Below are 57,337 nucleotides of genomic sequence, written 5' to 3'. Positions count from 1 at the left end.
CATCGGGCACGCCCTTACCGTCATCGGTCACCTCGATAGTGACATCGTCATCCACCCGCAGATAGACCGACACCTTGGTCGCGTCCGCGTGGCGCACCACGTTGCTCACCGTCTCGCGCAGCACCGCCTCGACATCGTCCGACAGTGGCGGCGCAAGCACCGAGACCGGGCCGGCAAGTCGAATGGTGGTGCGTAGGCCGCTTTCGCCGACCATGTCGGCGATCACGCCGTGCAGCCGCTTGCGCAGCGTCGGTGAATCTGTAGTCGTGCTGCTGTGCAGGTCGAAGATCGAGTGCCGGATGTCCTGCACAATCCCCTGGATATCGAGGATCGTGTCGCCGAGCCGGGACTTGATCTCGGGTACCCGGGCCCGTTGCGCGGTGCCCTGTAGGGAGAGACCGACGGCGAAGAGCCGCTGGATGACGTGGTCGTGCAGGTCTCGGGCGATCCGGTCGCGGTCGGCCAGCACGTCGAGTTCCCGCATCCGCCGCTGTGTGTGGGCCAGCTGCAAGGCCAGTGCGGCTTGATCGGAGAACGATGCCATCATCGATTGCAGGGCGGCGTCCAGTGGTTGTGCGCCGGGGGGCCGGACGGTGGCGAGGACGCCGATCACGGAATGCTCAGCCCGCAAGGGCAGGATCAGTGCCGGACCGAACTTGGACGGATTGTCGAACAGCGGGTTGAAGTTCAGTTCGTCGACCGCAACAACCCGGCCGTGCTGGAACGCGCTACCGGAATGGGATTCGCGCACCGGGATTCGCTCACCGATGATCTCGTCGGCGCCGACGCCGGCCGCGGCGGCCACGACCAGCTCGGTGACCTCGTCGTGCGGGATGTCGGGGTCGTCGGGTAGCGCGAGGAAGGCGCACGTGGATTGCGTGAGTGTCAAAGCCCGGTCGGCTACCAGGTCGAGGGCTGCCCCGGGTTCCCCGCCCACAAGTAGTTGAGTTGCCACATCGCCGGTCGCTTCCAGCCACTGCTGGCGGACCCTGGACTGCTCGTAGAGCCTGGCGTTTGCGATGGCGATGCCCGCCGCGGCCGCCAGCGCTTGGACCACTACTTCGTCGTCCTCGGTGAATTCCTGGCCGCCGGATTTTTCGGTGAGGTACAGATTGCCGAAGACCTCGTCGCGGACTTTCACCGGAACGCCGAGGAAGGTGTGCATCGGCGGATGATTCGGGGGGAAGCCGACGGACGAGGGATGGGTCGAAAGATTAGTCAGCCGAATGGGTTTCGGCTCCTCGATGAGCAGGCCGAGCACGCCGTGGCCGCGGGGCAGGTCGCCGATCATGACCCGGGTCCGATCGTCGATGCCCTCGTAGACGAATTCGGCGAGTTGGTTGCTCGTCTTGTCGGTTTCCCGGACACCGAGGGCTCCGTACTCGGCGTCGACCAATTCGATGGCGGTGTGCACGATCGTGCGCAGCGTATTGTCCAGATCCAATCCCGCGGTGACGACCAGCATGGCCTCGATCAGGCGGTCCATCTGATCGCGAACGCCGACGATCTCCGCGATTCGGTCCTGGACCTGGCCGAGCAGCTCGCGCAAGCGCAGCTGCGCCAAGGTCTCCAACACTGGCGCCGGGCCAGGCACAGCCGACTCGGAGGATGTGCGATCCATATATGACATTTTCGCACGAAAGCCGAGTTCAGAGCAGCGCCACGGCGTGCACTACCTGCTCGGCGCAGGTCAGCCTTCTCGTTTCGTGGGCGTATTGAGCTTCGAGGCGAGCACAGCCGCCTGAGTACGGCGCTCCACTCCCAGTTTGGTCAATAGCCGGGAAACATAGTTCTTCACAGTTTTCTCCGCCAGGAACATCCGGCCCGCGATCTGCCGATTCGTCAGCCCCTCGCCCAGCAGATCGAGCAAGGTCCGTTCCTGCTCGGTGAGAGTCGACAGCGGGCCGGTCTTGGTCTCGGCCTCCTCGCGTAGTTTCGCCATGAGGGCGGCGGCGGCTCGATTGTCGAGCAGCGATTTGCCCGCCCCGACGTCTCGAATGGCGTCGATCAGTTCCAGCGTTCCGATGTCCTTGACCACATAGCCGCTGGCCCCGGCCAGGATCGCATCGAGCATGGCCTGCTCATCGGTGAAGGAGGTGAGGATCAAGCAGCGTATGTCGGGGTGCTGGTTCAGTAGGTCGCGGCAGAGTTCGATGCCATTGCCGTCCGGGAGTCGCACATCCAGGACCACTACATCGGGGCGCAATGCCGGGATACGTGCCAAGGCTTGCGACACGTTGCCCGCCTCACCGATCACCTCGAGATCGGATTCGCTGTCGATCAGGTCACGCACACCGCGCCGCACAATTTGATGGTCATCGACCAGAAACACTGTGATCACCTGATACACCTCCCTGAACTGTGCATTCAGATTACTGACCGATCGAGCTCGGCACGTCGTAGATCGACCCCGTTTTGGTGACGAAAGTCCTTTGATTGATCACTCTCGGCTCGCTGCCAGGCCCGAACGGCGGCAGCCACTGTCCGGTCGAGTGGCAAGGCGGTATCGAGAACGACCGCTTCCGGCCACGACGACGCCGTGACTGCCATGGCGTCGGCGATATGCGGTGTCGCGTCGGATTCGCAGGCTGCGCGGTGCCGGATCCGGCGGTTCGCCAGAGCACGTGAACATTCGCACCGCAGGGCGACCAGCTCGGCAGCTGTTTCGTCGGCGAGCGCGGTGGCACGGCGCCGCTGTGCTGCGTCTATCCAGCTCGCGTCGAGGATCACCGACACACCGGACTCCAAGAGCGTTCGGGCCCTGGCCAGTATTTGGGTGTAGACAAGGGCTTTGTCGGCGGGAGCGTAGGCTCCGACGCCGAAGGTTCCGATGGCGCCGGCGATCTCGTGACCGGCACGCAGTTCTCTGCGTACACGATCGCTGGAGATCACCACCGCGCCCGTGGTCGCCGCCAGGGTTTCGGCCACAGTAGTTTTCCCGGTGCCGGGCAAGCCTCCGACGAGCACGAGACGCACAGCGCCCCGTTCGAGGTGGCGAGCCGCGATTTCCAGGTGTCGGTGCGCGCAGTCGCGCGCGGCCACCTCGCCCTGTCCGAACCTGATGGTGTCCACCTTCGCGCGGACCAGCGCACGGTAAGCGACGTAGTGGTCGCGTAGCGACGTCGGCGCCGGGTCCGCGGCGGCATGCAGGTAGTCGTCGAGCAGCCGATCACCCAGCTCGCGATGTCCCATGAATTCGAGATCCATTGCCAGAAAGGCGATGTCATCGAGGCAGTCGACGTAGCGCAGCCGATCGTCGAAGTCGAGACAGTCCAGGACCCGAAATCCATCGGCGAGATCGAAGATGTCCTCTGCGAGCAGATCGCCGTGTCCGTCGACAATTCGGCCCTCGGCCACCCTGGTCGCCAGCAACGGTTTTCGGCCGTCGATATAGCGCATCGAGAGCGCCGCGATTCGCGCCAGCTGCGCTGGGTCGACAAGGTCGGCATGCTGTTCGCCGAGGCTGTGCAGCAGTATCCGCCAGCGACTGCGCAGTTCGGCCGGTGTGCCCGCTCGATCGATGTCTGGTCCGCGGCGCGCCGTGTGGTGAAAGTGGGTCAACACCTGCACGAGCGCTGACAGTTCCGATCTGCGCACTGCCGGATCGGCCAGGATATTCGACAGGCGCCGTTCCTCCGGCATCCTGCGCATGACCACGACCGGTTCGTCGGGTCCGCCTTCGGGATCGGTCAGGTGTGCGATGCCGAGATATACGTCCGGAGCGAGCCGTCGATTCAACTCGAATTCGCGCGCACATGCGCGTTCCCGACGTTCCGGTGTGCTGAAGTCGAGGAAATCGGTGGCGATCGGCTTCTTCAGTTTGTACGCTCGTTCCCCGCACAGCACCACGATCCCGGTATGGGTTTCCCGCAGCTGTGCGGGCCTCGACCCGATCATCGCTGGGAGTCGTGGGCTCGAACAGGCTCGGCGAGGGCCTGGCCCGCCGTCGCACCGCCGTCGATGACGAACTCCGACCCGGTCGAGAAGGTTGCTTTGTCGACGATGAAGCCGACCATTGCCGCGACCTCTTCTGGTTCACCGAAGCGTGGAAGCGGTTGACCCGCGGTCATACTCGCATCGAAACCAGCCGTCATCGGTGTATGGATCGGGCCGGGATGTACCGAACAGACCCGGACTCCGGAACCGCCGAGTTCGATCGCGGCTGCCTTGGTCAATCCACGCAGGCCCCATTTGCTGGCCACGTAGCCGGCGATCCCGGGGTAACCGGTCAAGCCGGCGGTTGAGGAGATATTGACGATCACGCCATCGCCCGCGGCACGCAGTCGTGGCGCGGCCAGGTGCATGCCGAGCCAGGCGCCCACCAAATTGACGTCGAGGACGTGTCGGAACATCGCCGGCGACTCGGTCTCGATGCCGCCGAAATCGACGATGCCCGCATTGTTGATCAGCACGGCCAGCGGACCGAAGTTCGCTTCCGCGTCGTCGAGCACCTGCCGCCACTCGCGCTCGTCGGTGACATCGAGGCGTCGGAACATCGCGGTCGCGCCGAGAGATTCGGCGGTGGCCCGACCTTCCGCGGCAAGCAGGTCCGCCACGACGACGCCGAGGCCGGATTTGACGAGCGTGCGCGCGATCGCCGCACCGATGCCACGTGCGCCGCCGGTGACGACGGCGCTACGGCCATGGAATTCGGGCATGATGCCGACCTTTCGGTAGGTTCCGGCTTCTGCTGACACATTCAGAATTTCGCAACGGAGACCGTGAGGTGATGGCCGAAGGTCATCGATGTCGAAGGTCTTAGGGATCGTCTTGGCGCATCGGCGTCTGAAGTCCTGCCAGATGGGGTCCTCCTGCTCTTATCCGTGAAGCCTGTCGGTGCGAACGTGAGTCGTGACGAGAGGAAGGGCATAGGTGATGGACCGCGGACGACCTGACGACCGCACCGTGAAGACAGCGTTGGCGCTCGCGGTGCGGGCCCCGTCGATCGACAACATCCAACCGTGGCGGTGGCGGATCGAGGACCGCAGTGTGCGGCTAGATCTCGACCCGTCGCGGGCGGTGTCGTCGACCGATTCCGAGGAACGAGACCTCGTGCTGAGCTGTGGTGCGGTCCTTCATCACCTGCGTATCACGTTCGCGGCGCTGGGCTGGTCGGCCGTAGTGCGGCGGCTGCCGAATCCGGCGAATCCGAATCATCTGGCGACAGTGGGATTGGTGCGCCATCGGCCGTCTCCGCTCGACATCGCGCTATGTGCGGCGATCTCGCGCAGGTCGACCGATCGCAGGCCCTACACGTCGTGGCCGGTTCCGCCCGGCTATCTCGGGCTTGTCACCGAGCGCGCCGCCGCTCAGGGGGCGATCCTGCGGCTGGCGACCGACCACGCACGCGACCGGCTGGCCATAGCGATGCGTGCCGCCGCCGAACGGCATGCAGGGGAGCCGGGCGAGCGGTTCGAACCGGCCGAGCGGCACGCGGACACTGCCATCGAGCCCGACTTCGCCGAGTTGCTGGTAATCGGCACCACGGCCGACGATCGACTCTCGCGCTTACGCGCGGGAGAGGCGTTGAGCGCCGTGCTGCTGACCGCGACGAACATCGGCTTGGCCACCTGCACGCTGACCGAGCCGCTCGAGATTCCCTCGTTGCGCCGCTCGGTTCGCGGCGGAGTACTCGACGGTTATGCCTACCCGCAGGCCGTCGTCAGAATCGGTTGGGCCCCGACCAGCGCCGCGTCGAGGCCGGTCACATCGCGCCGCCTGATCGAGGACGTGCTGGACCCTTTTGACCCGATCGAGGTGAGGGCGTGCTGAGCATGGTGGCGTGCTGAACCCGAACATCGACCTTCGGTCGAGCCGGAGGCGGGACTGGGCACAGAGGCAAGACTGCGGGGATGTTCGGTTTCACTGAATCTCACCGCAGTCTGCGGCGCGTCCGAAGGCCCGCTCCCCGCATTTCGTCGGAGGTGAGTCGGAGTTGGAGGGACGATCTCTCGCCCGGAAGAGGGTCCCTATGAGGGGACCACACGTTTCTCGACGGTCTCCAGCGCGGCCGCGAGCGCGGCTCTGGCTTCTCGGGCGACCGAGCGGAGTTGAGGTCGGTCGGTGTCGTGCAGGATATCGCCGTTCAGCAGCATGTTCGGGTCGACCGCCTCGACGACGGTCGCAGCGCCGTCTGTACGTACGACAATGTTGCAGGGGAGCAGCAGGCCGACGCGAGGGTCGGCCGCGAGTGCTCGCTGCGCGAGGACCGGGTTGCAGGCCCCGAGGATGAGGTAATTGTCCATTCGCACGCCGAGCTTCGTTTGCAGTACCGCGCGCAGGTCGACCTCGGTAATGATGCCGAAGCCCTGGTCGGCCAATGCGTTTCGAAGTTCGGACACGGTGTCGGCGAACATCGTCTGCACTCTGATGGCCAATTGTTCGGCGGCGATCACCGGTATCCGTATCTCGGTCAACAGATCTCGCGGGTTGATCGCGTTGTCGGGTGCGATGAGATACACCTCGGTCGGCGGGCCGACGGGTCGCAGGTTCGAGGCGAGGATGCCGTCGTCGAGTGCCTGGTAGGCCGCACGGATCCGGTGGTAGTCGCCTTGGTGGGTGATGCGCGCGAACAGCGCAGGCTCAGTGCGCCGGACCGTGACTTGTTCGGCGGTGCCGTCGAGCGGTCCCGCAGCGACGGGAAGACCGAAGTCGACCTGGGTGGCGCCGCCGGGAACGAAGTCGCCTCGGTAGGTGGTCGACGGCGGTCCTTCGGGCACGAGCCCGATGCGGTCGGCCACGTCGTACAGCGCCCGCATTCCCGCGCCGATATCATCGCCCGCATGGTCGGCGCGCACCGTGCGGCGCAGCTCGAGCACCGTTTGCGGCGTCGATTCGACGACGTCGACCCGATATGCCATCGGCGGCTCCTTCACCGTCACGCCCGGCGCGCGATGCGGTCGGTCTCGGTGCGGGCCAACCGTTCGGCCCACGCATGGGCGCGCTCCAGCTCGCCCTTCGTGATCGGTCCGAGGATGCCGTCGACCAGGAAGTCCATGGGGTCCTCGACAAGCTCATAGCCCAAGCGTCGCAACCGCTTTCCAACGCCACGGGCGGCCGACCCCGGCAGCCAGGATGGTTTGGCGGTCCGGGTGCCGAAGGCCGCGGCCCTGGACCCCGGTGCCACCGGGAATGCCGCGTCGAGCCATTCGCGGATACCGATGTCGACGACGACCGGCTTGTCGGTCCGATTCGCGGCGTCGAGTCGGGTCCGGGTTCTGCTCAGACCGAAGGCATGCGTCGGACCGCCGACGACCAGCAAGTCCAGCACGGGGGCAGGCACGTCGGCGGCGGCTGCCACATCGAGCACTTCCACCGCGGCGTGTTCGCCCAACCCCTGTGCGATGGCTTCGGCGATGGCGGCGGTATTGCCGAACATGGATTCGTAGACGACCCGGGCACGCATCTCGGTCTCCTATGCGTCTCGACCTGCGAAGATCTTGTCGATCTCGACGCTACGCACCGGCGATGGCGGCGGCACAGTGCCGAACCGACGCTTGCCGAGGGACCTAAGACAGTCACATCGGGCAACGAAGCACGTCATGCTGACGGGATGCGGGCGCTTCTGTTTCCGGGGCTACGGCAATTCGAGGGTTACGACCGAGTTCGGCTCCGATCGGATGCACTCGCGGGCGTCACGGTCGCGGCCTATCTGGTGCCGCAGGTGATGGCATATGCGACCGTCGCTGGTCTGCCACCGGTGGTGGGGTTGTGGGCGGCGATCGGGCCGCTCGCGGTGTACGTACTGTTCGGCACCTCGCGACAGCTGTCGGTCGGGCCGGAATCGACAACGGCTTTGCTGACGGCGGTGGCACTCGCGCCGTTGGCGCTCGGTGATCCTGGCCGATATGCAGCCTTGGCGGCGGTGCTGGCACTGCTGGTCGGTGCGCTGTGCCTGGTGGGAGCGGCGGGGCGGCTCGGTGTCCTTGCCGATCTACTGTCGAAGCCGGTCCTGGTCGGCTATCTGACAGGTACCGCCGTGATCATGATCGTCGGCCAGCTCGGGCGGGTGTCCGGAGTGCCGGTCGATGGGGAATCGATTTTCGCGCAGCTCCGTTCGTTCGTCGCGCATGCTGATCAGTGGCGCTGGCAGACCGTGGTCCTTGCCGTGCTCGTGCTGACCGGTCTGCTGTTGGGGGCTTGGTATGCGCCGCGCGTGCCAGGGCCGTTGCTCGCGGTGCTGCTCGCCACCGGCGTGGTGGCGATCTTTTCGTTGCGACGCTACGGCATCGAGGTTGTGGGGTCGATTCCCGCGGGGCTGCCGGTTCCGGGGTTCGCCGGCGTCGCCACTGCCGATATCACCCAGTTGATCCTGCCCGCTGTCGGGATCGCGGTGGTCGCCTTCTCCGACAATGCGTTGACCGCGCGGGCTTTCGCGGCCCGGCACGGACGTCACATAGAGGCGAACACCGAACTGGCCGCGTTGGGCGCGACGAACGTGGCGGCGGGGTTTCTGCACGGTTTCCCGGTGAGTTGCAGTGGCAGTCGGACGACCATCGCCGACGCCATGGGCGCGCGCACCCAGATGTATTCCGTTGTCGCGCTGGGGAGTGTGCTGGTAGTCCTGCTCGGGGCACGCGGAATCCTGGCGGGGTTCCCGACGGCGGCACTGGGCGCGCTGGTCATCTATGCGGCGCTGCGCCTGATCGATGTGACGGAGTTCCGGCGGATCGCTCGATTTCGGCGCAGCGAGTTCGTCCTTGCGCTCGGCACGGTTGTCGCGGTGCTCGCACTGGGTGTGCTCTACGGCGTGCTGGTGGCGATCGCGCTGTCGATCTTCGATCTGCTGCGTCGAGTGGCGCGGGCGCACGACGCGATCCTCGGGTTCGTTCCCGGGCTGGCGGGGATGCACGACGTCGACGACTATCCGGACGCGAAACCCGTGCCCGGACTGGTCGTCTACCGCTACGACGCGCCACTGTGCTTCGCCAATGCCGAGGACTTCCACCGTCGGGCGCTTACCGCGGTCGATCAATGGGCCGAGCGCGGCGCGAGAGTGCACTGGTTCGTGCTCAACGCCGAAGCCAACGTGGAGGTCGACCTCACCGCGATGGACGCGGTCGAGCAGCTGCGCTCGGACTTGGCGGCGCGCGGGGTGGTCTTCGTCATGGCGCGAGTCAAACAAGATCTGCGCGACGATCTGGACGCGGCCGGGCTGACCGCGAAGATCGGTGCCGAGCATCTGTATCCGACGTTGCCGACCGCGATCGCGGCGTACCGGGCGTGCCGCAAATCAGGGCCCGTAGACCCCCACGAGCAATGACTTTCGTCTCTGCCTGCCCGTGCGCCGACGCGAGATGCTCGAAGTCGAGAGAGATGCCACCGAAAGAAGGTGACCGGCGATGTCCGAGTACTCCGCGTTCCCGATCCGTGGAGCATGGTCACCCGTGGCGCGCCTGTGGTGGATGCGTCCATGGAATCCCAATCCGCTGCTGCGCCCGTCGGATCGGCTCGAGGCCGTATTGCGGATCATCGCAACGCTTGCGGTACTCGTCGCGATACCGGTTGCCGGTGCGCTGGCAACGACCGCCTACACCTCCGACGCCGCACGGATCCGCACCGAGGACGCGGCGAAAACCGCTGTCAGCGCGACAATTACCGCTGAGCCCGGGCAGCTGAAGGCGCATTTGTTCGAAGCGCCTGTGCAGTGGACCCGCGATGGCCGACCCGGCACCGCCATGGTGCGGGTGCCGAGCAAAGCGTCTCTCGGTGATCAGGTCGTCGTGTGGCTCGACTCCGACGTCCTTCCGACGACGCCACCGCACCCGCCCGGCGCGGCCGCGATGACCGGGATCGGTGTCGGGGTCGTAGTGCTGGTCGCCACCTGGTTCGCCGCGTGGTCGCTGGTCAAAGGCTCAGGGTGGCTGCTCGAACGCCATCATGACGCCCAATGCGCCCGGCAGTGGCGGCAGCTGAATCGCCCGATCAGAGAAGACACTCAATGAGTCCGCCGACACCGCTGCGGCGTCCGTGACATCTGTGGCACCGAAAGGAACAATCATGCCCAACCCCTCCACGCCGCTGCCGCCGATCCTGGCAGCCGTCGACGGTTCGGCGAGCTCGTACCAGGCGGTCGCCTGGGCGGCGGTCGACGCTACGCTGCACCACCACTCGCTGCATATCCTCACCTCGATGGCGATCTCCACCGGCTTCGGGTCCGGGATGTCGTTGGGCAAGGCCGACGTGGAGTGGCTGCGAAGCGACGGTGAGCGGATCCTGACCGAGGCCGCGCGGGTGGCGCGTCAGGCCGCACCGGCCGAGGAGCTGGACCTCACGACGGAACTGACCTTCGTCGAGATCATCCCGACCATGATCGAGCGCTCAGCGCGCGCCAAGATGCTCGTTGTGGGCAGTCGCGGCATCGGAGCGTTCCACCGCGGGCTGCTCGGTTCGGTCAGCACCGCGGTGACTCACCACGCGCACTGCCCGGTCGCCGTGGTCCACGGTATCGCGGCGATCGATCCGGTGTCGGCGAGTATGCCTGTTCTGGTCGGCGTCGACGGGACCGCCAACAGCGTGCCCGCCATCGAGCTCGCATTCGAGGAGGCATCGCGGCGCAAGGTCGGCGTGACCGCACTGCACACCTGGAGCGATGCCAGCGGGATCGATCTGCCGTATTCCGGGTGGGAAGCGCAACGCGAATCGGAACAGGCACGATTGGCCGAGCAGCTGGCCGGCTTCTGCGACCGCTACCCCGAAGTATCTTTGAAGCGAATCCTGAAGTGCGACAGGCCTGTTCGTGCTCTCCTCGAGGAATCGGCCAACGCTCAGCTGCTTGTGGTCGGAAGTCACGGACGCGGAGGTTTCGAGAGCATGGTCCTCGGCTCCACGAGCAACGCGCTGCTGCATTCGGTGGAGTGCCCGATGGTCGTGGTGCGCAAGACCTGATTCGATCTGCCCACAAGAGCTGATTCGATCTGCCGATGGCGTGGTGTCCGGAATCGGACCCCGCGCCACCGGATTTGCCGAACGCCCGGCAGACGATGGGCATCCGGCGGACTTTGGAGTGTGCTGTGAACTCGGGTGGGAAGCATTCGTTCTCAGCGAAATAGCGTTGACTGTCGTCGCTGTTCGCGCAACAGCGACCCACTTGTGGCCCCACGCTCCAGCGCAGGGCCACGGTCGCGATTGTCAGTGCGATGTGGTCGATTTCCGCTGGCCGTCTGCCAACGCTCGGTCGAGCAACAGGCGCCGCTCGGCTGTGGCGACCGCTCGTCGGGTTGCCGATACCGCGTCCGGTGTCACCGAAATCGAAGTGATACCCATGCGCACAAGGTGTTCGGCGAACTCCGGTCTATTCGATGGTGCCTGCCCGCACAGTGAGGAGGTGATCCCGAGACGGCGCGCGGTCGAGACGATACGGCCGATGGCGTCCAGTACCGCGGGATCGGATTCGTCGAACAACTCGGCGCACTGCTCGGAATCGCGGTCGACACCGAGCATCAGCTGGGTGAGATCGTTGGTGCCGATGGACACCCCGTCGATCCCGAGACCGACGTATTCTGGCAGCCAATGCACCACTGAGGGCACCTCTGCCATCACCCAGCGGTGCAGGCCACGCTGCCGCCCGAGTGGGCTTGTATCGACGAGTTCCAAACACGCCTCCAGCTCCCAGCGGGTGCGGACGAACGGAATCATCAAGTGCAGGTTCGGGGTTCGTTCACGCACCTGGGCGAGTGCGGCGAGCTCCAGTCCGAACAGTTCGGGTTCGTGGACATAGCGGTAGCAGCCCCGATAGCCGATCATCGGGTTATGCTCGACGGGCTCGTATCGGGCGCCGCCCTCCAGTGCGCGAAACTCGTTGCTGCGCATATCGATGGCTCGATACACCACGGGTCGAGGCTGGAAGGCGGCCGTGATGCGGTGCAGCGACTCCGTCATCCGATCTACGAAGGCGTGCCCCTCGCCGCGGGCGATCATGTCCCGCGGATGTCGACCGCCGAGCGCCTCGGTGAGCAGCGTTTCCGCACGCAGCAAGCCGACGCCGTCCACGTCGCTCGCCGCGACGCGCTCGGCCGCCTCGGGCAGCGCGAGGTTGACGTAGATTCGGGTGGCCGTCGGCTCTGCCGCGGCCACCGTGGGCGTAGGGATGACGGCACTGGTGCTCGAAGGCACTTGCCCCGCTTGGATTTCGCCTGTCGAGCCATCGACGGTCACCGACGTTCCATCGGCCAGCGCGGTTGTGGCCGTGCGGGTGCCGACCACACACGGGACTCCCAATTCGCGTGCAACGATGGCAGCGTGACAGGTCATGCCGCCGCTGTCGGTGACAACGGCCGCTGCCCGCGTGATGGTCGGCAGCCAGTCCGGGTTGGTCATCGGCGCCACCAGGACCTCGCCGTCGCGCAACGCCTGGCCCTGAGTGGGGGAGGTGAGGACACGGACCGGTCCGCTCGCGCGACCCGGCGCCGCGGCGAGACCACGCACCAGTACAGTCCGGGGCATCGTACCCGCCATGGTCGGTCTGGCCGGATAGTCCGGCAGCGTGGTGATCGGGCGGGCTTGCACCAACCACAGCATGTCCGTGTCGAAGGCCCACTCGACGTCCTGCGGACAGCCGTGATGTTTCTGCACCGTCAACGCGAGCCGAGCCACCTCGACGGCCTGCTCCTCGCTCAGCGCCGGTGCGTCCGATTCGGCTCCGGTCAATTCGACTCGCCGGTCGCCGTCAGGGCCTGCCACGATGGCGAAACTCTGGTGGCCGTTGCGGGTCTCCAGCAGGGTGGGCCCCTCGGCGTCGAGTAGATAAGTGTCGGGTTCGGTGGCCCCGGATACCACAACCTCGCCCTGCCCGCGTGCGGCGTCGATCACCACTCGGTCGCGGCGCCCGGTCGTCGGGTCGGCGGTGAGCGCGACCCCGGAACATAGCGCGCTGACCATGCGCTGCACGACCACGGCCATCACCGGCCGCTGATCCATTCCGCGTCGCGACCGATAGGTGACAACGCGCGGGGTGAACAATGAAGCCCAGCAGTCGATCACGGCGGCGAGCAGCTTCTCGTCGCCGTGCACGTTGGTCCGTGAGAGGTTCATTCCGGCGAACGAAGAGGTGGCGCTGTCTTCGCCGACCGCCGACGAGCGAACGGCCACCGATACATCATCGCCGAGTGCCTGATAGGCCGCCAGGATCCTCTCGCGCATTGGCGCGTCCAGCATGCTTCGATGCACGAGTTCCCGCATTCTGCGGCATAGTTCGTTCACCCGAGGTCCATCGGTGCTCGACCGCAGCGCTTCGCTGTGTAGGCGATCGAGCTCCGCGCCATTCGGTCCGTCCGTGATCACCTGCTCGTAGCAGGAGCGCAGGATGACGAAACCCGGGGGTACCGGTACTCCGGTTGCCACCAGCTCGCCCAGGTTCGCGCCCTTGCCACCTGCCTGATTCGCGTCGGTGAGTCGCAGCTCGCCGAGTTCGGCTACATAGTCGCCCATGTCGATTCCCAATCGTTCGCACCTGGCAAGATTTCCGATCTCAGCGTCACTCTGGTCGAGGGGCGACCATAACCTCCGAAGGTTCTGGCGTCCGGCGCCATTGGGCCCGCGGCCGGATATCGGCTAAGGATGGATCGGCGTCGACGTCGCTTCCGGCAGGCCGAGTGAAACGGCGATGTCGGTTGCCCATGTGCGGATCGCGGTCCAGTCGCGCAGATCGCCGTAGCGGGTGCCACCCATGAGCCGGTAGAGCGCCCGCGCTTGCAACGAGACGCCTGCGCGTTCGTAGTGTCCCGCGAAGGCACGATAGTCGCGCGGCGATATCGAATCACGCAGTGCGGCGATCTTCTTCGGGACGGTGCGGCCGATGCGCCGACCGATCGGGCCGCGCAGCGCCGGCCCGAGGCCGACGCTGAACAGCCAGACGTCGGTGTCCGCCAGTGCGTCGCGGTGCGTGCTCACGTACGACTTCACCGCGGGCAGCAGGGCTCTGTCGTGCACCGCGCTGCCCAGGATCACCACGTCGAAGCCGGACAGCTCCGGTGCGTGCTCGACATCGCTCAACTCGACGACAGCGCCGCGAGCGATGAGTGTCTCGCCGATGAACTCGGCGATATCGCGGGTCGATCCTTGTGCCGTCGCGTAGATGACGGCGATGCGGGCCTTGTTCGCTTCCATGTGAACAGCGTCGCGCGTCGCGTACCTGGCCGGCAGAGGCGTGATGCCCGTTGCGCCGGGACCAATGGCCCCTCGGTGTCGGCTCCTGATAGCAGAAGAGGGATCGCATCCCTCGCCTCGGCATCGTTAGGCATTGTGGCAATACAGCAGCCGAACCTGAGGTCCAACGTCCTCCCGATGAAGGACATTTCGGCCCTCGGAGGTCACATCGAATCCGGCAATGCTGGATACGAACCGCGTACGCGCTGCACAGCGCCGGCGCGGAGTATGACGCTGCACCCGGTCAGGAGCGCCGATCATGAACCCCGACAAGACCCCCGTCTACCCTGTCTACTTCCGCGGTGACCTCGACGAACCGCTGTCACGTTGGCTCTGGCTCGTGAAATGGATCCTCGCGATACCGCACTACGTCGTGCTGTTCTTCCTCTGGATCGCCTTCGTGGTGCTCACCGTCGTCTCGGGCTTCGCGATCCTGTTCACCGGCCGCTACCCGCGGGGAATATTCGACTTCAACGTCGGCGTGCTGCGCTGGATGTGGCGCGTCCAGTTCTACGCGTTCTCCCCGATCGGCACCGATAAGTACCCCCCGTTCACGCTGCGCCCCACCGCCTATCCGGCGGACTTGCAGGTCGACTACCCGGAAAAGCTGTCCCGTGGCCAGGTGCTGGTGAAGTGGTGGCTACTGGCGATCCCGCACTACTTGATCGTCGCCGCGATGACCAGCGCGTGGGCGACCATGAGTTGGGGCGACGGTGACAATGGTTCTGCCGGGATCTCTCTGCTCGGACTACTCGTCCTGGTCTCCATGGTGACGCTGCTGTTCACCGCCCGATACCCGCGCCCGATGTTCGACTTCATCGTCGGCATCAACCGCTGGTCCTATCGCGTGCTGGCCTACGCCGCGCTGATGCGTGACGAGTACCCGCCGTTCCGCCTAGACCAAGGCCCACGCGAATCCTCCGACTCAGCTCTGGCGTGACCTGATGAAGCCGCTGGGTATTCTTCGAAAAGTGTGGCAGCTTTGCATGTTCAGCGAGGCGGTATTGATCGCCGCAGTGGCTGTGCTCGGGGTTGCTGGATTGATGAGCGCGACACCGCCAAGGCGGCAATAGAAGTCGAGTGCTTTGATGGGGGCACCATCGGCGAGATCCTGGTTGCGCCCGGAGTACGGTTCCTGTCGGCAGCGCACTGGCGACGATCGAGCCGAACGGCGTCGCGAAACTGGCGCCAGCACACCATGATTCGACTACACGCACAGCCCCGGACCCGCGTCGGTGACGGTGTCCGTGCCAGCGTTCACTTCCGGTAGTCGAGCCTGGCGCGGGCACGACGGAAATGGGCGTGGTGTGCGACCGCATCTTTACGACCGGCATACAAGTACCGGGCAGGTGGTGTGGTGGAGCAGATCCCGGGTGGTCGAACCGAACAACAGAGCCGTCGCGGTCGAGTGGCCGTGGCTGCCGACGACGAGCAATTGCGCATCCTGCGCTATCTCGTTCAGCACTGAGCGGGCCAGGCCGGGGATGGGCATTTCGATGACCTCGACATCCGGGTATTCCGTGCACCAACCGGCCAAGGACTCGGCCAAGAGGGTACGTTCCTGCTCGCCACGGTCGAGATGGTGGCCCACCGGTTCGATGCGCGACGGCCAGCAGTGCACCGCGGTGAGCGGCACCTCGAGTGCTGCGGCGATTTCGAAACCGTGGGCGATGGCCGGGATGCTGAGCTCGGTCCCGTCCACGCCGACCGCCACCGGCTTACCGAGCGGAATGGGCCTGCCGTTCTCGCCGCGCCACACCGCGACCGGGCAGTGCGCATGCTCGGCGACATGCACGGTGGTCGGCCCGATCAACCTTTCCGCGTAGGCGCTCTGCGCGCCCACCACGACGATGCGGGCGTGCGCGCTCAGCTCCACGAGCGCCTTGGCGGGCGGGCCATCGGGCAGTGCCGCGTCGACCGTCAGTTCCGGGTCGCAGGTGCGCACGAGTCGGCAGGTTCGATCCAGGGTTTCGGTGGCGGCGTCATATGCGTGCGGTGCATGGACACGGTCGGCCAGCTGCTTCGCGGCGGTGCGCGAGCACGGCAGCGCGTGGGCGACCAGCAATGGCGCGTGCAGAGCGCTGGCGAGGTAGGCCGCCCAGCGCGCCACATTCGACGCCGTCACGGAATCGTCCACGCCGACGACGATGGTGTTGCGGTCGGCCCTGGTACCCATCGGTCCTCTTCCTCGGCAGCACCCTCGGCCGCTCGGCGTTCGTCAGAGGTGCGCCGGCGCGGACGAATCCGTGCCGCAGAAAACTCGTCGACTCAGCGGTAGATCCCGTGCGGTGGCGTACACGACCAGCACCGTGCGTTCCGTGGTTGCCGGTAGCCCCATATACCTTTCACTGTCCGCCGAGCCATGTCCGCGGGGTAGGGCCACCGGGTAGTGGCGGCATTGACCAATGTCATCCGTCGGAGCGGCTCAGGACAGGCGACGGATGGCCCGAGTACCGGCCGCGAGGGTGGCGGTCGGCCGAAGGGACCAATGACCCTTGTGTGGGCGACGTCGGGACCTTTCGGGTGGCGTGCTGGTTCGCGAATCTGGAGTGGTCCGGCAAGGAGGTTCCGATGGTATTTCTCGATCGACACGACGCTGGCCGACGACTCGCGGCGCGCCTGCGGCAACTACACGATACGGATGCCGTCGTGCTCGGCTTGCTGCGCGGCGGTGTGCCGGTCGCGTTCGAAGTCGCGCGCGTCCTGGGTGCGCCGCTGGATGTGATCGTGGTGCGCAAGCTCGGGGTTCCGCATCAGCCGGAGTTGGCGTTCGGCGCCATCGGTGAAGCGGGTGTCCAGGTACTCAACGAACCCGTCATCGAGGGGGCAGGGGTCACCACCGCGGAGATGTCGGCCGTGGAAGACCGTGAACGCGAAGAACTTCGAAGCCGGGGCGAACGATACCGGCGCGAGCGCCCGCGCATTCCGTTGGCGGGACGGACCGTGATCATCGTCGACGATGGTGTCGCCACCGGGGCCACAGCTCGCGCGGCCTGCCAAATGGTGCGGGCACAGGGCGCGGCTCGGATCGTGCTGGCGGTGCCGGTCGGCGCCCCGGATGCGCTGGCCGGCCTGTCGAAGGAGGCCGACGAGGTGATCTGCCTCGAACAGCCGTCACGGTTCCACGCGGTCGGTCAGTGGTACTACCGCTTCGGTCAGACCTCCGATAGCGAGGTGACCGAGCTGCTGCGCCGCGCCGCCGAGCGGGTGGCCGCGCCGTTGACGGTTCCTACGGGTGTTCCGCCACTGCGTGACGACGAAGTGCGGGTGATCGCCGAAAAGGTCGAACTCGCCGGACATCTCACCATTCCGGAGCGGCCGATCGGGCTGGTCGTATTCGCGCACGGCAGCGGCAGCAGCAGGTACAGTCCGCGCAATCGCTACGTGGCGAGCGTGCTGAATCGGGCGGGTCTGGGAACACTGTTGTTCGATCTGCTCACGGTCGAGGAGGAAATCCACCGGGCGCGGGTCTTCGATATCGACCTGCTGGCGCGGCGACTGGTGGAGGTCACCGAATGGCTTACGCGCCAACAACACATCGCCGGTTTGCGGATCGGCTACTTCGGGGCCAGCACCGGGGCCGGTGCGGCATTGTCGGCGGCGGCCGATTCGCAGGTCGAGATCGCCGCGGTGGTGTCCCGTGGCGGCCGACCCGATCTGGCGGGCGACCGGCTCGCCGATGTCCAGGCGCCGACACTGCTCATCGTCGGCGGTCACGACAATGTCGTGCTGGAGCTCAATCAACTTGCGCAAGCGGCAATGTCGTGCGAGACCGTGCTGGCGGTAGTACCCGGCGCCACTCACTTGTTCGCTGAACCGGGTGCGCTGGAGAAGGTTGCGGCGCTGGCTCGTGACTGGTTCGTCGCCCATCTGGGTCCGATTGTCCCGGACCACTCCGAGGGCGGCGCGCCGTAGTAACAGCCCCCGGAGCCGCCGCTCCCACAGCGGCCCATCAGCGGTAGAGAGGCACGAAATCCCATGTCCGACAGCAATAGTCCAATTGGTCCCGACCCGGACGGTCTACCCGCCGCCGACCCGCACCGGCTGACCTCGGCCGTGGTGGTCGTCGGTATCGATGGCACCGAGGCCGCGGACCTCGCGGTGCGCTGGGCCGCCGAAACCGCGGCGCGGCGGGGGCGTGGCCTGCACATAACACACGGCCTGGACCTGAGAGCGATGCCCTCGGCGGTGCACGGACACGGGGTTGCGTTGTCGCCGCTGATCGACGAATTTCGTGCGCGTGGCACCGATCTCGTCGACGCGGCGCGGCGGCTCGCGCACGCGGTGTCCCCGGAACTGACCATCACTACCGAGGTGTCGGAGGCGAATCCGGCCGAACTCCTGGTACGGCACTCACGCACAGCGCATCTGGTGGTGCTCGGGGTGACGCCCGGTGTCGGCACCCTACGTCATCTCGGCTCGACCTTGCTGGCCGTGGTTGCCCACGGCCGCGGTGCCGTTGTGGTCGCGCGAGCCGCTGGTCCGACACGGCCGCATCGTGCCGGTCCGGTCGTCGTCGGCGTCGATGGCAGCGCGGCGGGCGAGGCCGCCGTCGGGGCGGCCTTTGCCGAAGCGGCCGACCGCGCAACCGATTTGGTGGCGGTACACGCATGGAGCGACCTCGATTTCGGCGAGTTCGCCGGATACGACTTCCTCGACATTCCCGACGAGGAGATGACGGCCGCCGAGATGGCACTGCTTACTCAGCGACTTGCCGGATGGCACGAGAAGTTCCCGGATGTAGGGGTGACCAGCGAGGTCTATCCCTCTGATGCTCGCACGCACCTCATGGAGTGGTCGAAGACCGCGCAGCTGATCGTAGTCGGCAGCCGCGGCCGCGGGGGATTCCGCGGCCTGCTGTTTGGTTCCACCAGCAATTCTCTTGTGCAGCACGCACTGTGCCCGGTCATGGTCGTACATCTCGATTAGGTGGTGACAATGTCGAACTCCGACGATCCCTTCGCCCACGCCGTGCACACCGCACATGTGTGGCTGCGCCGCATCACTGACGACCTGGCGACCGAAGATCGTGCCTTCGCCTACCAGGTGACACGCGCCTGGCTGCACACCGTGCGCGATCGGCTCGAGGTTGGCGATGCCGCGCATCTGAGCGCGCAACTGCCCGAACTACTGCGCGGCATCTTCTTCGCGGGCTGGATACCCGCCAAAGTGCCGGTCTCACGTAGTGTCTCGGCATTCCTGGAGCAGTTCGCGGCCGAAGCCGGAGTCACCGAGGACGAGGCCGTCGGTCTGGCCTGGCTGGTGACGGACGCACTGCGCGACCTCTGCTCTCCGGGCCAGTTGGACCGAGTCGCCGCGGTATTCCCGACCGATCTGCGTAACCTGCTGTTCGGTATCAACAGGGGACCGTTCGATGAGCAAGACGACGAGGACGCGGTCGGCAAGGTGTGACCGCCGCCCACTCGGTCAGCCGGGTACCGGCTCGGATTCGATGCGGAACACCGGGCAGAGCAGTCATACCATCAGCTTCCGATGCCCGAGCGGTCGACGGCAGATCTGGTCGTCGCCAACTGAAGAGCCGTTGGTCCCTGCCGCTACCCGACGGGCGTGATGATCGACCACCACCTCAGCGGCCGGCACCACGACCACCAGCAGGATCTACTTCGGCGACGATGTGAAGATCTGGTCGACCTCGCCGAGAAATGGATCTCGAGGATCTCGGCGAACGACCGCCGAGGGGTTGGATGGGCCCGACCTCGTCGGGGGCGGTACCGATCCGGACTATCACCTGCGCGACGTCGGGGTGGTTATCAGCTCGGCGATCACCGATCACCGATCACCGATCACCGATCACCGATCGGCTCGCGGCGAGTTCGGTCGGCAGGACAGCCGCAAGCCCGCCCGCACAATCTGGAGATGCGGTGCGTCCGCACCAGTGCCTGCGTTCACAACGCCGAGTGTGCAGCGCGTGGATACCGGCCGCGACGGGCATTGCCCACGCGATGGGAGGTCCTTGGTCACCTCGCCGGAACTTTGCGCAGCCAAGGGACTTTGGTCACTCGAGACAGGCCGACAGTCGATGCAGAGGACTACGGGATGCCCTACTCGGGTGCTCGGCCAGCAGGTGGAATCGACAGTCAGGTGATGTCCGCCCAATGGCTCCCGCACGGGGCATAGGAACGGTGGGCAGGACCGGGAGGTTCATGATGATCGCAGGTGTCGTAACCATGATCGGGTTCCCGACGGTGTTGCTGGCGCTGTGGTGGGCTGTCGGCTCAGGCAGCGGTGAGCAGCGTGGTCCCGGCGGCTGGTCGGGGCGAATAGCTGTCCGCAGCGCCGGTCCGGGCACATCGGCCGAGGTCGATGATTCGCCGCCGCGGCTCCCCGCACGACTGGCCGTCGAATGGGCAGATCCGGGACAGGTTTGGTGGGCGCCGGAGGTGGAGAACGCGTTACTGGCCGAATTGCCGGCGGGCCGGATCGGCCGGTTCGAATACCGTACCCGCCTGCTCGCATTGGCCCGCGAGTGCGATCCGGCGCCGAATGCGCAGCGGCACAGAGAGGTTGGCTCGTCATGACAACAGTCGATATCGCCGCACCGCACTCGGTGTGCGACCAAGAGGTGGCGATCCCCGTCGGCGCGGTCGAACTCGCCGCACATCTGCGGATACCGGATCACCCCATCGGCATTGTCGTCTTCGCGCACGGCAGCGGAAGCAACCGGCACAACCCACGTAATACCTTCGTGGTCGAGGTATTCGCCGGGCATCGCCTGGGGATGTTGTCGATCGATCTGCTGACATCGGCCGAGGCGATCGATGACGCCAAGGTCTTCGACGTCGGACTGCTGGGCAGTCGCCTCGCCATCGCGCGCCGATGTTTGCGGAGTTCACCGATCTGCCGGGAGCTTCCGGTCGGATACTTCGGTGCCGGCTCCGAAGCACCCGCCGCGCTCTGGGCAGCGGCGGAACCGCGCGACAACATCCGCGCCGTGGTTGTGCGGGGCGCCCGGCCCGACCTGGCTGGTGCGCGGCTGGGCAATGTCATGGCACCGACGCTTTTCGTTCTCGGTGGCCTCGACATCCGCGTGCATACCGTCAATCGTCGTGCGGCTGCGGCAATGCGGTGCGAGCACCGGGTCACCGTGCTGGCCGGGCACGGTCTCGGGTCGGCCGATCCACAAACATCGCAGCGGGCCGCCTATGTGGCGGCCATGTGGTTCGCCGAGCAGTTGAGGGCACATCGGGGTCCCGCCGCCGGACCGACCCAGTACCGCGACGTCGATGAGTCGGTCGGCTGAGGAGGACTGGATCATGCACCCCGAACCCGGGAACTGGCTGATCGTCGAGGGGAGTCAGATTGATGACACTCGAGATAAAGGCAGTCGGTCCCGAACTCTGCGGGACCTTCGGCCCTGGGGGCCGCCGGAACTCGGTGGTGACATGGACGCCGATCAGAAGGAAGGTAGGCAACATCATTGACGCGTGAGCTGACCCAAACGCGAAATACTCGCCGAGTTGGAGCCGATGGCGGAGGAGTGCGTGCATCGGCACTTATCGATGACCAAGGATCGGCATCCGCACGACTACATACCATGGGACGAAGGCCGCAGCTTCGGCGCCCTCGGCGGAATCGACTGGGAGGCCGAACAATCTGGGCTCAGCGAGGTCGCCAAGGCGGCGATGGTCACGAACCTCCTGACCGAGGATAATCTGCCCTCCTACCACCGCGAGATCGCCGAGAACTTCTCCCGCGACGGTGCTTGGGGCACCTGGGTGGGGCGGTGGACCGCCGAAGAACTGCGGCACAGCACCGTAATTCGCGATTATCTGGTGGTGACCCGCACGGTCGACCCGGTCGCGTTGGAAGAGGCCAGGATGGTGCATATGGCCAATGGCTTCTCCTCGGGAGTCAGCGAAGCCGAGGTCGACAGCGGCGCGGGCTTCCTGCATTCGGTTGCTTACGTGAGCTTTCAGGAATTGGCCACTCGGGTCACCCACCGCAATACCGGCCGGGTGTGCAGTGACCCGATTGCCGACAAGATGTTGCAACGCATCGCCGCCGACGAGAACCTGCACATGATCTTTTATCGCACTATGTGCGGCGCGGCGCTGGATCTGGTGCCGGATCAGGCGATTGAGGCTGTCGCCAACATCGTGCAGAATTTCCGGATGCCCGGCGCCGGGATGCCGCGCTTCCGCCGCAATGGTGTACTCATGGCCAAACACGGTGTCTACGACCTGCGTCAGCACCTCGAAGAGGTGCTGCAGCCGGTATTGCGGCAGTGGAATCTGTTCGGCCGCACCGACTTCAGTGCGCGCGGCGAACAGATCCGAGAGCGGCTCGCCGCGTTCCTAGAGGATATGGAGAAGGTGAAGATCCCGCGCTTCGAGGAACAGCGCGACCGCGCTCTGGCTCGCGACCGCGCCCGTGCCTGATCAGACCGCGACGACGGGGTCGGTCGCGAGCGTCGCATCCCGCGGTGTCGTCTCGTAGTCGTCGGCTCGCATCGTGAAGACGGCGCGGGGTCACCGGTGGGTGGTGAGGATGTCGACGAGGGCCGGCGGGGCTTCGGTTTCGTTGTCGGGCGCTGTGCCGATGCGGATCACGACCTGCGGCACGCCGGGATGGGCGAGCAGGCTCGCGAGGACCTGTCGGCCCCATGGGCAATTCGGTGATACAGGGCACGGGGGACCAGCACCATGATCGCGATGATCAGCGCGATGGCGACGGCGGCGGTTTGTTTCGCCGCTGTGGGAGTGCGAACTAGTTCGGGTGCACGACCATGACCGGACAGGCCGCATGCTGCACGAGCCAGCTACTGGTCGAGCCGAGGAGTAGACCGCGGAATCCGCCGCGGCCGCGGCTGCCGACCACGAGCAGCTGCGCGGACTTCGACCAGTTCGCTAATTGCTCGCGCGGCCCGGTAACGGAGACCTTACGGGTCACGGTGACGTCAGGGTATTTCTCCTGCCAACCCGCGAGACGCTCGGCCAGCAGTGCGTGTTCGGCTATCTCGAGGTCGACGATAGGGATTTCGAGATATGAATTTCCGGCGTACGCGCCGAAAGTCAGGTCGCTCCAGGCGTGCATGGTGACGAGTTCGGCATTGCGCTCGGATGCCTCGGCGAATGCCGCGCCGAGGGCGGCTTCACCGACCGGGCTGCCGTCCGCGCCCACTACGACCGGACCGCTGCGATGATTCGGTTCTCCGGTGCCCGGCACGACCACGGTTGTGCCGTGGCCGTGCCCGGCCACCGCGAGCAATGTCGATCCGAGGTGCGCGAGCATGCCGTCGCCTCTGGTCGCGCCGATGACAACGAGGTGCGCACTTTCCGAGAGCGCGATCAGCGACTTCGCCGGGTTCGCTTCGGAGAGTTCGGTGGCTACGGTGCGATCGGGAGCGATGTCGCATGCAAGGGCACGGGCCTCGGCGAGGATGCGATCGCCCTGGCCGTGCATCGCCGCGATGACCGAGGACATCATGGGGAGGTGGCTCCCGAGGGCCGCGCGAGTGACCGCGAGGTCGAGGCCGTGCACGATCAGCAGGTGCCGTCCCTTCCGAGCCGCCGTTTCAGCCGCCCATCGGACGGCGGCATCGGCGGTCGCGGACCCATCGGTCCCCACCACCACCGCAGCCGAGGCCAGCTGGTGTCGATCCGCATCATGTCGGGTGCTCATTCCGCTGCCCCTTAGGTCGCGATGTTCGAGTCGGTGTGTATCGGTGTGTCGAACACAGCATCTCGCCCGACCGACTCGGCTGTGAGGTGCCGAACGTCATCGGCCGCGATGACCAAGAGCATGTGACGGTGCCTGGTCGGACGATCGCAAGAAGCGGGGGTGTTCTGATCGCTCGGGAACCGATCAGACCGGTGTCGATCGAGATGCTTCGGCTGTGCCGTCGGCGGGGGCTTGCGGTGCGCACTCGCCGCCGAGGCCGAGCACGGTGGCGAAGCCTGCGGCGAGGCATTCGGTCAGGGTCTCGAGGTCGGGGATCGCGGCGGTGTCTGCGTTGATCGCGACGTAGCAGGTTCCGGCGTGCGAGGTCAATGTCACGTTGACGGCCGTGCCGATGGTAGGGCCGAAAGCGTACATACGGTCGATACGCGCCCCGGCAATATAGAGGGGCACCGGGGAACCCGGGACGTTGGAGGCGACGAAGTCGACATGCTTGAGCATCTCGGTGACCACTCCGACCGGCAACCGATTGAACGCTGCCGCGACAGCACCGGACAGCGGTATGGCCGGCTCGCGGCGCCAACCGCCGACCGCGGCGTCCACGGCGCGCATCAACTCTGTGGTCTCGGCGATGCCGACCGGCAATGCGAAACGAGCGAGCGTGATCCGGTTGCCGCCGAGTGGATCATCGGCCGTCCGAAGACTGATCGGCATGGTTAGTCGCAGCTGGTCGACCTTCGCCCCATGCCGGTCGTGATACCTGCGCAGTCCGATGACCACCGCGGTCAGAAAGGCATCGTTCATTGTGCAGCCCGCAGCCCGTGCGGCGCGGCGCATTTGCTCGACGGGTGCATCCAGCACCGCCAGTCGGCGGCCGAGACTGCGTTCGATCATCACTGGCGACAGCGTTGCGGTAATGGGCTTGGCCAGGCGGACCAGCGAGGTCGCGAGCGCGGCGCTGTCGCGTACCGTCCGCGCGGGATGAGTGACAGCTCGCCACGCGGTTTGTGGCGTCGCCCGGATGCCGTCGCGCAGGAGATCCGAGCCGACTGACCAGTTCCATGCCACGATATCGCGCAGCGCGCCGTCATGGTCGTACGGCGGCTGGGGCGGATGGCCATGATCAGTGCCCGCACGGTCGAAATCGAGCAGCGCTGTGGCGATCTGAATGCCGCCGATACCATCGGTGAGGCTGTGGTGCACTGTCATCACCAGCGCGGACCCCCCACCCGACAAACCGCTGAGCAACGTCGAGCGCCACAGTGCACGAGCCGGATCGAAAGCGGTCATCGCCTCGGTGCGCGCGAATTCAAGTACCGCGGACATGGTCGCGGGTTCCGGCAGCGCGGCCCGTCGCAGGTGCCAGGATAGGTCGAAATCCGGATCGAGCGCCCACCTGGGCGGGGCGAGACCGAATGGCGCGGTGACCAGCCGATGCCGCAACCTCGGCACCAGGCGGGTGCCGCGATCTATCGTCTCCACCAGGCGATCCCAGTCCGGATCGGTATCGAGGATCAGAACCGAGACGATGGTCGAACGCAGGATCGGATCACGCTCCATGTTCCACGAGAACAGGTCCGATTGCGACATGTGGAATTCGCGGGGGTCCATAGCCTGCTGCCTTCGTCTTCGCCGTTGTACGTTGTACCGCTTCGCTTCTGCTTCCTCAGATCTCCACGGTCCGGCTCGGTTCTGCCGAGAGTGCCGCGCGGATCTTGTCTTCCAGACCATCGATCGCCGCTCGCGATGATCAGGCATCGGCGCAGGTCAGTCCCGGGAACTCGGCGCTGAACGCGATATAGGCAGAATCCCGTGGCGACCAGCGGACATCACATACCATGCCGACTAGCCTTCGCTCGATCGCGCGTGCCCGAACGGCGGCATGCTCGGCGGTATCCATACCACTAAGCCTGCTCGATCCCGACCGCAGGCAACCGATCACGAAGACCCCTATGGCGAGGCCTTTCGTCCTCTCCGCTGGCCCTGGCGGGCCGGGAATCGCCGACGGTCCGGGTTACGCTGTTTCGCCGTGTGCCTCGGCCAGCGCGCAACTGCTCACTCGCGGCACGGGCGTTGATCATCTGCTATCGGTGTCGATCGTCCGGCCCAGTCGGGCCCTACTGAGCACGGCACAGCATGTGCCTGAACGAACTGCTGGTCGCAGGCCGAGTGCGTCTCGACGACGGCGACACCAGTGCAGGCATCCGGGACCAACGGCTCTCCACTCGGCGACGATCGGACCTGTCGCCGCGCTCCGTCGATGTCCACGCTGGAGGAGATCTGTGAGGAGGCCTGCGATGCTATTCGACGATCGCCGCGACGCCGGACGCCGACTGGCGGGGCGGCTGGAATATCTCCGGGACGAGGATGTTGTCGTGGTCGGCCTACCGCGCGGCGGTGTTGCGGTCGCGTACGAGGTCGCGCGGGCGCTGGAAGCGCCATTGGATGTGATCGTGGTGCGCAAACTCGGTGTCCCATATCAGCCGGAGCTGGCTTTCGGCGCGATCGGCGAGGACGACGTCCAGGTGATCAACAACGTCGTGGTCGCGTACACGCAACTCACCAGTGCGGATATGGGGACCGTGGAGCGCCGCGAACGAGAGGAACTTTCGCGGCGGGCCGAGCGGCTGCGGCGCACACATCCGCGTATCCCGCTGTCGGGCCGCACGGTGTTGGTCGTCGACGACGGCATCGCCACCGGCGCGACGGCCCGTGCGGCCTGCCAGGTCGCGTGGGCACACGGCGCACAGCGCGTCGTACTTGCCGTTCCGGTGGCGCCTCGGGACACGCTGGCGATGCTCAAAGACGAAGCCGACGAGGTGGTCTGTCTGGAGCTGCCGACGTGGTTCGGCGCTGTCGGCTGCTGGTATCGGCGGTTCGGCCAGGTCTCCGATGCAGAGGTCACCGAGCTGCTGCGCCGAGCCGCCGGAGAGGTGCGGGAGCCACAGGCGGATCCCGCGGTTGATCCACCGCTGCGTGACGACGAGGTGCGAGTCCGGGCCGGGAAGGTCGAACTGGCCGGGCATCTCACCGTTCCGGAGAACCCGATCGGGATGGTGACGTTCGCGCACGGCAGCGGCAGCAGCCGCCACAGCCCGCGCAATCGCTATGTGGCCGCGGTGCTGAACCGAGCCGGGTTGGGCACCCTGCTTTTCGACCTGCTCACTCCGGAAGAGGAGATCCATCGGGCACTGGTCTTCGATATCGAGCTGCTGTCGCGACGACTGGTCGAGGCGACCGGCTGGCTGACCCGTCAAGACGACGTCACCGGCCTGCGGATCGGGTACTTCGGGGCCAGCACGGGTGCCGCCGCGGCGCTTCGGGCGGCGGCCGACCCCGGCGTGGACATCGCCGCAGTGGTGTCACGTGGCGGCCGGCCGGATCTGGCAGGTACGGCCCTTGCGGCGGTGCGCGCGCCGACTCTGCTGATCGTCGGCGGGCACGACCATGTCGTGCTGGAGCTGAACCGTCTCGCGGCGCAGGCGATGTCGTGTGAGACCGTACTGACGGTGGTGCCCGGCGCCACCCACCTGTTCGCCGAGCCGGGCGCATTGGAGAAAGTCGCCGAACTCGCCCGCGACTGGTTGGTCAACCAGCTGGCGCCCGCGCCTGCGGCCGACGACCGGAGCGGCTCGACGACGGACACACGGTCATGACCACGCCAGCGACATCGTCGTGGCCGCCACGCACGGGCCGCTGACTGCGTGATCTCGGCCTGCGTCGTGTCGTGGTGGGCGACACCCTCGCATACCAGGACGCGACCCCGCCGATCGAGGTCTGCTCGATCGGCACGCTGCGGACGAATGCCATCGTTCGTCTCCGCAGCGCAGCCGCAACACAAGCCACTTACGGCACGGTCGATCGCAGCTCCGTGGCCGAGTAGTCCCTTCTCGCGGGCGGGCAGCGCCCGGATCGGTGCTTCGGCGCCGCGGTTCGAGATCGAGGAGACTCCATGAAAACTGCAGAGACCACGTCGAAGACACCGGCGCGGAGGATGCTTCGTGAGGCGGTCCTCGTCGCCGTGATCGGCGTGTTGGGTGCGGCCGGGCTGGTCGCACGTCCGTTCAGTGGGGCGGTCGCCGACATGTTGTGGCTCGCGGCCACAGTGGTCGCGCTCGTGCCCGCAGCAGTGTGGGTTTGCCAGGATCTTCGGCGCGGACGCTACGGCGCCGATCTGCTCGCGCTGGTGGCGCTGGTGGGTGCCGCCGCGGTCGGCGAGTATTTCGCGGGCGCCCTGATCGCGTTGATGGTGGCCACCGGCCGGGTATTGGAGGCATATGCGGGCCGCCGGGCCGGGCGCGACCTATCCGCGTTATTGGGGCGGGCGCCGATGCAGGCGCATCAGCGGCGCGCCGGCGGCATCGAAACCGTTGCGGCCACCGAGATTTCTCCGGGCGATGTCGTGGTCGTTCTGCCCGGTGAGACGGTGCCCGTCGACGGAGTGCTCGCCGTGGCGGGGGTTTTCGACGAATCGGCACTGACCGGGGAGTCGGTCCCCGTAGTGCGCCGCGTGAGCACCGAGGTACGCAGCGGTGTGGTGAATGCCGGTGCAGCCGTTGATATTCGGGCCTCCGCAACCGTGGAGGAGAGTACCTATGCCGGAATCGTCACGCTGGCGCGGCAGGCCGCCGCCACGGTGGCGCCGACGGCGCGGCTGGCCGATCGAGTTGCGGTATGGTTCCTGCCGCTCGCGCTCGTGATCGCCGGTCTCGCCTGGATACTCACGCGGGATCCGGTGCGGGCTGTTGCTGTGGTGGTCACCGCCACGCCCTGTCCGCTACTGCTGGCGGTGCCGGTCGCGATCACGGCCGGAATGTCGCGGGCTGCGCGAGCAGGTGTGGTGGTGAAGGACGGCGCAGCGCTCGAAACCCTTGGGCACGCACGGTGTCTGGCGATGGATAAGACCGGGACCGTCACCGTAGGCCGACCGGCGGTGATCGACATCGTCACCGCGCCTAGTGCCGACGCCGACCGGGTGCTGCGACAGGCCGCCGCGGTCGAACAGTTCTCACCGCATGTGCTCGCCAACGCCGTCACCGCTGCGGCCACGGCTCGCGGGCTGGAGCCCGATGCCGCGCAGGATGTTTCGGAGCAACCCGGCCTGGGTGCCACAGGGACCGTGGACGGTCATAGGGTTCAGGTCGGGCGGCTGCCGTCGCGAACCGAGCCCGCGCCCTGGGCACAAGCCGCCCAGCGGCGGGCCCGGCTGGATCTGGCCGTCCTCGTGTGGGTGTGCGTCGATGATGTGCCCATGGCAGCACTGCTGGTGCGTGACCGCATTCGCGCCGACGCCGCACGCACTATGCGCCGCCTGCGATCCGCGGGCCTGCGGCGGCTGCTCCTGCTCACCGGCGACCGGGTCGATAACGCCGCCGAGGTGGCACATTTACTGGGGCTCACCGAAGTCGTCGCCGACGCCGACCCCGCCGACAAGATCGCGGCCATCCGCGCGGAACGCGGCGACGGCGTGACCGTCATGGTCGGTGATGGTGTGAACGACGCACCGGCACTCGCAGTGGCGGATGTGGGCGTCGCCCTTGGATCTCGTGGGTCCACGGCCGCCGTACAGGCCGCCGACGCGGTGATCGTAGACGACCGCATCGATCGCCTCGCAGACGCGGTCGAGGTCGCCCAGCGGGCGCATCGGCTGGCCGTGCAGAGCGCGGTCGCGGGTATGACGCTGTCACTGGCGGCGATGATCGCTGCCGCCTTCGGGCTGCTCGTGCCCGCTGCCGGCGCGCTGGTACAGGAGGGGATCGACATCGTGGTGATCCTGAACGCGTTGCGGGCCTTACGGATTCATCGTGGGCGTCGCACCGCAGAGATCGACCCTCTGGTCGCTCGTTTCGCGCGGGAGCACGACCGGCTGCAGACTGCACGCGCCTCGGTTCGGCAAGCGGCCGACGCGCTGTCCCGTGGCCCCGGCCCGAGCGCCGATGCGGCAGTCCGCCGCGCATTCGATCTTCTCGTCGAGCACATACTGCCGCACGAACATGCCGAGGAGTCGCAGTTGTATCCAGCGCTGGCCGACTATTTGCGCGACCCGGAGGCGATGGTGACGATGAGCCGCGAGCACACCGAGATCGAACGGCTCGTCGACCGGATCCGCCGCCACCTCGACGACTCACCACACGGAATCCGCGCCGACCAGATCGACGATCTGCGAGCCACCCTCTATGGACTCGACGCGGTCCTCACCCTGCACTTCGCGCAGGAGGACGAGGCGCTGTTCACGCTGGCGCGCAACCCAGCCGACAACTCCGCGACGAGTCCAGCCTGAGAGTGGACATCGAGGACGAGCACGTACCCCGCCTCGTGCGTCTCGCACAACGTCCGGAACCGATCCTGGCGGTCCCGACCGCAGGCCGGTAGCCACACGATCTCATCCCCTCGAAGGGGGACTTCTCTCGCCTACCTACACGGGTGGCCCATCTAACGGCCGAGATACTCCCGCAAGCGGGAAGTACCAACCGAGCAATCCGATAGAGCCGACGGGAGTGAAATCGTCACTCGCCGCCCGCCTCACCCAGGCCGCCGGCTCAGCACGCCATCCCGATCTACGGTGCACGTCCGGCCACTTTCACTGCTCCCGCTCTTCACCTGCGGAGTGGCTGTCTTTGCGCACATGTTTCTCATCCGAACGCCGCGGCGATCGGCCGGGGACTCGTAGGATCGAATGATGACGTTCCTCCAGGAATCCGAGGAACCTCCCGACCTCGGCAAGATCGAGAATCGGGCACCGTCGGTCGCCCAGATACTGGTCGACCGCGTCGCCGCAACTCCAGACGTAGAGGCATTCCGATTCCCCGACGGCGAGGGTTGGACCAGTGTGTCCTGGCAGCAGGTCGGTGACCGAATCAACATCCTCGCCGCCGGATTGATCGCGCTGGGAATCGACGCTCAGGACCGGATCGCGCTCGTGTCGTCCACACGGTATGAATGGGTGCTCGTCGATTTCGCGGTGATGTGCGCCGGTGCGGCCACCACCACCGTTTACCCCACCACCAATGCCACCGGCGTCACGTTCATCGTCGCCAACTCGGGCAGCCGTGTCGTTGTTGCCGAGAATCAGACCCAGGTCGACAAACTGATCGAGCACCGCGCCGAACTGCCTGACGTGCAACAGGTAGTGATCTTCGACGGCGAGGGCGACGGAAACTGGGTGATCACTCTCGACGACCTCGAAGAGCAGGGACGGAATCTGCTTGCCGGATCTCCCGATGCGGTGGTCGACCGCATCCGCGAGATCCGGCCCGAGCACCTGGGCAGCATCATGTACACCTCCGGGACGACCGGCACCCCGAAGGGGGTTCGGCTACCGCATTCCGCATGGACCTACAGCGCCGCCGCGATCGATGCCCTGAACGTTCTCGGCCCGGACGACCTGAACTTTCTGTGGCTGCCGCTGTCTCACGCGTTCGGCAAGGTGATGTTGGCACTGTCACCGCTGATCGGCTTTCCGACGGCAATCGACGGCCGGGTCGACAAGATCGTGGAGAACCTTGCGATACTGCACCCCACCATCGTGGGGGCCGCTCCTCGCATTTTCGAGAAGGCGCATGCGCGTATCGAGGGCATGGTGGCCGAAGAAGGCGGGATCAAGAAGAAGATCTTCGACTGGGCGATCGGGGTTGGCCTGAAGGTCTCGCGTGCCACACAAGCCGGCGAGAATCCGCCGCTGCTCGTTTCATTGCAGCACAAAGTTGCGGACAGGCTGGTGCTATCCACCATCCGTGAACGCTTCGGTGGTCGGCTGCGGTACTTCGTCTCGGCAGCAGCCCCTTTGGACCGCGATGTCGCGCAGTGGTTCGACGCGATCGGCATCATCGTGCTCGAGGGCTACGGCCTGACCGAGACCGCCGCCGCCTCGTTCATCAACCGCCCAGGTGCTTACCGGTTCGGTACCGTCGGCAAGCCGTTCCCCGGCACCGAGGTCAAGATCGCCGAGGACGGCGAGATCCTGCTCAAAAGCCCGGGGGTGATGAGCGGCTATCACGACCGCCCCGACGCCACCGCCGAGGCTTTCGACGCGGACGGCTGGTTCCGCACCGGCGACATCGGCGAGATCGACGCCGACGGCTTCCTGCACATCACCGATCGCAAGAAAGACTTGTTCAAGACCTCGCAAGGCAAGTACGTCGCACCCTCCGCGATTGCCGCGACGTTCAAGGGACTCTGTCCGTACGCCGGAGAATTCATCGTCTACGGAGAGACCCGACCCTATTGCGTCGCCTTGGTCGGTCTCGATGCCCCGGCCATTACCGAATGGGCCGACAAGCACGACTTGGCTGACATGCCGCTCGCCGAAATCGCGCGGGACAAGAAGACCCACGACGTGATCGCCGGTTACATCGATGACCTGAACGCCCAACTCAATCGCTGGGAACAGATCAAGAGATTCGGCATTATCGACCGCGAACTGTCCGTCGAGGCAGGTGATCTCACACCGAGTATGAAGCTGCGCCGCAGGATAGTCGTCGACAATCTCGCGGACCGCATCGACGCCCTCTATGACTGAGGTCGATCGAGGGTGGTCGCTGCTCATACGTCTGGTTGGGGGCGCGCGCCAACTCAGCAAGTATGCCCGGATCCAATCCGGGCGTCGCGAAACCTTCACCGGCTTCGGCTGCCATCAACAGGAGGTCACCCAGCGGCGAGGATAAGCGACGACCGGGGTGAGGTTGACCGGCGTTCGCCCCAGCCTCTGAGTGCGCGATTGTCGTCCATGTGTTGATGTCTTCGTGCAGGGATGCGATTGCGGATCGCAGTTTTGTCGTGGCGTCGGCGGCGATCGGCTCGAGCGCGGCTTCGCCGGTGACCTGGACCATCACCTGCGGATTCATCGCTTCGGCGATGTCCGAGTTGTCCATAGCCAGGTCTTGGCGCACGATGACATTGCACGGTAGTAGCAGTCCGATCTGACGATCCACCTCGACCGCGCGATGCGCCAGCGGTGGGTTACAGGCACCGAGGATGAGGTAGTCCTCCATCTCTTCGCCGAGCTTGGCCTTCAACGTCGCCTTCATGTCGATTTCGGTCAGAACGCCGAAACCCTGCTCGGACAGGGCTTTACGGGTGCGTTCGACGGCGTCGGCGAAGTTGGTGTGCAGAGTGGTCGACAAGGCCAGATTCATGGTGGGTCTGCTTTCTGCCGCGGATGGCACGTCTGGGCTGATGTATTCACGCGAGGGCTAGGAACAGTTTCTCCAGTTCGGCTTCGGTCATCGGTGTAGTGCCTTCAGGGGCTTGCCCGCTGAGGCATTCCCGCAGTCCGGTGGCGACGATCTTGAAACCAGCCTTGTCCAGTGCGCGTGACACGGCGGCGAGCTGAGTGGCAACGTCTTTGCAGTCGCGGCCTTGCTCGATCATGGACTTCACTCCGGCGAGCTGGCCGTGCGCGCGGCGCAACCGCCGCCCAGGAGGGCATCGACGCGACCGGTGCGGACACGGACACCGCGCGGCGGCTGCACGAAATGCAGGACTTCTACACCTACATGACCAACGAACTGGTTCCGCTCATCGACCGCTGGCGCGAGCAGTACGCCGCCGATCACGACTGACTCCTGGCGGAGGGCGGTGTTGACGCGCCGTGAGCATTCACTCGCGTTCAAAGAATCGCGCCATGGCCAAGAGCGCGAGTTTCCCCGCGCGCACCGCGCGGTAGCGCACGAACGACCAGAGAAACACATCGAGATTGTCGAACCGTTTACCGCCTTCGACCACCTCCTCCTCGTGAAACCACACGGCCACTAGGCCATTGGTGAGCACGACATACAGATTGCCGCCACCATCCGCACCGATCGAATACACATCGTCGTCGGTGAGCTCGGTTATGTAGTCCGAATCCCTTATGCCACAATTGTTTCCGGCGAAATCGAACCCGTAGCACCAGGAGAGGATATCCAAGAACTGCGGCAATCGGCCCGAGCGCACCCGTCGGTCGAACGCGGCCAACGCCGCCGCGTCGGCGGGAGTCAGGTCAGCGAGAAAAGGTGCCCATTGCGTTCGCGCGGTGGCCATCCTGGTTTCGCGTTCGTGGGTTACCAGCCGGGTGTCAGCAGTCGGCGAGGTTCGCGTCGGGACGGACGTGATACCGAGGCGGCAGTCCGAATTCGTGCACGATCGCTCCTCTTCGGCGACGCTGCCGGAAGTCGCACGGTGCGCTCGACCTGAGCAAGCGGCGCACAACCGGTTATGAACCGAACGACATCGGCGCGGCGATGGCTGTTGGCAGTTTTGCGCGAGGACCAAAGTCCTCATAGAAGTCAGGCCACTGCGACATGTGAGATTCGCGGGCCCATGGCCTGTTACCTAAGGTTCCCCCGCTAAGCCGGAGAGCGAGTTATCTGGTTCCGGCTGGAACCTGTTGATGGTAACTAGCTTCGAACTCGTCCGGTGATCGCCAACCCAGCTTCCTCTGGATGCGTTGGGAGTTGTACCAGCCGTCGATATAGACGAACAACGCGTTCTCGGCCTCGTCGCGGGTCTGCCACGCACGGCGGTAGACCAGCTCGGTCTTCAACGTGGAGAAGAAATTCTCCATCAACGCGTTGATGCTCCTATAGCTGTCAAGTGGCTGATTCTGCGGGTCGACGGGCCTGTCGGAGGGGTCGCATGAGTGCCCAGACTTCGCGGGCGAGAAGGCGTTTGAGGCAGCGGATGATCTCGGCTTTTGTCTTGCCCTCGGCGGTGCGGCGGGCGACGTAGGCTTTGGTCGGTTCGTGATGTTGCATGCGGACGATGACGGTTCGGTAGAGCGCGGAGTTGGCTTGTCGGTGGCCACCACGGTTGAGCCGGTAGCGGACAGTCTTGCCCGAGGATGCTGGGATTGGGCAGACACCGCATAGTTTCGCCCATGCCGCCTCGGTTCGGATTCGGTCGGGGTTGTCGCCGGCGACGATCAGCATCTCGGCGGCTGTGTCGACACCGATACCGAATGCGGCCGTCAGTTGTGGTGCGATCGAAGCGGTGAGCTCGTCGAGCAGTTGCTCGTGAGCGCTGATCTCTTCCTGCAGTTGCTCCCAGCGTCGAGCGATCGCGCGCAGCGTGTGTTTGGTGGCCGCTTCGACGGTGGTGACCGGGCCGGGCCGCAGGCCGGCGCATCGATGTATCAGCGCCATTTTCGACAGCGGCTGCAACTGTTCACGAAGCTCGTCGGGGGCGTTCACCAGTATGCTTTTCAGTGAAATCATTGCTGCTGCACGAGCTTTGACCGCAACATCCTTGGCGACTTTGATCTGGCGGATCATCTCGACGACGCCGTCGGCGGTCTTCGGGGTGGCGTCGGCGTAGCCGGCCAGCACGGCTCGTGCCGCATTTTCCGCGTCGATGAAATCGGACTTGCCGCGCAGTCGCCGATCACGCCGGTCGGTCCGCAGTACCTCGATCACACCGATATCGGCGCGGCGGACTGCGGCAGTCAGCCCTGCCCCGTAAGAGCCGGTGCCCTCGATCGCGAACGTGCGTAGATGCCCCAAACTCGTTGCCCAGTCGATGAGTTCCTGATATCCGGTGCGGTCGGCGGTGAACTTTCCGGTGGCCAGGACGCCCCCGAAGTCGTCGAGTGCCGCAGCAACATGGAAGTGCTTGTGGGTGTCGACGCCGATGACGACTCGACCCCGGCGTGGCGGGTTTGTCATGCTTGTCCTGCGACCTTTCAGCGGGTTGTGACGCTGGCCGGTCGGGTGGACGGGACTGTGATGGGACCTGGTGAGGTCAGGCTCCTATGAGGTCACTGCCCGCCCGGTCAGCACCAGGTGGTGAGACCGTCTGGTGGACGACAGATCAACAGCCAGGACACCCGAACCGCGGGGTCAGTCGTAAGCAAGAGTCAGGCCACCAGGCGGCCGAATTCATTCTCACAGTCGTAGGAATCCCCGACCGAACCCATCGATTGCGCAATCCCGTTGTCGGCCAACCGGTTCGCGAACCTGATCGCGGTGTAGGTCGACCCCCTGTCGGAATGATGGATCAGTTCACCGTCACGGACATCGCGGGACCAGACACCGTATTCCAGGGCGCCGAGCACGAGATCGGTGTCGCAGCGGTCGGAGGTTTTCCATCCGACGATCCGGTTGGAGAAGGCATCGCGGACCGCGGCCAGCCAGAACACGCCCTCCCCGACCGGGATACGGGTCGCATCGGCCACCCACAGCTTGTTCGGAGCGTCGGCGGTGAAGTTCCGCTCGACCAGATCCGGCGCCGGCCTCGCCCGCGGATCCTGTTTGGTGGACCCGATCCGCCACTTGCGGCGCAGGAACGCCCCCTGCAATCCGGCCTGACGCATCAGCCGCTCCACACGTTTGCGACCGACACCGATACCGCGCCGCGCCAGCACCGCATGCACGCGCGGGGAACCGTAGGTGCCGCCGGAACTGGTGTGAATATCGACGATCTCAGCCAGCAGTTGCTGGTCTTCGAGCTGCCGCGCCGACGGCTCGACGGCGCGCTTGTTCCACTCGTAGAACGTCGAAGACGCAATCTCGAGAACCCGTAGTACGAGCTCGACCGGGTACTGCGGATGGTCTTTCACGAACCGCACGATCACCTCCGGGTCTGGTCGAGCTCCGAGGCGAAATATGCACTCGCAGAACGCAACACCGCGTTGACCCGCTCTAACTCCGCGACCCGCTTCTTCAACGCCCGGTTCTCTTCGACCATGTCGGTCGACGGCCGATCGGCACGTTCACCGGCATCGGCCTCGGCTTGGCGGATCCAGTTCCGCAACGCTTCGTGATGCACCCCGAGCTGCGCGGCGAGCTTGCGGACCGTCGGCTTGGGATCGGACTCCCGATACAACCGGACCGCCCGCGCCTTCAACTCGTCGGGGTACTTCTTCGGTGCTGCCACAAGGGACTCCTTCCTGGTCCTATCGGACCATGCTCAGAGCCCTCCGAGAAAGCGGGGGAACCTCAACCTTCAATCCGCCAGGGTCCAGCTCGGCTCCGTGTCGCGCGGATGCGGTCTTCCAGTCCGTCGATCGCCGCGTGCGACGACCAGCCCGATCCCGGCAGGGAACGTGTGGTGGCGGATTGACTGCACAGCGCTCAGGCTCGGTAACTGGCAGCGGCTTCGGGCATCAGCAGATTCATCTGGCAGTCCCTTGTTGGGTGTCTGGTATTGGCGAGACGGCGAAGCTCGAAGCGATCCGTTACGTTTCCCGTCGGCTCTTTCGGATTGCTCCGCGGCCATTTCCCGCTTGCGGGAGTACAGGTATGTCCGGGTGTACCTGGCTGTCGGCGACGAGTTCGAGATCGAAGTGCGCGGTGGCACCGTCGTATCGGAGCGCCTCGTGCCACCCCTGTTCGGTGATGATCGCGAGCATGAGGGTGTTTTCCGCGAGTATTTCGGCGGTCAGGTGTGCCACCCCGTGCAGGTAGGCGGCCGTGCCCAGTTGCCGAACGAGCAATGTGCCGATGCCGTGTCGCTGGTCGTGCGCAGTGACCGCGAGTGCCATTTCCGCAGTGATGTGTCCCGGGGTGGTGTCGATGATGACGTAATTTGCGACCCCGGCCAGGTCTTCACCATCGAAAGCGCCGAGCGCGAGGTGAGTGAGGTCTTGCCGGCACAGTTGTTCGGCGAACTCGTCGATACGCTTCGGGCGGGCGCTGAAGAACCGAAGATGAGCATCGTGCGCGGACATCTGCTCGTGCAGAGCCACGACCGCGTCCCGGTCGTTGAGCGTGAGCGCACGGACGGTTATACCGGAGATCGGCGTGGCTGACGGTGTCGCTGCGGTACGAGCAGTGGACGCGAACGGATCCGCGCCGGGGCCCATCGGGGACATCCTTGACGGGCAGATCATGACGGGGCACGGGCTGCGGCCGAACAAGTGCGAACCGAAACTGGGTGCTTGCGAGACAGGCGCGTGGTCATCGGTTCCGGTAACCACAAGTTGCGCACCTGTCGCGCGTTTGCTCAACGCCTGATACGAGATGTCGACAGGGGCGGTCACGGTGACATCGGGGAAGACCTGTCGTGCCGCGGCCAGTTGGACGTCGAGGGAGCCCCGCTCAGTGGGAGTGACCGAAATGGGTGCTGCGGGGGTGGCCGGAGCGGCTGTTTCGGGTTGCTCCGGTCGGGCGTACACGGCGATGACTGGTGCACCGAACAGGTGGGCGTAGTCGAACGCGGCGAGGGCGGCGCCGGAGCTGTCGATGTCATCGTTCACGGCGAGGACCACGGGGCGCTGATCGGGGAGTTGGCCGGTTTGTCCCCGCCAGACGGTCACCGGGCAAGTGATGTGTTCGGTGATAGTCGTTGTGTGGGAGGTGGCCGCCGGCACGTCGAGGCCCCTCGCGTCGGGATGGCCGAGGACGACCATCCGGGCGTCCTCTCCCGCAGTGGCCAATGCGTGCGCGGCTGGTCTGTCGATCAAGTCACCACTGATCTCGAGGTCGGGATAATTGCGGCGTACGACCGCGACGGCGTCGTCGACGACCGCCGCCGCCTTGGGGCCCGTCGGTGGCATGTCCGCCGACGCGTCGCGGGTGGCGGTAGCGATGTAGACGATCCGCAGGGGACAGTGCAGCCGTTCGGCGAGGCGTGCGGACCAAAGGGCGGCGTCGTGCCCGATCGGTGGTTGGTCGACAGTCACTACGATCGGGGAGTTTCCGTGTGCGGTCATGCCCTCTCCCGCCGTGAGAATTGACCGGTTCTGCGGGATGTGATTGCGCGGTCGATCAGCGTTGCGCCGTCCGCTGGGGAAGGTGACCCGTTTCCCATGCTGGCGCCAAGCCAGCACGCACACCGCAATGTCGATGACGTTGGACAAGATCATCGCCGTGTCGGCGTCGCGACACCCGGCGACGATCCAGGGCGAGCCGATCACCGGCCGGCCAGCGACATCAGCCGGTCGGCGACCTGAGCCGTAGATTGTCCGGCCGGCCGGGCCGGGTGGGTGCGTCAGTTGCCGGGTGAGGCCTTTGGGGCGCAAATCGCTTCGACGAACTGGCCCACGGTGTGCTCGGGGAGGTGTCGGGCGATGTCGGCCTCGCTGATCATGCCGACCAACCGGTGATCGTCGAGAACAGGTAGCCGGCGGACCTGATGTTCCTCCATGACGGCCAGAATTTCGTCCACACTTGCCGCGGCATCGACGTGATAGGTGCGGCCCTGAGCAAGTTCCCCGGCGGTCATCGTGGCCGGGTCCCGTACGTCGGCGATGCATCTGAGGACGATGTCGCGGTCGGTGATAATGCCGTGCAGGCGGTCGTCGTCACCACAGATCGGTAGTGCTCCCACATCCAGTTCACGCATGCGTTGCGCGGCGGTGGTGAGGCTGTCGTGTTCGCCGATACAGGTCGCACCGGTGTGCATGATGTCTCGGGCTTCGGTCATGATGGTGATCCTCCAATGGCTGTCGATTAATACGGTGCCGGCATTCCGCCGATCTTCTTCGGCGCTCGCCAGCTTTGGCGACCGCACGGGTCAGCAAATAGATGCCCAGCCCGGCGGCGGCCAAGGTGGCGGTGTTCCAGGCTCCGGTCGCTGCGAGCGCGAGCCGCAGTGCGACCGTTCACCAGCACCGACCAGTGCGCACCGATGCGGATCCCGACAAGCCGGCCGAGCGGAAACGTCTGACGCACCATCAGCGCCTTTCATGGGTGGATCGTGGTGTACCGTGCCTGCGGCAATCCGAGACTGCGTGCGATGGTGTCGGTCCACGCGCGGATCGCGTCCCAGTCGCGGAGATCTCCATAGCGAGGGCCACCCATCAGCCGGTAGCGGATGCGGGCGCGTAGTGAGATACCTTCCCCTTCGTAATATCCTGCGAATGCGCGGTATTCGTGCGCGGCGATCGAATCACGCAGTGCGGCGATTCTTCTTCGGGACGATACGGCCGACGCGGCGACCGACCGGTCCGCGCAAGGCCGGGCCCAGGCCCACGCTGAACAGCCAGACGTCCCGGTCGTCGAGGTCGCGGCGGTGGGCGTGCACGTAGTCGACGGCGGAGGGCAGGAAATCCATGTCGTGTACGGCGCTGCCAAGTACGACGGTGTCGAAGCGGGATAGATCGGGGGCGTGGTCGATATCGGCGAGCTCGACAGTTGCGTCGCGTCCCGCTAGTTCGGTGCCGATGAATTCAGCGATGTCACGGGTCGATCCGTGCTCGGTCGCATACACGACCGCGATGCGATGCTTTCCTGTTTCATACCGAAGAGCCTGCCCGTAAGGGCGTTCGTCGGTGAGGGGCATCCTGCCCACGCCAGCAGGACCATGGTCACCCAAACGGTCGTAACGGCCTGGCCCGTCGTCGCGCGTGGTGCGGGGAGTGGAGGGTGATGTCGGCGATCACGGTGTCGTCCGCCGCGGTGGGCGTGCCGATATGCGCGGTGGCCGCGCGATATCGTCGTCCGGTCTCGGTCGTCGGCGGCGGGGCGGGCAGACCATGGTCGGGCAGGGGCTGTGGCGAAACAGGTACGGGCTTACCGACGCGCCGGCGCCAGCGGGCATGCGCCTTCGGCCATGGGTTCCGATAACAACCAGTTGTGCGTCCGCGGCGCGTTCGATCAGCGCTTGCGGTGGTGGCTCGGATACGACGGTGGCGGTGACGGCGACGTCGGGGAACGCCTGTCGTGCCGCGGACAGGGTTTCGTCGAGGGTGTCCTGCTCGGGGTGCAGGTCGGGGACTGTCGTCAGGTCTGGTGGCGGTCGGGCGGGGCGGGAGTGCACCGCGACGAGTGGTGCGGCGAACAGGTGCGCGTACTCGAACGCCATGCGGGTGGCTTCGGCGCTGTCGGCGTCTTCGTCGACACCGAGGACCACGGGCCGCCGATCCGGTAGCTGCCCGGATTCTCCCCGCCAAACGGTGACCGGACATGTGGTGTGTTCGGTGATGGTGCTGGCCCGCGAGGTGGCCGCGAGGACATCAGTGGTTCCGGCATCGGGGTGCCCGAGTACGAGCATCCGGGCCCCCTTCCCGATGGTGGCCAACACCTGGGTGGCCGGTCCCTCGATCAGCTCACCGATCAGTTCGAGATCGGGGGAACATCGACGGACGGCCGCGATTGCTGCGTCGAGGACCGCTGTCGCGCGCGCGTGCGCCGACATGAGGATCGGGACGTGGTGGGGCCGGACGATGTCCGCAACCATGGGATGCGCCTCGGGTGCGATGTAGACGATGTGAAGGGAACAGTGCAGGCGTTCGGCGAGAGCGGCCGACCACAGGGCCGCGTCGTGCCCGATCGGGGGTCGGTCGACGGTGACCACGATTCCCTCATTCTTGTGTGCGCTCATGCGCGTCTCCTCGGCACAGTCCCCTCGGTTGGTGATCGCAGCGGCCATTCGACCACCTGTGCCCCACGCGGTCGGTGTTTTCGCGAATGTCATCGGTCGAAAATCCTTGGCGCGCCGTGATATCCGGTGGGTTCCACACCGCCTGAGCCGCAAGGTCTGGTAGATCTGCGGCGGGTCAGTCCGGCGTATGCGCTTTGACCGCGGTGCTCGCCGTCCCGTTGTGTATCGGTGTCGACACCGGCGGGGTCGTCGTCGGCGTCTGGACGGTGGGGGTCAGGGTTGTGGAGGCGGTGGTTTCGCGGGCGAAGAAGGCGCCGATGTCGCCGATCGCGCTCATCAGTGGTGCCGGGAACACGACGGTGGTGTTCTTGTCGACGCCCAGTTCGAGGAGGGTCTGCAGGTTGCGTAGTTGGAGGGCCAGCGGGTGGGCCATCATGGTGTCAGAGGCGTCGCCGAGTGCTGCTGCGGCCATGGATTCGCCTTCGGCGGCAATGATTTTGGCTCGCTTCTCCCGTTCGGCTTCGGCTTGGCGGGCCATGGCCCGTTTCATGGTGTCGGGCAGTTGGATGTCCTTCAGCTCGACCAGGGTGACTTCGACACCCCACTCCAGAGTGGTGGTGTCGAGGATCTGCCGGATGTCTGCGTTGATGGTGTCGGTCTCGGCGAGTGCTTGGTCGAGGGTGTGTTGTCCGACAACCTTGCGGAGCGTGGTTTGGGCGATCTGGTCGATGGCGGCGTAGACGTTTTCGATGGCGACGACCGATTTCTCGGCGTCGACAACGCGGAAGTAGGCGACGGCGGAGATGTCTACGCTGACGTTGTCTCGGGTGATGATGCCTTGGGATTGAATCGGCATGGTGATGATGCGCATCGACACCTTCCGTAGTCGATCGACGACCGGGATGATGAACCTCAGCCCAGGCTCTCGGACTGCGATCACGCGTCCGAGGCGGAACAGCACTCCTTTTTCATATTGGGTCACCACTCGAATCGACATCCACAGCACGATCAGTGCCACGATGAGCACTGCGAAAGCAAACACGAGTGCATTCACAACTTCTCCTTATCGACGCGAATTCGCGTCGGCATCTGAAACGGGGTGGTTGACGGTGGTGCCGATCATGCCGACGTGCCGACTACCAGCGGCCGGCTCGGCGCGGATACCCGTGACGATCGCGGCTCGCCATCTTCAGAATGCGGCCCGCGTACACCGATTTCACAGTGCCGAACGGCACCGCCCGCTGGGTACTTCGTCGCCGGGGGCGAAGAAGCCCGGCAAGCCTTCTGAATTTGAAGACCGCAGCCATGTGCGGCGCGCCACGCGCTGGATCGCTTCGGCGAGGAGTTCGCGGTGATATTGCTCGCGACGCCGTAGCTCGCGGCGGAGGTCGGTCTCATGCTCCGAGATCGACGATGGCTTCACGATAGGCATGCTCGGTGCGGGTAAGCCATTGCGCCGATTCATCGGCCGATGGTGCGACGTCGCTGTGGGGCAGAGTCCGAATGGCTGTGGTGGATTCATCGCGGCACCAGCAGGTACATCACCAGCGCGGCGGTGAACCTTGTCGCCGTGGTGACCCGCCACCCAGAAACATCGAACTGGCACGATTCGTGATTCCGGCCCGGTCGTCGTGGGCGTCCGAACGGCGCACCGACTCGCCGTCCATGTCTGGAGCGACCGGGATTTCGGGCGTTTCGCTGGACGCGACAATCTGCTGCTACCCGACGCCGACTTGGACGAGGCCGAGTGGGCGATCCTTGCCGAACGGCTCGCCGGATGGCAGGAGAGATATCCGGATGTGCCAGTCGGCCGCAGGGTGTACCCGGATGCACCGGCAGAGCTGCTGGCGACGTGGTCGAAATCGGCTCAGCTGGTGGTGGTCGGGAGCCGCGGCAGAGAAGGCCTTCGCGGCTTACTGAATGGCTCGACCTGCAGTGCACTCGTGCGGCACGCCCACTGCCCAGTGATGGTTGCCCACCCGGCAGATCGTTGACGATGCCGATGGTGGGGGCCGGAGCAGGTTGTTGGGCACGGATGCCATGGTGGCCGCATCGTCTTGGCCTTCGGCTGGGGTGCGTTGCACGGCAACCCAGGTCTGTGACCCCGCAGCCGAGGTCACGGGCCCATCACACGCACGCCATCGCCGGCTGTCGCAGAGTCGTGCAGACCGGCTTTCATTCGGGCCCAAGGTCACCCGAGTAGAGGTCCGTTGCATCGTGTGCCAGGCCGCATCGGCACATGATGCTGACAGGTACCGAAACACCGTCGACATCATCCACCTGCGAGGTGACTTCGAATGCATGCACGTGACATCCTCAGCCGCCCGGTCGTCACGGTCCGGCCGGAAACACCTCTGACCGAGGCCATCGGGCTGCTCACCGAGCATGGATTCGCCGCACTCCCGGTCGTCGACGAGCGTTTCCGGGTGATCGGCCTGCTCTCTGAATCCGATGCGCTGGCCGCGAAGTCCGCCGCACAGTCTGCGGTGGTCGAGGCGGTGATGGCAGTGCCGGTGCAGGTGGTCCACCCGGGTACCGATATCGCCACCGTCGCCACCGAGATGCTCGCCGGACGGCTGCGTTCGATGCCGGTGGTCGAGGCGGGCATTCTGGTCGGCATCGTCTCCCGACGAGATCTGCTGCGCACCTTGATCAATGACGACGCCACGATCGAAGCCAAGATCCGAGCCCTGCTCGACGACTATGCGGGCAGCCGCAAAGAATGGACCATCGACGTGGCATCCGGCCGAGTCACCATCCGCGGCAACCGCATCGATCCCACCGAAGAACGCGTCATCACCACCCTTGCTCGCACCGTATCCGGCGTCGACCACGTCAAGGTGCTCGACTAGGAGGCGCCGGGGCGCACCGCTGTGCCGCTCCCGGAATGGTTGTAGCAGTAGCCATTTCACTACCGTACGGTGCAGGCGACGTCCCTGTCGTTATTCGAGTAGCCCATCTTTGGAGGAACAATGAGCAGCCTCTCTGATCTCAGCCCGACCGAACGTCAGCTCGTTGCCGGGAAGGCCGTGGACGACCTCGGCTCGGACCGAGACGACCACGTCCTGCTGCAGGTTCGCTGCGGTCGTAGTCACCACGTCGCAACGGTTTTCGATACAGCTCTGGGCGCGGTGTACGAGTCGTTGGTCGGCCAGCACGCCCATGGGCAGCGCGATTTCATCGACGAGGCACACCACGCGGGTCGGCACGGCACCCGCTACACCGATATCTTGCGTGGCGACCGCTTCAGCGATGACCTCGTTCCTGCCTACTGCGAGTGCGGTATGCACGAACTGTCACGAACCGAGCTGGGGCATGCCATCGATGCGCACCGGCACATGATCCAGTTGACCTGATCGCCCGCGGCGGAGATCGGTTATCCGTGTGGCTCGCGCTCAACCAGCTCGACGAATTGTGAACATGTCGAGTAGGGGCCGTCGCGGGGTGGGCGGTGGCTCCGGCTCGTCCGGTGCGGTGCCGATGCGGATGAGGACCTGCGGCACGGACGGGTGAGCGATCAGACCTGCCATAACTTTTCGGCCCGTCGTGGTTTCGGTGATGTGAGTGAGCGCGCACGTGGTCAGCCCGAACACCGTGCATTCCAACAGGACCGCTGAGAGCGCTTCTCCGGTATGCAGCCATTCCCCCACGGTCTCACCGGGTGAGCTGAGCACCACCAGCCGGGCGCGGTCTCGGAGGTCGGCCCGGCGCATCGAGTGCGCGACGGACGGAAACGCGCGCGCGACGCCGACCCGGGCAGCCTCGGCATCGGAGATCATGGCTGAGCGCGGAATACCCTCGGACGGCTGGGAATGCCCTGTCCACCAATGTAATTCGGTCTGGTACGACATGTCGTACCGATGCAGCGCCGCGGCATGCTCCGAGGCCGTCGCCAGCTGCGGCCGGGCACTCTCGTCGAGCACGTCGAGCTGGATATCGCACGCCGACACCAGGTTTCGCAGCGCGGGCACGATTTCGGCCCAGCTGTCCGGTTCGAGCATCGGCAGCCGGTCGGTGTACCGGTGATGGATGGCGTTGCTGCAGGCGCGTATTTCGGCGGGTGGGTCGGGCCACGGACGGAATCCGATCGCGGCAAGGTGCTGTGGCTGCTCGGGATCGGGCAGGCGCACGACATCGGTGTGCCAGTTGTATGCGGCGAAGACCGTGCGCACGTGATGCAACATGGCGCCGCAGCTGATCACCAGTTGGCGTCCGCGCGGGTCGGCGGCGGGCAGTTGCCGGTCGGTGTCACTGTAGAGATGCAGCCGGACGCCGTCGAATATCCAGCGCCATGGCTGGGTGTTGTGCACAGAGGGTGCGCGCGCGGCGAGCCGCATCGCTGCCAGCATCGTCGGGTGATTCGGCACCTCGGATAGCGAGACATCACTTGCGGTCATATCGGTGAGTCTGGTCGGTCGAGGCGTCCGGGGAGTACGGCCTTTGCGCACGTACTTACGGGTCTATGGTCACCGTTACGCTGCGGTACCTACGGCGAAGGCCATAGGAAGCCGGGGAGGGTCCGGTCGATCATCGTTTCGAACTCGGAGTCGATATCGAATTCCCAACCGCAGTACTGGTAGACCGACGACAAAGCGTCGTAGATCCCCATCGCGGCAAGCGATGTCAGCCACTCGATGCCATCGAGCCGGATCGTCTGTGCTCTTCGCCCGCCATCGTCCCACTCGGCGAACAGTCGGCGACGGCCGACCGGGTCCAGCGTCGGGTGGGTGTGGGTCGACAGGAGGTCGTAGACCGCTTTGGGAGCCCTCGGGTCCAGCGGCCGGTGTGCCGACTTCGCGAGCAGGGCGAAGAACCACAGCACCGTGTCCGTCGGGCCGAGGCAAACCTGACCGTGGATCGTGCGCTTGTTGAAGTCCCTGCCGGTGGTTTCCGGGAAAACGGTGGAGATCTCCGCGCGCAGCCGGGTGAAGCGCTCCTTCGCGGCGAGGTATGCGGGCCACTGCCTGCCCTGGAGGTATTCACTGATCTCTTTCTCGTACTCGGCGCTCAGATCGTTGTCGATATAGGCCCTCGCGAGTCGGTTCACCGCGGGTTCGGCCGATGGGTCGCTGCCGAGAATCCATATCGCACGCGCGCAGCTCTCGAGCAGGGAGCGCGCCAATGGCCAGGGTGAAGCCACAATCTCACCGGCGTCGTAAAGGCCCGCCAGCCCGCCACAGTGTGCGGCAGCCAGTTCGAGGTAGGTGGCGACGGCCTCGACGACCAGGCGATCGTCCCGAACGCCGACCGTACCGGCGAATACGGCAAGATCCGAAGCGGCGGCCGAACTCGGATGGACCATCCAATGATGGTCCTCGTCGATCCGCAGGTAGGTGTCCCGGCACCTGTGCAGGAGCGCCGCCAGCTCTGCGAGCCGTTCCCGCATGCTGTCCGGAACCGTCGCGTAGTACGGCATGACGGCAGCGTAGCGGGTGATGCAGGCGGGTAGCGGCGAAGAGTTCCCAGTGACAGCGGCCGGCCCGGCTTTACGAATCCGACCATGGAGTCGAACGGGTCTGTCAAGGAGACTTTCGGCTCTGTCGGGGTTGTTCGACCGGGTGGCATGGTCGGCGGGAAGAAGGGATCATGTCCAGAGCTACGTCAGGGACGGATTCGGTCGTGGGGATTTCGCTCGGCCAGCACGTGTCCGCCGCTGGAGCCGTGTCGGGGGCCAGGGTGCGATTGACCTGGCATGCGGATCCGGCGGTCGAAAAGCCGATTGTCGCCCAGGCGAATGTGGATATGGACGGCCGATCGATGCGGGTACAGGTCAAGGCCGCGGCCACGCGGGAAGCGGTTGATCTGCTGGAGGCCCGAGTGCACGGCGCTCGGCAAGACGGCCACCGAGGCAATGCAACGTATGGGTGTCACCCCCGACGCGCAGACTATGCAGCCCGGCGACGTGGCTAGTGAAATCATCGAAAAAATCGGCAATGGCCCGGTACACGTTGTCGGAGAAGCGAATCGGTCGATCGCATCCCATGTCTGGACAGTGGACCGCCGCCATCTGGTGGAAATGATGAGCGCGGCCTGGAGGCACTTCGCCGACGAGCAGGCCACATCAGGTCACTGAAGCTGCGACAACGGCGAAAGAGAACTATGCGTGCAGTCGTACTTCGAGGTGGCCCTCTTGAAGTACGAGAAACCGCCGATCCCGTTCCCGAGGCGCATCGGCCCGAGCAGAATCGGCGTCGCGCGGGCGATGGCCGGCAGGCTCCTACTGTCTCGGCGATCCTGCAGAATCCCCGCTACACCGGTTATGGAGTCTTCGGCCGATGGTCCAAGGTCGAGGAACTGTTGGACCCCGATGATGTGGCCGCGGGGCATGTGGTGCGGTTTCGTCGGTCGCGCGCTGATCGCATCGTCCGCTCACGTCGACCGGCACACCCGAAAATCGAGTCGGTCGAGGCCTTCACCGAGGCACACCTGATCCGGCGCGCCAAGGCGGGCACCAGTAACCGCTCCCGCAGTCAGCTGGAGCGAGCCCGGCAAACGACGCTGCCGCGGCCGTATCATCCCACTGACCGTTGTACTGACAGCCGCCCAGGTCAACAAGCTGATCGACTCGCTGGGCGACATGTCAGCGGTCCTCAACGCGGGCGCACTCGAGGACAAGATCGCGCTCTACACGGCGCTCAACGTTGAGATTCGATACGACCATCGACAGCAAATCGCCACAGTGTTAGCCACCCCTTGTGTGGTTAGCACTGGTGTCCGGAGGGGGATCATGCGCTAACCACACAGATCGACCTGCAGCGACGCTAGAAGACCGTCGGACTCCTCAGCCCGCACTGCCACGATTACCCAAATGTTCGATTGGGCGAATACGGGTGCGGTACGAATTCGCGGACTGGTCCCATTCCAGGCGTTGGCCCCGATCAAGGGGTGCGAAAGACGTCTACGGCAGTGCGATGTCACTGCGACGCAACAGCCAGCGCCGAATTTCATCCGCACCCCAGATGATCACCGGGAAGGGTGCGGCGATGGCGAGCATGTCCGGGGTGAGCGCTGCCGTGCCGAGTAGGTGCTGAACCGGCGGGAAATAGACGATCACGGCCGCGAGCGCGAGTTCGAACGCGATGCCCCACAACAGGAGAGGGTTGGACAGCACGCCGATCGAGCGCAGCGAGGCCCGTTCGGTGCGGGCCGCGAACGCGGTGCCGATCTGACCGGCGACGAGGCCGAAGAAGGTCATCGTGGTGGCCTGGAGGTAGGCGTGGTGCAGTGGCGTACCGGGACCTGTGGGATCGCCCGGATGCCATCCCGCGCCCAGCAGAACATAGAAGAAACCCGCCATGCCCAGTGCCGCCGCTATCGTGCCGAGGAACAGCCACGCGCGCAACACCATCGGAATCCGGATGATCGCTTCGGTGCGTCGCCGAGGCGGTCGTCGCATGAGACCGGGCTCGGCCGATTCGCGACCCAGTGCGAGCGCGGGCAGGGTTTCGGTGCCGATATCGATCGCCAGTAGCTGTAAGACGGTCAGTGGCAAGGGGATCGCACCACCCGAGAGCGCGAACACGATGAACGGGGTCACCTCGGGTGTTGCGTGGGCGAAAATGTAGAAGATGAACTTGCGAATGTTGTCGTAGACCCGCCGCCCGGCCTCGATCGCCGCGGCGATGGTCGCGAAGTTGTCGTCGGTCAGGACCATGGTCGCGGCCTCGCGGGCCACATCCGTGCCGGAGCGGCCCATCGCGATGCCGATATCGGCGCGGCGCAGGGCGGGTGCGTCGTTGACGCCATCACCGGTCATCGCCACCACATGGCCGGCATCGCGAAGTGCGTCCGCGACACGGAGTTTCGCCTCGGGTGAGGATCGAGCGAAGATCAGGTCGGGCGTCGCGGAGAGCAGGGTGTCCAGGTCGGTTTCGCTCATCCGGTCGAGCTCTTCGCCGGTCACCACGACCGGTTCGCCGCGGGTGATCCCCACCTGGGCGGCGACGGTCGCTGCGGTCAGGCCGTGGTCGCCGGTGATGACGATGATGCGGATACCCGCGCTGTGGCACGCTGCGACGGCATCGGCGACCTCGGCGCGAGGCGGGTCCGTCATCGCGACAAGTCCGAGCAATACCAGCTGCTGTTCGGCGTATTCGCGCACCGCGGGCACGGTATCGGCCGGCAGTCTGCGTTCGGCGACCGCGAGCACCCGAAGTCCTTGCCGCGCTTGCGTATCCACCAGATCCACCAGCGTTGCGCGCCGGGCGGGGTGCAACGGTTGCGGTCGGCCGTCGCCATCGAGTTCGGAAGTGCACAGCGGGAGTACTGTTTCGGGTGCGCCCTTCGTGTGCACCCAGATGCCGTCACTCGAGCTGTCGATCGTCGACATGCGCTTCCACGCTGGGTCGAAGTGAAACTGCCTCTGCCGCAGGCGCTGCCGGTCGTCAAAGTCCGTATGCGCACCCAGTGCCGCACCGGCGACGAGTATGGCGGTCTCGGTCGGATCACCCAGCGCCCGTCCAGTCTGATCGAAGCGGGCGTTGTTGCAGGCGATCATCGCGGCAGCCAGCCGAATGAGCGTCGGGTCGGCCGGGTGCGGTTGGAGGTCGTGCGCACCGGTCGACGTATGGATCACGGTGACCCGCATCCGGTTCTCGGTGAGGGTGCCGGTCTTGTCGGTGCAGATCACATCGGTCGACCCGAGTGTCTCCACTGCGCTGAGCCGCTTCACGACCGCACCGCGTCGCGCCAGGTCGCGGACGCCGATCGCCAATGCCAAGGTGATCGTCGGCAGCAGGCCCTCCGGTACATTGCCCACCAGGAGCCCGACCGCGAAGACCACCGCGTTGAGCAGCGACAGCCCGGCGCCTATGGTGGCGAGCGGTACAAACGCCGCCCCGAGCAGCAGCGAGACCAAGGCGATCAGCCAGGCGACCCGGCGCACTTGATGTTCTAGCGGGCTCTCGTCATGCCCGACCCGTTCCGACAGCGCCGCGATGCGGCCGAGCTCGGTACGCATGCCGGTGGCGAAAACGACCGCGTGCGCGTCGCCGCCGGTGCATGCCGTCCCGCTGAAGGCGATGTCCTGTGCCTGGGCCAGCGGCACACTGGTGTCCGGGGCATCGGCCGAGCGGAATACCGGGAGCGATTCTCCGGTCAGTTCGGACAGATCGACCTCGATTCCGCCCTCGAGCAGGCGGGCGTCGGCCGAGATTCGATCGCCTTCCTGGATCACCAGCACATCGCCGGGCACCACATCGACGGCATCGATCTGGGTGATCTCCCTGTCGCGCACTACCGTCGCTCGCGCCGGTAGATACGCCGCGAGTAACTCCACCGCTCGCTCGGCATGCCGCTCCTGTATAAACGCGAATGCCGCGTTGATCAGGATGACAACGATCACGGCGATGGCTACTGGTTCGATGCCGACCAGCCAGGCCAGGCCCGCGGCTGCCCATAGCAGTAGTGCCAGCGGATGGGTGAACTGCGCCAGTAGCTCACGCGGCCAGGTCCGTACGCCTCGTCGGCGCAGCGCGTTGGGACCGACGTGGATCAGCCGCCGCTGCGCCTCCCGACCGGTCAGCCCGGATCGAGAACTGCGCAGATCGCGAAGTAGGAGCTCTATCCGCTCCGTCGGATCGAGCCGCAGTCCGGACGCTCCTTCGGCCTGTTCGGCGCCGACCGCAGTGGAACTGTCCACTGGTGGCGAAACTGGCGTGTTCATACGAATCAGCGCGGTCGGGCGATGATGACCGGGATGTCGGCGGCTTGCAGGACAGCTTGGCCGACCGAGCCGAGCGTCATCTCTGCGAAGCCACCGCGTCCATGGCTGCCGACGCAATCAGCTGCCATCGTCGGTCGGTACGCCGATTGTGTCGATGAGGCGCGATGGGGCGCGTGCTGGGCGGCCTCGACGGCTGCCCACCCCACTGCGGCAGTGGCGGCGGTAGAGTCGTCGACGCCGACGATGATCGGGAGGGTCGGCTGATCAGTGGACATGTTTTGCTGCCTTTCCGTGTTGGTCTGTGAGCTATCACGGATCTCGCTCATTCGGGATGAATAGCCCCAGTGCTACCCGGGGATGGCTGGTCGACTCAGGTTCTCGAAACCACGACCTTGAGTGCGTCGGTTTCCTGTGCCCGCGCGAATACGTCGTAGGCGGAGGGGAATTCGTGCATGCCGAAGCGGTGGGTGACCAGCGCTGCCGGGTCGAGCTGTCCGGTCTGCACGAGCCGGATGAGGGTGGGTGTGGTTAAGGTGTCCACGAGTCCGGTGGTGATGGTCAGATCCCGGATCCACACATTTTCCAAATGCAAAGTGGCGGGCGCGCCGTGTACGCCGATGTTCGCGACGCGGCCTCCCGGGCGCACCAGGGCTATCGCGAGTTCGAAGGTTTCGGGAACACCGACGGCCTCCATCGCCACATCGGCGCCCAGGCCGTCGGTGATCGCGGCGACGGCGTCGCGGACATCGGTTGTGCGGCTGTTGATCACGATATCGGCGCCCAGCTTGTGTGCGGCTTCGAGGCGGTTGTCCGCGACATCGACCACGACGATGCGACCGGGACTGTAGAGCCGGGCGGTCAAGACCGCGGCCAATCCGATTGGACCGGCGCCGATGATGACCACGACATCACCGGGTTCGACGCGGCCGTTGCGGACCCCGACCTCATAGCTGGTCGGCAGGATGTCGGCCAGCATGAGCATCTGCTCGTCGGTGAGTCCGGCCGGAATACGGTAGGTCGAGGTATCGGCGAAGGGAACACGCACCAACTCGGCTTGTGTGCCATCGATCAGGTGGCCGAGAATCCAACCGCCGCCATCGAGGCATTGGCCGTACCTGCCTTCGCGGCAGAATCGGCAGCTGCCGCATGCGGAGATGCAGGAGATCAGGACGCGGTCACCGGCCTGAAGGGTCCGCACCGCGCTGCCGACGTCGGTCACGGTGCCGACGGCCTCGTGACCGAGTACACGTCCGGCGCTCACTTCGGGCACATCGCCTTTCAGGATGTGCAGATCGGTTCCGCAGATCGTGACAGCATCGACGCGGACGATGACATCAGTTCCCTGCTGAATCGTCGGGTCGGGTATTTCCTCCCATGAGGTGTTTCCTGGGCCGTGAAAGACCATTGCATGCATGACTTCTCCTTTGTCGGACTGATCGGTATCCCGCGCAGCATGTCAGTTGGTCCGACCATTCGTATCGGCGCTGTTCAGGCCTGCCGCGAGCAGAATGCGGTGTATTCGCTCGGCGGTGGAAGTCGTTCGCGCATAACCTGATTTGTCCTCCGCAACTGGCTCGGGTCCGTCGGCCAGCACGGCTACCGCTTGGCCGATCGCGTGTAGTCGATTTTCGAGGGCGGCAGGGCGTTCGAGGTAGTAGGCCCAGCGCAGTATCTCGGGCAGTTGGGCGGCCAGGTGCGCTGAGCCAGTGACGCTGATGCGGTCCCGCGCGGTAGGTATCCAGGCGCGCAGCGCGCGGGAGGAGAAGGCGCGGTCGTCGGTGTCGAGGACTGTCGGCGATGACGCGCAACCACTCCTCCGCCTTGTATATGGCGGGCGCGAAGGCATCGTCGAGACGGGGCATGGTGTCCTCCTCGGGCAGGCTCCAGGCGAATCAGGGGCGGCGTACTGCTCAGCCTGAGGTGTGCGCGGCAAGGGCCCAAGGGTCCAAAGGCGGTGCCCGGCGGGGCGATGGTCATCAGACGGCAGTGCACGATTCCAGGGTGTCGAGATGCTGCGCGGGACCGTTGCGGGTGCGCCTGCTCATTCCTCCTGGTGTGGTGGATTGAGCTACGTGGCCAGCACGGCGGACTGGGTGCGTCGTTCGACGCCGAGCTTGGTCAACAGCCGGGAGGCATAGTTCTTCACTGTCTTCTTGACTTCGAGGTCGGGGTCGGCGCTGATCAGGTCGGCAACACCGCGACGCACGATGTGGTGGTCGTCCACCAAGAACACTCTGGTCATTCTGCTGTGTCGCTGTGCAACATTCATTCAGCGTAGGGCCGACATGTCGGCGGCTATCTGGGGGCTCGCGTCGGCCCGCTGACACGATCGGCTCACACTGCGGGCCGTGTTGGTGACCCGCATCGAGGATGCGGTTGTTTTCGGTAGTCGATGGTGTTCTGTGGGCGCTTCGATTCGAGTGATGATCCGAGATCTTTGGTGGCACAGCAGTTTTCGGCGCGGATGTCGGCGGTGTAGGGTTGCCGGCATATTTCGAATGTCACTACGCGGTGCGGCGAAACCAGCGGCGGACAGCTTGCGCCGTCAGAGTTGGATGCCGACTAGCGCGATACCGTTCTGGCGGTAGGCCGTCACGGTGAAGTCCGCGGCGACGACCAACCGCATCAGCCTGGAATTCGCCGGAATCAACTCGGCGATGAATCGTTCGATGCCGCGGTCACGGGCGAGCTGCACCAGGCGGTGAAGGAGGTCGGGGCCGAAAGCGCCCGTCCGGTCGTTCTGATCGGGAGCGATGGTCATGGCGAGCTCGGCCGTCTTGGTCGTGCCGAGCACGACGAAGTTACCGAGGCCGACGATCCGGTCGTCGGTGAAAGCGCCGAGCACACAGTGTGCCGGATCGCGGATGGTGAGGGCGTGAGCGACGTTGGGTAGCTCGGTCGGACGCGGCGCGACATTTCGGAAGAGGCTGTCCTTATCGGGCATCCCAGCGTGCAGATCCGCGACGGTGGCGGTATCGGCTGGGCCGAGTGGGCGGACGGTGATGGTTTCGGTCGAGGTGATCATGCCGTGGACTCCCAGCCTCCGAGATCGAAATTGTTTCTCGAGCAAAGCATCTCTGAACGGGCGCATCGGGATGGGGCCGAAGGTCCCCAACCGAAGGACCGAACAGCACAGCTGAGCGCTGGGCGCGGTCCATACTCGATCCGGTGCGGGATTTTCTTGTCATTACGTGGTTCGGGTGACCATGACAGGGCAATGGCCGTGCTGCACGAGGAAATTGGAGGTGGAGCCGAGTAGCAGGCCGGTGAAGCCGCCCCGGCCGCGGCTGCCGACCACGACCAGTTGCGCGGATTTCGACCACTCCGTCAGCCGATCCATCGGCCCGGCCCGGTACACCTTGCGGGTGACCGGGACGTCGGGATACTTCTCTGTCCATCCGGCGAGTCGTTCAGCGAGCACCGCGTTCTCGGCGGTTTCCAAGCTGGGCCCGGCCATCGGGTAGTCGGCCGGTCCGGCGAATTCACCGAAATGCCATTCGCTCCAAGAATGCAAGGCGATCAGATCGGTCTTGCGGTCGCATGCTTCGGCGAACGCGGCCGCGATGGCCGCCTCGCCGACGGGGCTGCCATCGATACCGACGACGACGGGTCCATCGTCGCGGATCTGGCCTTCGGTATCGGTCGGGCGGACCACGACGACGCTGCCGTGTCCGTGGCTGGTGACTGCGAGCAGGGTAGAGCCCAGGTGGGCGATGGTTCCCGCATTGCCGGTGGCGCCGAGCACCACAAGGTATGCGGTCTTCGACAGATGTATCAGCAGCCGGCAAGGGCTCGCATCGGACAGCTCGGTGGCGATGTCCACTCCGGGTGCGATTTCGTGGGCGAGTCTGCGTGCGGCGGCGACGATTTTCGTGCCGCGCGTGCGGACCGTCTCGACCACGGAGGTGGGTATCACGTGGTAGCCGCCGAGCAGCGATTGGGTCGCGACGAGATCAAGGCCGTGCACGATGAGCAGTCGGCGGCCGCGCTGCGCGGCGAGCTCGGCGGCCCAGCGGACGGCGAGGTCGCTTCCGTCGGACCCGTCGACGCCGACGACAACCGGTGCCGAGGCCAGCTGGTGTGAATTATCGCGCTGCTGCGTGTTCATGGCGAAGCCCTTCGATCTGCGCTGAGCCGGATACCCGAACGGTACGAGTTCCCGACGGATCCAACTGCTGGCGATGGTCCCCGATCCGTGGGCCGAAGGACGCTACGACGGCGCCACCCGCCACCTCAGGATCGAACCGAGATGGCACGCCGGTCGCCGCCGTTGATGCTGTCCATCGAACTGGTGGCACCAGCCGAGGGCGGGAAGTCCGATTCATGCCTGGGTGGCACTCGGCAGGTTCGGTGCGCAGATCGCTTCGACGAATTCGCCGACTGTGTCTTCCGGCAATTGCCGCGACAGATCGGCGCCTCGGTGATGATGCCGACCAGCAGTCGAGCGGCGCAATGTCGGTCGACGGTTCAGGTCGGCTTGATCACCAGTGCCGAAATTCATTGTGCCAGCGACGCAACTGTTCCAGGTGTGCGACCAAAGCCGCCCGCGGACAGGACCAAAGACCGCATCGCGGCCTTGCCGACTATGTGCACGGTGGACCCAAGGGGCAATTGGTAAGGAGCGAGATGAGCAATTACGGTGCGACGGTCCGGGACGAGCTGCGTACGCCGACCCGCGTGCTGCGGCGCGCGATCCCGCAGGTGTATGCCGGTTACAAGCAATTGCACGATGCGGCGTTCGCCGCCGGCGTGTTGGATACCAAAACCAAAGAGCTGATCGCCCTTGCCATCGCGGTGAGCAAGGAATGCGACGGCTGCATCGCCGCGCACGCGCACGCCGCGGTTCTACACGGGGCGACCCCTGAGGAGGCGGCCGAGACCATCGGTGTCACCTTCCTGATGAACGGCGGCCCCGCCACTGTCTATGGCGCACGCGCCTACGCGGCGTTCACCGAGTTCTACACCGACCACAATTTGTGAGCTCCGCGGTGCGGACCGTGTCGGATGTTCGCGCCGGTGTTCGAGTGGGTGTCGGCGAAAGCGTGAGCCGGGACGACTGAACGAAATAAGGAACCAAGCATGCAGGCTCTGCCGGGCTCCGGCCCTACCTTCTTCGACGTCGCGAGCATTCGGGTTGGCTGCGGGGATGGAGACGTGGGCGGGGTCGATGCCGCTACGTTCGTTATGCCGCCCGATTTGCCGGGTTGGGTGAGATCAGGCCGAGATCGCCGTCGTAGCGGCGATACAGCAGATGGCCGCGACCGTCGGCCAAGTCGGTGAAGAACAGGAACGGCAGGCCGTGCTCGCACAACCGTTTCACCGCTTCGGCCTCTGGCAGGGCCGGCGGCGGACTTGGGGGCACCGTCAGTGGCAGCGCCCGCGGAGGGTTGGGCAATCGCGGTAAATGCTGATGCCGCTGTCGAGCCAGCCGCAGCCCCGAGGGAGCGGCCCGATAAACGATCGCATCCTCGCCGGTCTCGGCGTCGGTGAACAGGTGCACGTCGTAATCCATTGCGTCCATTGACGCCACCGCCACACGGACATCCGCTGTTGCCAGTGAGTACGGTTTGCGGCGCGCTACTGCCCCTTCCCCCGGTGCGGCCAGCGCGGATCGGGTCGGATCGGGCAGAGTCCACGGCTGCCACGGTCCCGATAGTCGGGAGATCTGCTTGTCCAGCCGGTCGACCGCGGGCAGTACGACACCCTTGCCGGGGACCATCGTCTGGATGCGGGTCGGCGTGCCGAGTACGCGCAGATTCACCTGCACAAGCATCGGGCCGTCATCGCAATTCGCACCGGTCACTCGGACCCGCGCCCCGCTGGTAGTCCCGCGCCGCGCCAACACCCGGCCGACCGCACTACCTATCCGTTCGACCTCGAGATCCGCGATTCGGCCCCGAACAGAGACAACGACATCGGGAAACGTCGGGTACTCACTCGGACACGGTGTACGCACGGCGACAGTCCCCCTTCTTCTTTGATAGTGACAGCACATTCGGCAGGCACCCCCAGATTCACCCTCGCCTGGGCTGACCGGAAAGAGCCGAAGGTCCCGTGACCAGATGACCGAGGTCCTCCGGTAGTCGAAAACCTCTGGGCCTCAGCGAGTTACCGCGTCGAGGACTCGGTCGGTCGCGGTGGGTAGGTACGGATGTGGTGGCCCGCCTCGAGGCATGTACCGTCTTCGGCGTCGAGCAGCTCCCAGTCGCACGGTACCCAGGAGCGCATACCAGCCGATACCCCGCACGTCCGGCTCGTGCGCCGAGTTGTCGATTCCGCGCCGACTCCGGATCAGTTGGCACCGGCCTCCCCCGCTTGTCGTCGTCCGCTGGCGCAGCCGTCCTCGTGAATGTTTCAGGGGCGGAGCGACCTCCGCCCAGTACTCGTGCCGAATCGCATCCCATAGCCGCGACAGCTCGCGGAATTGCTCTCGTATCTGCACGAGGTCCGGTGCCGACGCCGCGGTGAACGCAGCCAAAGGCATGTCGGACCGTTGCGTACCTGCGTCATCCGACACCCCGCATAGCGCCGTCCCTGACCGAGCTGAGTCGCGTTGCTCCGGCCCGCTGTACAACGGGCCGGCGCCTCACCTCACAGCATCCGTTGACGTTGCAGGGATTTGAGGGAGACGAACCCGATAGCGCCAGGGAT

General features: G+C 65.6%; 50 protein-coding genes and 5 pseudogenes (2 of these 55 only partly in view). 19 read left to right on the top strand and 36 right to left on the bottom strand.

Translation table 11 applies throughout. From position 1 onward, the window contains the following. The 4 genes from OHA42_RS25705 to OHA42_RS25690 all read right to left on the bottom strand — a co-directional run. Window positions 1-1,621, bottom strand: the 5' portion of a protein-coding gene (locus OHA42_RS25705) for a GAF domain-containing protein (RefSeq protein ID WP_406230408.1). 125 nt of this gene lie to the left of the window's left edge; 1,621 of the gene's 1,746 nt are visible here — the first part of the coding sequence; its start codon is at window positions 1,619-1,621; the stop codon falls past the left edge of the window. A 69-nt stretch (window positions 1,622-1,690) separates the two neighbouring features. Continuing rightward, complete coding sequence (locus OHA42_RS25700; RefSeq protein ID WP_406230407.1) at window positions 1,691-2,341, bottom strand: response regulator; 651 nt, start codon at window positions 2,339-2,341, stop codon at window positions 1,691-1,693. Between the two features lie 26 nt (window positions 2,342-2,367). Further along, a complete protein-coding gene (locus OHA42_RS25695; RefSeq protein ID WP_406230406.1) occupies window positions 2,368-3,897 on the bottom strand; it encodes an AAA family ATPase in 1,530 nt (509 codons plus the stop codon). Continuing rightward, the gene (locus OHA42_RS25690; protein ID WP_406230405.1) at window positions 3,894-4,658 is read right to left on the bottom strand and encodes an SDR family NAD(P)-dependent oxidoreductase; all 765 of its coding nucleotides are present in this window, start codon (window positions 4,656-4,658) and stop codon (window positions 3,894-3,896) included. The genes OHA42_RS25695 and OHA42_RS25690 overlap by 4 nt, the downstream gene beginning before the upstream one ends. A 217-nt stretch (window positions 4,659-4,875) precedes the next feature. On the opposite strand from OHA42_RS25690, the gene OHA42_RS25685 reads away from it, so the two are divergent. Beyond that, on the top strand, window positions 4,876-5,772 hold the full coding sequence (locus tag OHA42_RS25685) for an NAD(P)H nitroreductase (RefSeq protein WP_406239598.1): 897 nt from the start codon (window positions 4,876-4,878) through the stop codon (window positions 5,770-5,772). A 197-nt stretch (window positions 5,773-5,969) separates the two neighbouring features. On the opposite strand, the gene OHA42_RS25680 is transcribed toward OHA42_RS25685, so the two are convergent. Together OHA42_RS25680 and OHA42_RS25675 are read right to left on the bottom strand one after the other, a co-directional pair. After that, a complete protein-coding gene (locus OHA42_RS25680; protein ID WP_406230404.1) occupies window positions 5,970-6,860 on the bottom strand; it encodes a DUF302 domain-containing protein in 891 nt (296 codons plus the stop codon). A 17-nt stretch (window positions 6,861-6,877) separates the two neighbouring features. Next, window positions 6,878-7,405, bottom strand: a complete 528-nt coding sequence (locus OHA42_RS25675) for a flavodoxin family protein (protein ID WP_406230403.1) — start codon at window positions 7,403-7,405, stop codon at window positions 6,878-6,880. A gap of 147 nt (window positions 7,406-7,552) precedes the next feature. Between OHA42_RS25675 and OHA42_RS25670 the strand changes: the two genes are divergently transcribed. From OHA42_RS25670 to OHA42_RS25660, 3 genes are all read left to right on the top strand, one after another. After that, entirely contained in the window at window positions 7,553-9,262 is a 1,710-nt protein-coding gene (locus OHA42_RS25670) for a SulP family inorganic anion transporter (protein WP_406230402.1), read from the top strand. Window positions 9,263-9,341: 79 nt separating this feature from the next. Then, window positions 9,342-9,944, top strand: a complete 603-nt coding sequence (locus OHA42_RS25665) for a hypothetical protein (protein ID WP_406230401.1) — start codon at window positions 9,342-9,344, stop codon at window positions 9,942-9,944. Window positions 9,945-9,999: 55 nt separating this feature from the next. Next, window positions 10,000-10,887, top strand: coding sequence for a universal stress protein (locus OHA42_RS25660; protein WP_406230400.1), 888 nt, complete (start codon window positions 10,000-10,002; stop codon window positions 10,885-10,887). Between the two features lie 243 nt (window positions 10,888-11,130). Here the strand turns inward: OHA42_RS25660 and ppsA are convergent, their stop codons facing one another. Both ppsA and OHA42_RS25650 read right to left on the bottom strand, forming a co-directional pair. After that, entirely contained in the window at window positions 11,131-13,428 is a 2,298-nt protein-coding gene (gene ppsA, locus OHA42_RS25655; protein WP_406230399.1) for a phosphoenolpyruvate synthase, read from the bottom strand. Window positions 13,429-13,551: 123 nt separating this feature from the next. Then, window positions 13,552-14,106 carry a flavodoxin domain-containing protein gene (locus OHA42_RS25650; RefSeq protein WP_406230398.1) on the bottom strand — a complete coding sequence of 185 codons (555 nt, stop codon included), beginning with the start codon at window positions 14,104-14,106 and terminating at the stop codon, window positions 13,552-13,554. A gap of 340 nt (window positions 14,107-14,446) precedes the next feature. Here OHA42_RS25650 and OHA42_RS25645 point away from each other — a divergent pair. Beyond that, window positions 14,447-15,085: pseudogene (locus tag OHA42_RS25645) on the top strand (DUF4389 domain-containing protein); the annotation flags it as partial. A 381-nt stretch (window positions 15,086-15,466) separates the two neighbouring features. Here the strand turns inward: OHA42_RS25645 and OHA42_RS25640 are convergent. After that, window positions 15,467-16,321: a universal stress protein gene (locus tag OHA42_RS25640; protein WP_406230397.1), complete on the bottom strand. Its 855-nt coding sequence runs from the start codon at window positions 16,319-16,321 to the stop codon at window positions 15,467-15,469. A 395-nt stretch (window positions 16,322-16,716) separates the two neighbouring features. On the opposite strand from OHA42_RS25640, the gene OHA42_RS25635 reads away from it, so the two are divergent. The 6 genes and pseudogenes from OHA42_RS25635 to OHA42_RS25610 all read left to right on the top strand — a co-directional run bounded on the left by OHA42_RS25635 (window position 16,717) and on the right by OHA42_RS25610 (window position 22,544). Beyond that, window positions 16,717-18,060 (top strand): phosphoribosyltransferase family protein, encoded by a 1,344-nt coding sequence (locus tag OHA42_RS25635; protein ID WP_406230396.1) that lies wholly within the window; start codon window positions 16,717-16,719, stop codon window positions 18,058-18,060. 63 nt (window positions 18,061-18,123) lie between these two features. Continuing rightward, entirely contained in the window at window positions 18,124-19,074 is a 951-nt protein-coding gene (locus OHA42_RS25630) for a universal stress protein (RefSeq protein ID WP_406230395.1), read from the top strand. A 9-nt stretch (window positions 19,075-19,083) separates the two neighbouring features. Next, on the top strand, window positions 19,084-19,557 hold the full coding sequence (locus OHA42_RS25625; protein ID WP_406230394.1) for a DUF2267 domain-containing protein: 474 nt from the start codon (window positions 19,084-19,086) through the stop codon (window positions 19,555-19,557). A gap of 752 nt (window positions 19,558-20,309) precedes the next feature. Further along, entirely contained in the window at window positions 20,310-20,684 is a 375-nt protein-coding gene (locus tag OHA42_RS25620; protein ID WP_406230393.1) for a hypothetical protein, read from the top strand. After that, window positions 20,681-21,406 carry a hypothetical protein gene (locus OHA42_RS25615; RefSeq protein WP_406230392.1) on the top strand — a complete coding sequence of 242 codons (726 nt, stop codon included), beginning with the start codon at window positions 20,681-20,683 and terminating at the stop codon, window positions 21,404-21,406. Before OHA42_RS25620 ends, OHA42_RS25615 begins: the two co-directional genes overlap by 4 nt. A 177-nt stretch (window positions 21,407-21,583) precedes the next feature. Continuing rightward, window positions 21,584-22,544 (top strand): annotated as a pseudogene (locus OHA42_RS25610) (acyl-ACP desaturase). A gap of 328 nt (window positions 22,545-22,872) precedes the next feature. On the opposite strand, the gene OHA42_RS25605 reads toward OHA42_RS25610, so the two are convergent. Then, entirely contained in the window at window positions 22,873-23,787 is a 915-nt protein-coding gene (locus tag OHA42_RS25605; protein ID WP_406230391.1) for a universal stress protein, read from the bottom strand. 183 nt (window positions 23,788-23,970) lie between these two features. Beyond that, complete coding sequence (locus tag OHA42_RS25600; RefSeq protein ID WP_406230390.1) at window positions 23,971-25,395, bottom strand: wax ester/triacylglycerol synthase domain-containing protein; 1,425 nt, start codon at window positions 25,393-25,395, stop codon at window positions 23,971-23,973. 686 nt (window positions 25,396-26,081) lie between these two features. Here OHA42_RS25600 and OHA42_RS25595 point away from each other — a divergent pair. The 3 genes from OHA42_RS25595 to OHA42_RS25585 all read left to right on the top strand — a co-directional run bounded on the left by OHA42_RS25595 (window position 26,082) and on the right by OHA42_RS25585 (window position 32,302). Continuing rightward, window positions 26,082-27,440: a phosphoribosyltransferase family protein gene (locus tag OHA42_RS25595; protein WP_406230389.1), complete on the top strand. Its 1,359-nt coding sequence runs from the start codon at window positions 26,082-26,084 to the stop codon at window positions 27,438-27,440. A gap of 296 nt (window positions 27,441-27,736) precedes the next feature. Further along, window positions 27,737-30,064: a heavy metal translocating P-type ATPase gene (locus OHA42_RS25590; RefSeq protein ID WP_406230388.1), complete on the top strand. Its 2,328-nt coding sequence runs from the start codon at window positions 27,737-27,739 to the stop codon at window positions 30,062-30,064. Between the two features lie 399 nt (window positions 30,065-30,463). Further along, window positions 30,464-32,302: an AMP-dependent synthetase/ligase gene (locus OHA42_RS25585; protein WP_406239596.1), complete on the top strand. Its 1,839-nt coding sequence runs from the start codon at window positions 30,464-30,466 to the stop codon at window positions 32,300-32,302. Window positions 32,303-32,519: 217 nt separating this feature from the next. Here OHA42_RS25585 and OHA42_RS25580 read toward each other — a convergent pair. The 14 genes and pseudogenes from OHA42_RS25580 to OHA42_RS25515 form a co-directional block, all read right to left on the bottom strand. Next, window positions 32,520-32,918 (bottom strand): annotated as a pseudogene (locus OHA42_RS25580) (DUF302 domain-containing protein); the annotation flags it as partial. A gap of 46 nt (window positions 32,919-32,964) precedes the next feature. Continuing rightward, window positions 32,965-33,192 carry a metal-sensitive transcriptional regulator gene (locus OHA42_RS25575; protein WP_406230387.1) on the bottom strand — a complete coding sequence of 76 codons (228 nt, stop codon included), beginning with the start codon at window positions 33,190-33,192 and terminating at the stop codon, window positions 32,965-32,967. Beyond that, window positions 33,159-33,338 carry a hypothetical protein gene (locus OHA42_RS25570; protein ID WP_406239913.1) on the bottom strand — a complete coding sequence of 60 codons (180 nt, stop codon included), beginning with the start codon at window positions 33,336-33,338 and terminating at the stop codon, window positions 33,159-33,161. The genes OHA42_RS25575 and OHA42_RS25570 overlap by 34 nt, the downstream gene beginning before the upstream one ends. A gap of 43 nt (window positions 33,339-33,381) precedes the next feature. Continuing rightward, window positions 33,382-33,738 (bottom strand): hypothetical protein, encoded by a 357-nt coding sequence (locus tag OHA42_RS25565; RefSeq protein WP_406230386.1) that lies wholly within the window; start codon window positions 33,736-33,738, stop codon window positions 33,382-33,384. Between the two features lie 388 nt (window positions 33,739-34,126). Further along, window positions 34,127-34,327: an IS3 family transposase gene (locus tag OHA42_RS25560; RefSeq protein ID WP_406239594.1), complete on the bottom strand. Its 201-nt coding sequence runs from the start codon at window positions 34,325-34,327 to the stop codon at window positions 34,127-34,129. 25 nt (window positions 34,328-34,352) lie between these two features. After that, window positions 34,353-35,423 carry an IS110 family transposase gene (locus OHA42_RS25555; RefSeq protein WP_406230385.1) on the bottom strand — a complete coding sequence of 357 codons (1,071 nt, stop codon included), beginning with the start codon at window positions 35,421-35,423 and terminating at the stop codon, window positions 34,353-34,355. A 191-nt stretch (window positions 35,424-35,614) separates the two neighbouring features. Then, on the bottom strand, window positions 35,615-36,325 hold the full coding sequence (locus OHA42_RS25550) for an IS3 family transposase (RefSeq protein WP_406230384.1): 711 nt from the start codon (window positions 36,323-36,325) through the stop codon (window positions 35,615-35,617). A gap of 2 nt (window positions 36,326-36,327) precedes the next feature. Then, the gene (locus tag OHA42_RS25545) at window positions 36,328-36,633 is read right to left on the bottom strand and encodes a transposase (protein ID WP_406230383.1); all 306 of its coding nucleotides are present in this window, start codon (window positions 36,631-36,633) and stop codon (window positions 36,328-36,330) included. A gap of 301 nt (window positions 36,634-36,934) precedes the next feature. Then, a complete protein-coding gene (locus OHA42_RS25540; protein WP_406230382.1) occupies window positions 36,935-38,410 on the bottom strand; it encodes a GNAT family N-acetyltransferase in 1,476 nt (491 codons plus the stop codon). Between the two features lie 278 nt (window positions 38,411-38,688). Continuing rightward, window positions 38,689-39,123, bottom strand: a complete 435-nt coding sequence (locus OHA42_RS25535) for a CBS domain-containing protein (RefSeq protein ID WP_406239592.1) — start codon at window positions 39,121-39,123, stop codon at window positions 38,689-38,691. A gap of 465 nt (window positions 39,124-39,588) precedes the next feature. Beyond that, window positions 39,589-39,981 carry a flavodoxin domain-containing protein gene (locus OHA42_RS25530; RefSeq protein WP_406230381.1) on the bottom strand — a complete coding sequence of 131 codons (393 nt, stop codon included), beginning with the start codon at window positions 39,979-39,981 and terminating at the stop codon, window positions 39,589-39,591. A 96-nt stretch (window positions 39,982-40,077) separates the two neighbouring features. Then, complete coding sequence (locus OHA42_RS25525; protein ID WP_406230380.1) at window positions 40,078-41,022, bottom strand: universal stress protein; 945 nt, start codon at window positions 41,020-41,022, stop codon at window positions 40,078-40,080. Window positions 41,023-41,197: 175 nt separating this feature from the next. After that, window positions 41,198-42,019 carry an SPFH domain-containing protein gene (locus tag OHA42_RS25520; protein ID WP_406239590.1) on the bottom strand — a complete coding sequence of 274 codons (822 nt, stop codon included), beginning with the start codon at window positions 42,017-42,019 and terminating at the stop codon, window positions 41,198-41,200. 219 nt (window positions 42,020-42,238) lie between these two features. Then, window positions 42,239-42,487 (bottom strand): hypothetical protein, encoded by a 249-nt coding sequence (locus tag OHA42_RS25515; RefSeq protein ID WP_406230379.1) that lies wholly within the window; start codon window positions 42,485-42,487, stop codon window positions 42,239-42,241. A 166-nt stretch (window positions 42,488-42,653) separates the two neighbouring features. On the opposite strand from OHA42_RS25515, the gene OHA42_RS25510 reads away from it, so the two are divergent. The 3 genes from OHA42_RS25510 to OHA42_RS25500 all read left to right on the top strand — a co-directional run bounded on the left by OHA42_RS25510 (window position 42,654) and on the right by OHA42_RS25500 (window position 44,378). Continuing rightward, window positions 42,654-43,016: a universal stress protein gene (locus OHA42_RS25510; protein WP_406230378.1), complete on the top strand. Its 363-nt coding sequence runs from the start codon at window positions 42,654-42,656 to the stop codon at window positions 43,014-43,016. Between the two features lie 303 nt (window positions 43,017-43,319). Continuing rightward, window positions 43,320-43,874, top strand: a complete 555-nt coding sequence (locus tag OHA42_RS25505) for an HPP family protein (RefSeq protein ID WP_406230377.1) — start codon at window positions 43,320-43,322, stop codon at window positions 43,872-43,874. Window positions 43,875-43,994: 120 nt separating this feature from the next. Further along, complete coding sequence (locus OHA42_RS25500; protein ID WP_406230376.1) at window positions 43,995-44,378, top strand: hypothetical protein; 384 nt, start codon at window positions 43,995-43,997, stop codon at window positions 44,376-44,378. A 39-nt stretch (window positions 44,379-44,417) separates the two neighbouring features. Here the strand turns inward: OHA42_RS25500 and OHA42_RS25495 are convergent, their stop codons facing one another. Both OHA42_RS25495 and OHA42_RS25490 read right to left on the bottom strand, forming a co-directional pair. Next, a complete protein-coding gene (locus OHA42_RS25495) occupies window positions 44,418-45,419 on the bottom strand; it encodes an Acg family FMN-binding oxidoreductase (protein WP_406230375.1) in 1,002 nt (333 codons plus the stop codon). A gap of 89 nt (window positions 45,420-45,508) precedes the next feature. Next, window positions 45,509-46,438, bottom strand: a complete 930-nt coding sequence (locus tag OHA42_RS25490; protein ID WP_406230374.1) for a hypothetical protein — start codon at window positions 46,436-46,438, stop codon at window positions 45,509-45,511. A 444-nt stretch (window positions 46,439-46,882) separates the two neighbouring features. On the opposite strand from OHA42_RS25490, the gene OHA42_RS25485 reads away from it, so the two are divergent. Further along, a complete protein-coding gene (locus tag OHA42_RS25485; protein WP_406230373.1) occupies window positions 46,883-47,095 on the top strand; it encodes a hypothetical protein in 213 nt (70 codons plus the stop codon). Between the two features lie 825 nt (window positions 47,096-47,920). Here the strand turns inward: OHA42_RS25485 and OHA42_RS25480 are convergent. From OHA42_RS25480 to OHA42_RS25450, 7 genes and pseudogenes are all read right to left on the bottom strand, one after another. After that, window positions 47,921-50,662: a cation-translocating P-type ATPase gene (locus OHA42_RS25480; protein ID WP_406230372.1), complete on the bottom strand. Its 2,742-nt coding sequence runs from the start codon at window positions 50,660-50,662 to the stop codon at window positions 47,921-47,923. Between the two features lie 29 nt (window positions 50,663-50,691). Continuing rightward, window positions 50,692-50,799: pseudogene (locus OHA42_RS25475) on the bottom strand (universal stress protein); the annotation flags it as partial. A 257-nt stretch (window positions 50,800-51,056) separates the two neighbouring features. Beyond that, window positions 51,057-52,100, bottom strand: coding sequence for a zinc-dependent alcohol dehydrogenase family protein (locus OHA42_RS25470; protein WP_406230371.1), 1,044 nt, complete (start codon window positions 52,098-52,100; stop codon window positions 51,057-51,059). 42 nt (window positions 52,101-52,142) lie between these two features. Next, window positions 52,143-52,532, bottom strand: a complete 390-nt coding sequence (locus tag OHA42_RS25465) for a DUF2267 domain-containing protein (protein ID WP_406230370.1) — start codon at window positions 52,530-52,532, stop codon at window positions 52,143-52,145. Window positions 52,533-52,754: 222 nt separating this feature from the next. Beyond that, window positions 52,755-52,841, bottom strand: a pseudogene (locus OHA42_RS25460) (LuxR C-terminal-related transcriptional regulator); the annotation flags it as partial. A gap of 390 nt (window positions 52,842-53,231) precedes the next feature. Continuing rightward, window positions 53,232-53,711, bottom strand: coding sequence for a GNAT family N-acetyltransferase (locus tag OHA42_RS25455; RefSeq protein ID WP_406230369.1), 480 nt, complete (start codon window positions 53,709-53,711; stop codon window positions 53,232-53,234). Window positions 53,712-53,873: 162 nt separating this feature from the next. Beyond that, window positions 53,874-54,794, bottom strand: coding sequence for a universal stress protein (locus OHA42_RS25450; RefSeq protein WP_406230368.1), 921 nt, complete (start codon window positions 54,792-54,794; stop codon window positions 53,874-53,876). Between the two features lie 518 nt (window positions 54,795-55,312). On the opposite strand from OHA42_RS25450, the gene OHA42_RS25445 reads away from it, so the two are divergent. Continuing rightward, the gene (locus tag OHA42_RS25445) at window positions 55,313-55,666 is read left to right on the top strand and encodes a carboxymuconolactone decarboxylase family protein (RefSeq protein ID WP_406230367.1); all 354 of its coding nucleotides are present in this window, start codon (window positions 55,313-55,315) and stop codon (window positions 55,664-55,666) included. A gap of 202 nt (window positions 55,667-55,868) precedes the next feature. Here the strand turns inward: OHA42_RS25445 and OHA42_RS25440 are convergent, their stop codons facing one another. Beyond that, window positions 55,869-56,447 (bottom strand): sigma 54 modulation/S30EA ribosomal C-terminal domain-containing protein, encoded by a 579-nt coding sequence (locus OHA42_RS25440; protein WP_406230366.1) that lies wholly within the window; start codon window positions 56,445-56,447, stop codon window positions 55,869-55,871. A gap of 830 nt (window positions 56,448-57,277) precedes the next feature. Beyond that, window positions 57,278-57,337, bottom strand: the end of a protein-coding gene (locus OHA42_RS25435) for a lysylphosphatidylglycerol synthase domain-containing protein (RefSeq protein WP_406230365.1). It continues 2,373 nt past the right edge of the window; the window shows 60 of its 2,433 coding nt (coding positions 2,374-2,433); its start codon lies beyond the right edge, outside the window — the gene reads right to left on this strand; its stop codon occupies window positions 57,278-57,280.

It is taken from the genome of Nocardia sp. NBC_01009 (assembly GCF_045208035.1).
Classification (GTDB): domain Bacteria; phylum Actinomycetota; class Actinomycetes; order Mycobacteriales; family Mycobacteriaceae; genus Nocardia.
Note: the sequence above shows the minus strand (reverse complement) of the source record. Positions and strands in the feature narration are given on the sequence as shown.

Bases quoted from the DNA above. Each gene is read 5' to 3' on its own strand.
- OHA42_RS25695 (WP_406230406.1), bottom strand. From the start codon at position 3,897: ATGATCGGGTCGAGGCCCGCACAGCTGCGGGAAACCCATACCGGGATC.
- OHA42_RS25690 (WP_406230405.1), bottom strand. From the start codon at position 4,658: ATGCCCGAATTCCATGGCCGTAGCGCCGTCGTCACCGGCGGCGCACGT.
- OHA42_RS25685 (WP_406239598.1), top strand. From the start codon at position 4,876: ATGGACCGCGGACGACCTGACGACCGCACCGTGAAGACAGCGTTGGCG.
- OHA42_RS25680 (WP_406230404.1), bottom strand. From the start codon at position 6,860: ATGGCATATCGGGTCGACGTCGTCGAATCGACGCCGCAAACGGTGCTC.
- OHA42_RS25675 (WP_406230403.1), bottom strand. From the start codon at position 7,405: ATGCGTGCCCGGGTCGTCTACGAATCCATGTTCGGCAATACCGCCGCC.
- OHA42_RS25670 (WP_406230402.1), top strand. From the start codon at position 7,553: ATGCGGGCGCTTCTGTTTCCGGGGCTACGGCAATTCGAGGGTTACGAC.
- OHA42_RS25665 (WP_406230401.1), top strand. From the start codon at position 9,342: ATGTCCGAGTACTCCGCGTTCCCGATCCGTGGAGCATGGTCACCCGTG.
- OHA42_RS25660 (WP_406230400.1), top strand. From the start codon at position 10,000: ATGCCCAACCCCTCCACGCCGCTGCCGCCGATCCTGGCAGCCGTCGAC.
- ppsA (WP_406230399.1), bottom strand. From the start codon at position 13,428: ATGGGCGACTATGTAGCCGAACTCGGCGAGCTGCGACTCACCGACGCG.
- OHA42_RS25650 (WP_406230398.1), bottom strand. From the start codon at position 14,106: ATGGAAGCGAACAAGGCCCGCATCGCCGTCATCTACGCGACGGCACAA.
- OHA42_RS25640 (WP_406230397.1), bottom strand. From the start codon at position 16,321: ATGGGTACCAGGGCCGACCGCAACACCATCGTCGTCGGCGTGGACGAT.
- OHA42_RS25635 (WP_406230396.1), top strand. From the start codon at position 16,717: ATGGTATTTCTCGATCGACACGACGCTGGCCGACGACTCGCGGCGCGC.
- OHA42_RS25630 (WP_406230395.1), top strand. From the start codon at position 18,124: ATGTCCGACAGCAATAGTCCAATTGGTCCCGACCCGGACGGTCTACCC.
- OHA42_RS25625 (WP_406230394.1), top strand. From the start codon at position 19,084: ATGTCGAACTCCGACGATCCCTTCGCCCACGCCGTGCACACCGCACAT.
- OHA42_RS25620 (WP_406230393.1), top strand. From the start codon at position 20,310: ATGATGATCGCAGGTGTCGTAACCATGATCGGGTTCCCGACGGTGTTG.
- OHA42_RS25615 (WP_406230392.1), top strand. From the start codon at position 20,681: ATGACAACAGTCGATATCGCCGCACCGCACTCGGTGTGCGACCAAGAG.
- OHA42_RS25605 (WP_406230391.1), bottom strand. From the start codon at position 23,787: ATGAGCACCCGACATGATGCGGATCGACACCAGCTGGCCTCGGCTGCG.
- OHA42_RS25600 (WP_406230390.1), bottom strand. From the start codon at position 25,395: ATGGACCCCCGCGAATTCCACATGTCGCAATCGGACCTGTTCTCGTGG.
- OHA42_RS25595 (WP_406230389.1), top strand. From the start codon at position 26,082: ATGCTATTCGACGATCGCCGCGACGCCGGACGCCGACTGGCGGGGCGG.
- OHA42_RS25590 (WP_406230388.1), top strand. From the start codon at position 27,737: ATGAAAACTGCAGAGACCACGTCGAAGACACCGGCGCGGAGGATGCTT.
- OHA42_RS25585 (WP_406239596.1), top strand. From the start codon at position 30,464: ATGACGTTCCTCCAGGAATCCGAGGAACCTCCCGACCTCGGCAAGATC.
- OHA42_RS25560 (WP_406239594.1), bottom strand. From the start codon at position 34,327: ATGGAGAATTTCTTCTCCACGTTGAAGACCGAGCTGGTCTACCGCCGT.
- OHA42_RS25555 (WP_406230385.1), bottom strand. From the start codon at position 35,423: ATGACAAACCCGCCACGCCGGGGTCGAGTCGTCATCGGCGTCGACACC.
- OHA42_RS25540 (WP_406230382.1), bottom strand. From the start codon at position 38,410: ATGACCGCACACGGAAACTCCCCGATCGTAGTGACTGTCGACCAACCA.
- OHA42_RS25535 (WP_406239592.1), bottom strand. From the start codon at position 39,123: ATGACCGAAGCCCGAGACATCATGCACACCGGTGCGACCTGTATCGGC.
- OHA42_RS25530 (WP_406230381.1), bottom strand. From the start codon at position 39,981: ATGCCCCTCACCGACGAACGCCCTTACGGGCAGGCTCTTCGGTATGAA.
- OHA42_RS25525 (WP_406230380.1), bottom strand. From the start codon at position 41,022: ATGAGCGCACACAAGAATGAGGGAATCGTGGTCACCGTCGACCGACCC.
- OHA42_RS25520 (WP_406239590.1), bottom strand. From the start codon at position 42,019: ATGTCGATTCGAGTGGTGACCCAATATGAAAAAGGAGTGCTGTTCCGC.
- OHA42_RS25515 (WP_406230379.1), bottom strand. From the start codon at position 42,487: ATGAATCGGCGCAATGGCTTACCCGCACCGAGCATGCCTATCGTGAAG.
- OHA42_RS25505 (WP_406230377.1), top strand. From the start codon at position 43,320: ATGCATGCACGTGACATCCTCAGCCGCCCGGTCGTCACGGTCCGGCCG.
- OHA42_RS25500 (WP_406230376.1), top strand. From the start codon at position 43,995: ATGAGCAGCCTCTCTGATCTCAGCCCGACCGAACGTCAGCTCGTTGCC.
- OHA42_RS25495 (WP_406230375.1), bottom strand. From the start codon at position 45,419: ATGACCGCAAGTGATGTCTCGCTATCCGAGGTGCCGAATCACCCGACG.
- OHA42_RS25490 (WP_406230374.1), bottom strand. From the start codon at position 46,438: ATGCCGTACTACGCGACGGTTCCGGACAGCATGCGGGAACGGCTCGCA.
- OHA42_RS25485 (WP_406230373.1), top strand. From the start codon at position 46,883: ATGGGTGTCACCCCCGACGCGCAGACTATGCAGCCCGGCGACGTGGCT.
- OHA42_RS25470 (WP_406230371.1), bottom strand. From the start codon at position 52,100: ATGCATGCAATGGTCTTTCACGGCCCAGGAAACACCTCATGGGAGGAA.
- OHA42_RS25465 (WP_406230370.1), bottom strand. From the start codon at position 52,532: ATGCCTTCGCGCCCGCCATATACAAGGCGGAGGAGTGGTTGCGCGTCA.
- OHA42_RS25455 (WP_406230369.1), bottom strand. From the start codon at position 53,711: ATGATCACCTCGACCGAAACCATCACCGTCCGCCCACTCGGCCCAGCC.
- OHA42_RS25450 (WP_406230368.1), bottom strand. From the start codon at position 54,794: ATGAACACGCAGCAGCGCGATAATTCACACCAGCTGGCCTCGGCACCG.
- OHA42_RS25445 (WP_406230367.1), top strand. From the start codon at position 55,313: ATGAGCAATTACGGTGCGACGGTCCGGGACGAGCTGCGTACGCCGACC.